The 54,316-nt window shown below is 70.2% G+C and carries 57 protein-coding genes and 2 pseudogenes (1 of these 59 cut by a window edge); 20 read left to right on the top strand and 39 right to left on the bottom strand.

Going from position 1 to position 54,316, the window contains the following annotated elements; genetic code table 11:
- The 4 genes from DEJ17_RS10980 to DEJ17_RS10965 form a co-directional block, all read right to left on the bottom strand.
- Nucleotides 1-800: the 5' portion of a hypothetical protein gene (locus DEJ17_RS10980; protein ID WP_146239698.1), read on the bottom strand. The gene continues 52 nt to the left of window position 1, outside the view; the window shows 800 of its 852 coding nt (coding positions 1-800); it begins with the start codon at nucleotides 798-800; the stop codon falls past the left edge of the window.
- Nucleotides 801-809: 9 nt separating this feature from the next.
- The gene (locus DEJ17_RS10975) at nucleotides 810-1,103 is read right to left on the bottom strand and encodes a hypothetical protein (RefSeq protein WP_110893824.1); all 294 of its coding nucleotides are present in this window, start codon (nucleotides 1,101-1,103) and stop codon (nucleotides 810-812) included.
- The gene (locus DEJ17_RS10970; RefSeq protein ID WP_110893822.1) at nucleotides 1,103-1,489 is read right to left on the bottom strand and encodes a hypothetical protein; all 387 of its coding nucleotides are present in this window, start codon (nucleotides 1,487-1,489) and stop codon (nucleotides 1,103-1,105) included. The genes DEJ17_RS10975 and DEJ17_RS10970 overlap by 1 nt, the downstream gene beginning before the upstream one ends.
- An 85-nt stretch (nucleotides 1,490-1,574) precedes the next feature.
- Complete coding sequence (locus tag DEJ17_RS10965) at nucleotides 1,575-2,165, bottom strand: hypothetical protein (protein WP_110893820.1); 591 nt, start codon at nucleotides 2,163-2,165, stop codon at nucleotides 1,575-1,577.
- A gap of 160 nt (nucleotides 2,166-2,325) precedes the next feature.
- On the opposite strand from DEJ17_RS10965, the gene DEJ17_RS10960 reads away from it, so the two are divergent.
- Together DEJ17_RS10960 and DEJ17_RS10955 are read left to right on the top strand one after the other, a co-directional pair.
- The gene (locus tag DEJ17_RS10960) at nucleotides 2,326-3,636 is read left to right on the top strand and encodes an MATE family efflux transporter (RefSeq protein WP_110893818.1); all 1,311 of its coding nucleotides are present in this window, start codon (nucleotides 2,326-2,328) and stop codon (nucleotides 3,634-3,636) included.
- A gap of 68 nt (nucleotides 3,637-3,704) precedes the next feature.
- Nucleotides 3,705-4,892: a lipopolysaccharide biosynthesis protein gene (locus tag DEJ17_RS10955; protein ID WP_110893817.1), complete on the top strand. Its 1,188-nt coding sequence runs from the start codon at nucleotides 3,705-3,707 to the stop codon at nucleotides 4,890-4,892.
- A gap of 95 nt (nucleotides 4,893-4,987) precedes the next feature.
- On the opposite strand, the gene DEJ17_RS10950 is transcribed toward DEJ17_RS10955, so the two are convergent.
- The 6 genes and pseudogenes from DEJ17_RS10950 to DEJ17_RS10930 all read right to left on the bottom strand — a co-directional run bounded on the left by DEJ17_RS10950 (nucleotide 4,988) and on the right by DEJ17_RS10930 (nucleotide 10,973).
- The gene (locus DEJ17_RS10950; protein WP_258366768.1) at nucleotides 4,988-5,803 is read right to left on the bottom strand and encodes a hypothetical protein; all 816 of its coding nucleotides are present in this window, start codon (nucleotides 5,801-5,803) and stop codon (nucleotides 4,988-4,990) included.
- Between the two features lie 105 nt (nucleotides 5,804-5,908).
- A pseudogene (locus DEJ17_RS18195) lies at nucleotides 5,909-6,043 on the bottom strand (DUF4236 domain-containing protein); the annotation flags it as partial.
- Nucleotides 6,044-6,395: 352 nt separating this feature from the next.
- The gene (locus DEJ17_RS18190; protein WP_110893813.1) at nucleotides 6,396-6,617 is read right to left on the bottom strand and encodes a KTSC domain-containing protein; all 222 of its coding nucleotides are present in this window, start codon (nucleotides 6,615-6,617) and stop codon (nucleotides 6,396-6,398) included.
- The gene (locus tag DEJ17_RS10940) at nucleotides 6,614-8,377 is read right to left on the bottom strand and encodes an ATP-binding protein (RefSeq protein WP_220033640.1); all 1,764 of its coding nucleotides are present in this window, start codon (nucleotides 8,375-8,377) and stop codon (nucleotides 6,614-6,616) included. The genes DEJ17_RS18190 and DEJ17_RS10940 overlap by 4 nt, the downstream gene beginning before the upstream one ends.
- Nucleotides 8,367-9,518 carry an SIR2 family protein gene (locus DEJ17_RS10935; protein WP_220033639.1) on the bottom strand — a complete coding sequence of 384 codons (1,152 nt, stop codon included), beginning with the start codon at nucleotides 9,516-9,518 and terminating at the stop codon, nucleotides 8,367-8,369. The genes DEJ17_RS10940 and DEJ17_RS10935 overlap by 11 nt, the downstream gene beginning before the upstream one ends.
- A gap of 312 nt (nucleotides 9,519-9,830) precedes the next feature.
- Nucleotides 9,831-10,973 (bottom strand): substrate-binding domain-containing protein, encoded by a 1,143-nt coding sequence (locus tag DEJ17_RS10930; protein ID WP_258366767.1) that lies wholly within the window; start codon nucleotides 10,971-10,973, stop codon nucleotides 9,831-9,833.
- A gap of 115 nt (nucleotides 10,974-11,088) precedes the next feature.
- Between DEJ17_RS10930 and DEJ17_RS10925 the strand changes: the two genes are divergently transcribed.
- On the top strand, nucleotides 11,089-12,387 hold the full coding sequence (locus tag DEJ17_RS10925; RefSeq protein WP_110893807.1) for an MFS transporter: 1,299 nt from the start codon (nucleotides 11,089-11,091) through the stop codon (nucleotides 12,385-12,387).
- Between the two features lie 12 nt (nucleotides 12,388-12,399).
- Here the strand turns inward: DEJ17_RS10925 and DEJ17_RS10920 are convergent, their stop codons facing one another.
- The 6 genes from DEJ17_RS10920 to DEJ17_RS10895 all read right to left on the bottom strand — a co-directional run bounded on the left by DEJ17_RS10920 (nucleotide 12,400) and on the right by DEJ17_RS10895 (nucleotide 20,550).
- Nucleotides 12,400-13,923 carry a helix-turn-helix domain-containing protein gene (locus tag DEJ17_RS10920; RefSeq protein WP_110893805.1) on the bottom strand — a complete coding sequence of 508 codons (1,524 nt, stop codon included), beginning with the start codon at nucleotides 13,921-13,923 and terminating at the stop codon, nucleotides 12,400-12,402.
- Nucleotides 13,920-15,014, bottom strand: a complete 1,095-nt coding sequence (locus DEJ17_RS10915) for a DUF917 domain-containing protein (protein ID WP_110893803.1) — start codon at nucleotides 15,012-15,014, stop codon at nucleotides 13,920-13,922. The genes DEJ17_RS10920 and DEJ17_RS10915 overlap by 4 nt, the downstream gene beginning before the upstream one ends.
- 104 nt (nucleotides 15,015-15,118) lie before the next feature.
- On the bottom strand, nucleotides 15,119-16,243 hold the full coding sequence (locus DEJ17_RS10910; protein ID WP_110893801.1) for a DUF917 domain-containing protein: 1,125 nt from the start codon (nucleotides 16,241-16,243) through the stop codon (nucleotides 15,119-15,121).
- Complete coding sequence (locus DEJ17_RS10905) at nucleotides 16,240-17,433, bottom strand: DUF917 domain-containing protein (protein ID WP_258366766.1); 1,194 nt, start codon at nucleotides 17,431-17,433, stop codon at nucleotides 16,240-16,242. The genes DEJ17_RS10910 and DEJ17_RS10905 overlap by 4 nt, the downstream gene beginning before the upstream one ends.
- Nucleotides 17,430-18,986 carry a hydantoinase/oxoprolinase N-terminal domain-containing protein gene (locus tag DEJ17_RS10900; RefSeq protein ID WP_110893799.1) on the bottom strand — a complete coding sequence of 519 codons (1,557 nt, stop codon included), beginning with the start codon at nucleotides 18,984-18,986 and terminating at the stop codon, nucleotides 17,430-17,432. The genes DEJ17_RS10905 and DEJ17_RS10900 overlap by 4 nt, the downstream gene beginning before the upstream one ends.
- A gap of 166 nt (nucleotides 18,987-19,152) precedes the next feature.
- Entirely contained in the window at nucleotides 19,153-20,550 is a 1,398-nt protein-coding gene (locus tag DEJ17_RS10895) for a cytosine permease (RefSeq protein WP_110863617.1), read from the bottom strand.
- A gap of 175 nt (nucleotides 20,551-20,725) precedes the next feature.
- On the opposite strand from DEJ17_RS10895, the gene nucS reads away from it, so the two are divergent.
- From nucS to DEJ17_RS10880, 3 genes are all read left to right on the top strand, one after another.
- A complete protein-coding gene (gene nucS, locus DEJ17_RS10890) occupies nucleotides 20,726-21,421 on the top strand; it encodes an endonuclease NucS (protein ID WP_110893797.1) in 696 nt (231 codons plus the stop codon).
- 102 nt (nucleotides 21,422-21,523) lie between these two features.
- Nucleotides 21,524-22,198, top strand: coding sequence for an HAD hydrolase-like protein (locus tag DEJ17_RS10885; protein WP_110893795.1), 675 nt, complete (start codon nucleotides 21,524-21,526; stop codon nucleotides 22,196-22,198).
- Entirely contained in the window at nucleotides 22,195-23,475 is a 1,281-nt protein-coding gene (locus DEJ17_RS10880; RefSeq protein WP_110893793.1) for a CynX/NimT family MFS transporter, read from the top strand. The genes DEJ17_RS10885 and DEJ17_RS10880 overlap by 4 nt, the downstream gene beginning before the upstream one ends.
- A gap of 95 nt (nucleotides 23,476-23,570) precedes the next feature.
- Here DEJ17_RS10880 and DEJ17_RS10875 read toward each other — a convergent pair whose 3' ends face one another.
- Both DEJ17_RS10875 and DEJ17_RS10870 read right to left on the bottom strand, forming a co-directional pair.
- Complete coding sequence (locus tag DEJ17_RS10875) at nucleotides 23,571-24,404, bottom strand: SDR family oxidoreductase (protein ID WP_110893791.1); 834 nt, start codon at nucleotides 24,402-24,404, stop codon at nucleotides 23,571-23,573.
- Nucleotides 24,405-24,481: 77 nt separating this feature from the next.
- Complete coding sequence (locus tag DEJ17_RS10870; protein WP_110893789.1) at nucleotides 24,482-25,123, bottom strand: nucleoside/nucleotide kinase family protein; 642 nt, start codon at nucleotides 25,121-25,123, stop codon at nucleotides 24,482-24,484.
- Between the two features lie 54 nt (nucleotides 25,124-25,177).
- Between DEJ17_RS10870 and DEJ17_RS10865 the strand changes: the two genes are divergently transcribed.
- From DEJ17_RS10865 to DEJ17_RS10855, 3 genes are all read left to right on the top strand, one after another.
- A complete protein-coding gene (locus DEJ17_RS10865; RefSeq protein WP_110893787.1) occupies nucleotides 25,178-25,546 on the top strand; it encodes a VOC family protein in 369 nt (122 codons plus the stop codon).
- Between the two features lie 74 nt (nucleotides 25,547-25,620).
- Nucleotides 25,621-25,809 carry a hypothetical protein gene (locus DEJ17_RS10860; RefSeq protein ID WP_110893785.1) on the top strand — a complete coding sequence of 63 codons (189 nt, stop codon included), beginning with the start codon at nucleotides 25,621-25,623 and terminating at the stop codon, nucleotides 25,807-25,809.
- 140 nt (nucleotides 25,810-25,949) lie between these two features.
- Nucleotides 25,950-26,522 carry a hypothetical protein gene (locus DEJ17_RS10855; RefSeq protein ID WP_146239697.1) on the top strand — a complete coding sequence of 191 codons (573 nt, stop codon included), beginning with the start codon at nucleotides 25,950-25,952 and terminating at the stop codon, nucleotides 26,520-26,522.
- A gap of 5 nt (nucleotides 26,523-26,527) precedes the next feature.
- Here DEJ17_RS10855 and DEJ17_RS10850 read toward each other — a convergent pair whose 3' ends face one another.
- The 4 genes from DEJ17_RS10850 to DEJ17_RS10835 form a co-directional block, all read right to left on the bottom strand.
- Nucleotides 26,528-26,968 (bottom strand): NUDIX hydrolase, encoded by a 441-nt coding sequence (locus tag DEJ17_RS10850; RefSeq protein WP_027466986.1) that lies wholly within the window; start codon nucleotides 26,966-26,968, stop codon nucleotides 26,528-26,530.
- 280 nt (nucleotides 26,969-27,248) lie between these two features.
- Nucleotides 27,249-27,839: a TetR/AcrR family transcriptional regulator gene (locus tag DEJ17_RS10845; RefSeq protein ID WP_110893781.1), complete on the bottom strand. Its 591-nt coding sequence runs from the start codon at nucleotides 27,837-27,839 to the stop codon at nucleotides 27,249-27,251.
- 77 nt (nucleotides 27,840-27,916) lie between these two features.
- Nucleotides 27,917-29,239, bottom strand: a complete 1,323-nt coding sequence (locus tag DEJ17_RS10840) for a carboxylesterase family protein (RefSeq protein ID WP_110893779.1) — start codon at nucleotides 29,237-29,239, stop codon at nucleotides 27,917-27,919.
- 116 nt (nucleotides 29,240-29,355) lie between these two features.
- Complete coding sequence (locus tag DEJ17_RS10835) at nucleotides 29,356-29,667, bottom strand: hypothetical protein (protein ID WP_146239696.1); 312 nt, start codon at nucleotides 29,665-29,667, stop codon at nucleotides 29,356-29,358.
- 151 nt (nucleotides 29,668-29,818) lie between these two features.
- On the opposite strand from DEJ17_RS10835, the gene DEJ17_RS10830 reads away from it, so the two are divergent.
- A complete protein-coding gene (locus tag DEJ17_RS10830) occupies nucleotides 29,819-30,331 on the top strand; it encodes a MarR family winged helix-turn-helix transcriptional regulator (protein WP_110893775.1) in 513 nt (170 codons plus the stop codon).
- Between the two features lie 119 nt (nucleotides 30,332-30,450).
- Here DEJ17_RS10830 and DEJ17_RS10825 read toward each other — a convergent pair whose 3' ends face one another.
- Complete coding sequence (locus DEJ17_RS10825; RefSeq protein WP_110893773.1) at nucleotides 30,451-31,749, bottom strand: MFS transporter; 1,299 nt, start codon at nucleotides 31,747-31,749, stop codon at nucleotides 30,451-30,453.
- A 250-nt stretch (nucleotides 31,750-31,999) separates the two neighbouring features.
- Between DEJ17_RS10825 and DEJ17_RS10820 the strand changes: the two genes are divergently transcribed.
- Together DEJ17_RS10820 and DEJ17_RS10815 are read left to right on the top strand one after the other, a co-directional pair.
- Nucleotides 32,000-32,800 carry a sugar phosphate isomerase/epimerase gene (locus DEJ17_RS10820; protein ID WP_181421138.1) on the top strand — a complete coding sequence of 267 codons (801 nt, stop codon included), beginning with the start codon at nucleotides 32,000-32,002 and terminating at the stop codon, nucleotides 32,798-32,800.
- Entirely contained in the window at nucleotides 32,797-33,912 is a 1,116-nt protein-coding gene (locus DEJ17_RS10815) for a Gfo/Idh/MocA family protein (RefSeq protein WP_110893770.1), read from the top strand. The genes DEJ17_RS10820 and DEJ17_RS10815 overlap by 4 nt, the downstream gene beginning before the upstream one ends.
- A gap of 128 nt (nucleotides 33,913-34,040) precedes the next feature.
- Here DEJ17_RS10815 and glgX read toward each other — a convergent pair whose 3' ends face one another.
- The 5 genes from glgX to DEJ17_RS10790 form a co-directional block, all read right to left on the bottom strand.
- Nucleotides 34,041-36,059, bottom strand: coding sequence for a glycogen debranching protein GlgX (gene glgX, locus DEJ17_RS10810; RefSeq protein ID WP_110893769.1), 2,019 nt, complete (start codon nucleotides 36,057-36,059; stop codon nucleotides 34,041-34,043).
- 58 nt (nucleotides 36,060-36,117) lie between these two features.
- Nucleotides 36,118-36,732 carry a TetR/AcrR family transcriptional regulator gene (locus tag DEJ17_RS10805; protein WP_110893767.1) on the bottom strand — a complete coding sequence of 205 codons (615 nt, stop codon included), beginning with the start codon at nucleotides 36,730-36,732 and terminating at the stop codon, nucleotides 36,118-36,120.
- 135 nt (nucleotides 36,733-36,867) lie between these two features.
- A complete protein-coding gene (locus DEJ17_RS10800; protein ID WP_110893765.1) occupies nucleotides 36,868-37,404 on the bottom strand; it encodes a MarR family winged helix-turn-helix transcriptional regulator in 537 nt (178 codons plus the stop codon).
- A gap of 18 nt (nucleotides 37,405-37,422) precedes the next feature.
- Nucleotides 37,423-37,605 (bottom strand): hypothetical protein, encoded by a 183-nt coding sequence (locus tag DEJ17_RS10795; RefSeq protein ID WP_071404431.1) that lies wholly within the window; start codon nucleotides 37,603-37,605, stop codon nucleotides 37,423-37,425.
- Between the two features lie 70 nt (nucleotides 37,606-37,675).
- Complete coding sequence (locus DEJ17_RS10790) at nucleotides 37,676-38,137, bottom strand: MarR family winged helix-turn-helix transcriptional regulator (protein ID WP_110893763.1); 462 nt, start codon at nucleotides 38,135-38,137, stop codon at nucleotides 37,676-37,678.
- Nucleotides 38,138-38,187: 50 nt separating this feature from the next.
- Here DEJ17_RS10790 and DEJ17_RS10785 point away from each other — a divergent pair, with 50 nt between their 5' ends.
- The 3 genes from DEJ17_RS10785 to DEJ17_RS10775 all read left to right on the top strand — a co-directional run bounded on the left by DEJ17_RS10785 (nucleotide 38,188) and on the right by DEJ17_RS10775 (nucleotide 39,826).
- Nucleotides 38,188-38,922 (top strand): alpha/beta fold hydrolase, encoded by a 735-nt coding sequence (locus tag DEJ17_RS10785; protein ID WP_110893761.1) that lies wholly within the window; start codon nucleotides 38,188-38,190, stop codon nucleotides 38,920-38,922.
- Between the two features lie 122 nt (nucleotides 38,923-39,044).
- Complete coding sequence (locus DEJ17_RS10780; protein ID WP_110893759.1) at nucleotides 39,045-39,488, top strand: Hsp20/alpha crystallin family protein; 444 nt, start codon at nucleotides 39,045-39,047, stop codon at nucleotides 39,486-39,488.
- Nucleotides 39,489-39,499: 11 nt separating this feature from the next.
- On the top strand, nucleotides 39,500-39,826 hold the full coding sequence (locus tag DEJ17_RS10775; RefSeq protein ID WP_110893757.1) for a hypothetical protein: 327 nt from the start codon (nucleotides 39,500-39,502) through the stop codon (nucleotides 39,824-39,826).
- A gap of 82 nt (nucleotides 39,827-39,908) precedes the next feature.
- Here the strand turns inward: DEJ17_RS10775 and DEJ17_RS10770 are convergent, their stop codons facing one another.
- Entirely contained in the window at nucleotides 39,909-40,790 is an 882-nt protein-coding gene (locus DEJ17_RS10770) for a manganese catalase family protein (RefSeq protein ID WP_071404423.1), read from the bottom strand.
- A gap of 341 nt (nucleotides 40,791-41,131) precedes the next feature.
- Here DEJ17_RS10770 and DEJ17_RS10765 point away from each other — a divergent pair, with 341 nt between their 5' ends.
- Together DEJ17_RS10765 and DEJ17_RS10760 are read left to right on the top strand one after the other, a co-directional pair.
- A complete protein-coding gene (locus tag DEJ17_RS10765; RefSeq protein ID WP_258366764.1) occupies nucleotides 41,132-42,343 on the top strand; it encodes a sensor histidine kinase in 1,212 nt (403 codons plus the stop codon).
- Nucleotides 42,340-43,011: a response regulator transcription factor gene (locus DEJ17_RS10760; protein ID WP_110861974.1), complete on the top strand. Its 672-nt coding sequence runs from the start codon at nucleotides 42,340-42,342 to the stop codon at nucleotides 43,009-43,011. The genes DEJ17_RS10765 and DEJ17_RS10760 overlap by 4 nt, the downstream gene beginning before the upstream one ends.
- Here the strand turns inward: DEJ17_RS10760 and DEJ17_RS10755 are convergent.
- Nucleotides 43,008-43,763: a TetR/AcrR family transcriptional regulator gene (locus DEJ17_RS10755; RefSeq protein WP_258366763.1), complete on the bottom strand. Its 756-nt coding sequence runs from the start codon at nucleotides 43,761-43,763 to the stop codon at nucleotides 43,008-43,010. The genes DEJ17_RS10760 and DEJ17_RS10755 overlap by 4 nt on opposite strands.
- 79 nt (nucleotides 43,764-43,842) lie before the next feature.
- On the opposite strand from DEJ17_RS10755, the pseudogene DEJ17_RS18075 reads away from it, so the two are divergent.
- Nucleotides 43,843-44,076 (top strand): annotated as a pseudogene (locus tag DEJ17_RS18075) (NAD(P)H-binding protein); the annotation flags it as partial.
- Between the two features lie 22 nt (nucleotides 44,077-44,098).
- Complete coding sequence (locus tag DEJ17_RS18070; protein ID WP_258366762.1) at nucleotides 44,099-44,473, top strand: hypothetical protein; 375 nt, start codon at nucleotides 44,099-44,101, stop codon at nucleotides 44,471-44,473.
- On the opposite strand, the gene DEJ17_RS10745 is transcribed toward DEJ17_RS18070, so the two are convergent.
- The 8 genes from DEJ17_RS10745 to DEJ17_RS17550 form a co-directional block, all read right to left on the bottom strand.
- Complete coding sequence (locus DEJ17_RS10745; RefSeq protein WP_110893754.1) at nucleotides 44,466-45,227, bottom strand: triose-phosphate isomerase family protein; 762 nt, start codon at nucleotides 45,225-45,227, stop codon at nucleotides 44,466-44,468. The two genes, DEJ17_RS18070 and DEJ17_RS10745, sit on opposite strands and share 8 nt — an antisense overlap.
- Complete coding sequence (locus DEJ17_RS10740; RefSeq protein ID WP_110893752.1) at nucleotides 45,224-46,930, bottom strand: dihydroxyacetone kinase family protein; 1,707 nt, start codon at nucleotides 46,928-46,930, stop codon at nucleotides 45,224-45,226. Before DEJ17_RS10740 ends, DEJ17_RS10745 begins: the two co-directional genes overlap by 4 nt.
- The gene (locus tag DEJ17_RS10735; RefSeq protein ID WP_110893750.1) at nucleotides 46,927-48,318 is read right to left on the bottom strand and encodes an MFS transporter; all 1,392 of its coding nucleotides are present in this window, start codon (nucleotides 48,316-48,318) and stop codon (nucleotides 46,927-46,929) included. Before DEJ17_RS10735 ends, DEJ17_RS10740 begins: the two co-directional genes overlap by 4 nt.
- A 120-nt stretch (nucleotides 48,319-48,438) precedes the next feature.
- The gene (locus DEJ17_RS10730; protein WP_110893748.1) at nucleotides 48,439-49,218 is read right to left on the bottom strand and encodes an SDR family NAD(P)-dependent oxidoreductase; all 780 of its coding nucleotides are present in this window, start codon (nucleotides 49,216-49,218) and stop codon (nucleotides 48,439-48,441) included.
- Between the two features lie 16 nt (nucleotides 49,219-49,234).
- Nucleotides 49,235-50,188 carry a 3-hydroxyacyl-CoA dehydrogenase family protein gene (locus tag DEJ17_RS10725; protein WP_110893746.1) on the bottom strand — a complete coding sequence of 318 codons (954 nt, stop codon included), beginning with the start codon at nucleotides 50,186-50,188 and terminating at the stop codon, nucleotides 49,235-49,237.
- Nucleotides 50,185-51,207: a sugar phosphate isomerase/epimerase gene (locus tag DEJ17_RS10720; protein WP_110893744.1), complete on the bottom strand. Its 1,023-nt coding sequence runs from the start codon at nucleotides 51,205-51,207 to the stop codon at nucleotides 50,185-50,187. The genes DEJ17_RS10725 and DEJ17_RS10720 overlap by 4 nt, the downstream gene beginning before the upstream one ends.
- Before the next feature lie 93 nt (nucleotides 51,208-51,300).
- Nucleotides 51,301-52,017 carry a GntR family transcriptional regulator gene (locus DEJ17_RS10715; RefSeq protein ID WP_110893742.1) on the bottom strand — a complete coding sequence of 239 codons (717 nt, stop codon included), beginning with the start codon at nucleotides 52,015-52,017 and terminating at the stop codon, nucleotides 51,301-51,303.
- 106 nt (nucleotides 52,018-52,123) lie between these two features.
- On the bottom strand, nucleotides 52,124-52,867 hold the full coding sequence (locus tag DEJ17_RS17550) for a hypothetical protein (protein WP_146239695.1): 744 nt from the start codon (nucleotides 52,865-52,867) through the stop codon (nucleotides 52,124-52,126).
- On the opposite strand from DEJ17_RS17550, the gene DEJ17_RS17545 reads away from it, so the two are divergent.
- A complete protein-coding gene (locus tag DEJ17_RS17545) occupies nucleotides 52,866-53,489 on the top strand; it encodes a hypothetical protein (protein WP_146239694.1) in 624 nt (207 codons plus the stop codon). The genes DEJ17_RS17550 and DEJ17_RS17545 overlap by 2 nt on opposite strands.
- 129 nt (nucleotides 53,490-53,618) lie before the next feature.
- Here DEJ17_RS17545 and DEJ17_RS10705 read toward each other — a convergent pair.
- Nucleotides 53,619-54,316, bottom strand: a 698-nt coding sequence (locus DEJ17_RS10705; protein WP_220033637.1) for an ATP-binding protein, incomplete at its 5' end; no start/stop codon positions are given.

The following is a 54,316-nucleotide window of genomic DNA, read 5'->3' as shown; positions in this document are numbered from 1 at the left end:
GCTTGTTTACCGATGAGCGTCGTTCTGATGGTCTTGAGTGAGCGTGTGAACCCGTCAACCGCGGCCACCAGCCCGACCACTTCCTCGCGATACTTGCCCTTCATCCCGACCAATGCCAAGACCTTCCGAAGCTCACTGGCTCTTTCGACGCCCCGAACAGTCTCAGCCGACACGAAGCCCATCGCGTACAGCCGCTGAAACAGAAGGACCGGATCCTTCGGACGTCGCGGTGCGTCCGCGTCCTCTTTGAGCGTCGACGTGACACGCTCGGTCTCTTCTTCAAGGCGGTGCCAGGCGACCGTCAGGAGCCGCTGCGGGTCGTTCTGCGCACGCTCGAGGCCGCGAAGGAACGACGACCAGACGGCTCGATCCCCCGGGACGCTCTTCAAGCCTTGACGGAACGACGACCACGCGGCGGAATCACGCTGCAAATCGACGTCCCGGCTCTCGAAAGGAGTCTCCTTCGCCTCGCGATCGCCGTCCGCTCTGGAAGGGTTCACTTGCCCGTTCCGAGCAGGTGCCTCCGATCCCGCTACCCTCGCGTCCACGCCCTCGGACGCATCCACCTCTGCCTGCTCGGCGACGTCGATCGTGTCAGAAACGAGTTTCGAGAATACGGACTTGATACCTGCCGGCCCCTCGAAAGCCTCAAGCCTATTCAGCAATGCAGTCAGGGGGTTCTTGAACAGAAGGGCGAGGGCGACGACGACGGTTGGCCAGGCAAGTGCCTTCGCGAACGCGAGAACGATCTTGAGCACCTGCTCGATGGACATGGTTGATGCCCAGTCCCAGAAGTTCAACCCAGATCCTTAGCGCGTCGCATCGTACGAGTCGACGCCGCGGCGAATGAGCAGCAGCATTGTCTTCTGGAAGCTGCGATCCTCGGCCGCCGCGATCCGCTGGATTGCGCACGGCAAGTCCTCGTCAGCCCACCGCACGAGCGAGGTCGACGGCACATCTCCGGACGACGTGGCCCGCGGCGGTGCCGCGGGGACGGGTGCTGCCGGCGCTTCGTCCTCGGGCGGCGTGGCGCCTGCCCCGAAGGCGGCGATCGCCGCCTCAGGCTCGGCGTCGGTCTGGGGGGTGCGCTTCTTGATTGCCATTACGCGACTACCTCTCCTGCGAGTTCCTGGATTTCGGCGCGGGCCTTGGGATTGGTCCACTCCACGACGGAGAGCCCTTCTCCGATGACGTCGCGATACGCCTTGAGCTCGTAGACCACCGTTTCCAGCGGCGCGATGAGCAAGTAGTCCGCCAGGTACTCCCCCGCGTCGGTTCGCTCGCTGCCGTTCGGGTCCGTCGGGGCCCGCGTGATGAGGCCCCGGACGCGAAGCTCGGGATTGAGGTCGTGCACGACGACGCTTGCCGCCTCAGTTGGGCCGCCGTCGCGGAGTTTTCGGAGGCATGCGAGCAGAGCCCGCTGACCCCATTCCTCGGCACAAGACGCCTCGAGCTCTGCGATCAGCTCAGCGTGTCGAACGCTCTCCATGTGGCGAACGTATCAAGCGAATCGTCCGACGACGGACCTGGCCTCGATCGGTACGGCGATGCTTCCGAAAGGTGCGCCGACGGAATCAGGCGTCCGCCCAAACTGGACGGTTCAAGAGCCAAGGATGCCCCTCTGGGAGTCCCACGCGATCGCCGAAGGCGAGGTCTTCGAACCGCGCGGGCAACATGACCGGCACAGCAGCGGTCGGCTGGGCGAGCAGGTCCCACCGGGCTTCGTACCCGCTCCACACGCTGATGTGCACGCGAGACTTGTCGACACCCGCGTTCCGGGTTCCCGGAACCGCGTCGGGGTCCGTTCGCCAATCTTCATGTGCGATGAAGGCTGCAGCCGCAACGTGGTCTCGGGGAACGATGAACGAGCGGGGCGCCGAGACGTAGTCGGACTGTTCCGGCAGGCTCACGAAGACGAACCACTCTCGATCCGAGCGCGCCGTCTGCTGCGAGTTCAAGCCGAGTGGGTAGTTCACATTGGAGGCTGCTCGAGCCGCTTTGACCTGCACCTCGATCGCGGGGCGCGAAAGGTCCTCGGTGTGCACGGCGAGGATGTCCGTCCGCGCGAGACCATCGCGCGTCAGCGCGGCACCCCAACCCTGCCGAGCGAGCATCGAACACACCCAGTGTTCCCCAGCGGACTTCGTCATCTTGTTGTCGGCCATCAGCGCTTCCCTTCGATGTGGATGGGCCTATCGACAACGCACGGCGGCATGTTAGGGATTCTCACTTTCCAAGCGCCTCGGGATCGGGCCGGGCCCACGAAACGCGCGCACTCGGCATCGCCGACAGAATGGGTCGGTGCACCGACCGACGCGACCCGCTGTGACCGCTGAGCGGCGCGCGGTCGACCGCGACATCGTGCGGCTGGCGGTGCCCGCGCTCGGAGCGCTCGTGGTCGAGCCGCTGTTCCTGCTGACCGACACCGCGCTCGTCGGGCACCTCGGGGCGACGCCGCTGGCGGCCGTCGGGCTCGCGAGTGCCGTGCTGTCGACGGTGACCGGGCTGCTGGTGTTCCTGGCGTACTCGACGACCCCTGCCGTGGCGCGTGCGCTCGGCGGTGGCGACCGTCGCGGCGCCGTGCACGCCGGCATCGACGGGATGTGGCTCGCGCTCGTGCTGGGGGTGGTGCTGGCGCTGGTCGGGTGGCCGCTCGCCGGACCGCTCGTCGACCTGTTCGGTGCCTCAGCCGAGGTGTCGGCGGCAGCGACCGCGTACCTGACCATCTCGCTGATCGGGCTGCCCGGCATCCTGGTCGTGACCGCCTCGACCGGGCTGCTGCGTGGGCTGCAGGACACGAAGACCCCGCTCGTCGTCGCGACCATCGGCTTCGTCGCGAACGGGCTGCTCAACGCCGTCCTGATCTACGGCGCCGGCTGGGGCGTCGAGGGATCCGCCGCCGGCACCGTCATCGTGCAGTGGGCGATGGCCGTCGTCTACGTGCGCATCGCGGTGCGCGCAGCTCGGTCATCGGGGGCGCCGCTGCGACCCGGCGCCTCGGGCGTCGCACGGGCGCTGCGGTCGGGCGCCTGGCTGTTCCTGCGGACCGCGTCGCTGCGGATCGCGATGCTCGCGACCGTCGGGGCCGCTGCCGGACTGGGGACCACCGGGCTGGCGACGACGCAGGTCGGGCTGACCGTGTTCTCGACGCTGGCGTTCGCGCTCGACGCCCTGGCGATCGCCGGGCAGGCGCTCGTCGGGCACGGACTCGGCGGACGTGACCCGGAGCGGGTGCGACTGGTGACACGACGGCTCGTGCTGCTCGGGATCGCCGGTGGCGTGCTGCTCGGGGTGCTGACGCTGGCCGTGAGCGGGGTGCTCGGGCCGGTGTTCTCGGACTCGCAGGCGGTGCGGGACGCCCTGCCCGTCGTGCTGGTGCTCATCGCCGTCGGGATGCCCGTCGCGGGGTACGTCTTCGTGCTCGACGGGGTGCTGATCGGCGCCGGGGACGCGCGGTACCTGGCCATCGCCGGCGGTGTGAACCTCGTCCTGTACCTGCCGCTGCTCTGGTGGGTCGGCGGGACGCTCGCGGGGTTGTGGGCCGCGTTCGCCCTCGGGTACATCGGGGTCCGGGCGGTGACGCTCGGGGTGCGGGCGCACCGGCGCGGCTGGGTGGAACAGGCGTTGGCGCGGTGAGCGAACCTTCTGCTGCTGGGCCCGCTTCGTCTGCCGGGCCTGCTGCTCCTGCGGCGCCTTCTTCGTCGGTGGCTTCGTCGGCCGTGCTCGCCACGGTCGGCATCGGGGTGCAGGGCGTCGCGAAGCTGCTCGTGACCGTCGTCGTCGGTCGGGTGTTCGGCACCGAGACCCTCGGGCAGACCACGGCACTGCTGTCGCTCTCGGTGTTCGTCGCCCTGCTCTGGCCGAACGCCGCCGGCAACACCGCGTCACGGTTCCTCGCCATCGCGCTGCGGGGCCGGCGCTCGGACGCCGCGGTGAACCGGCTGCTCGGGGTGTCGATGCTGGTCTCGAGCGTGGTGCTCGCGGCGGTCACCGTGCCGATCGCGCTGGCCTGGGGGAACGGCCCCGGCATGGTGCTCGGCGGTGCCGCGGTCGTCGTCGGTTACGGCCTCTACTGCTACGCCCGAGGCGCGCAGCTCGGCTACGACCGGGCACCCCGGGTGGCGCTGTGGGACTCCGTGACGAGCGTGCTGGCGCTCGGGCTGCTCGTGGTGGCGTGCGTCGCCCGCCTCGAGCCGTTCGTGCTGCTGCCCCTGGCCATCGGGTACACGGTGTTCGCGATCGCGTGCTGGCCGCGGGGCAACGGCTTCACGTCTGCTCCACGCGATCCCGCTGCTGGGGTGCTCGGATTCGCAGCGTGGAACGTGCTGGCGGTGGTGACCTCGAACGGGTTGCTGCAGTTGACGATGATCTCGGCGCAGGTGACGTCGTCGGCGCACGACGCCGGTGTCTACGCCGCCGCCTTCACCCTGGCGACGCCGGCGTCGATGCTCGGGCAGGCGCTGGGGCAGGTGCTCGTGCCGGCGTTCGCGCACCGGACCGATGGCGGATCGCTGCGCTCCCGCGGGGCGCTGCTGCTCGTCGTCGGGTTCGCTGCTGCTTCCGCCGTCGTCTTCGGCCTGGTCGCACTGCTCGCCAGGTGGTTCCTGCCGATCGTCTACCCCGCCGAGGGTGCCGCTGCCGTCGCGGACCTGCGGTACCTGATGGTCGCCGTGTGGGTGTTCACCGTCGGACTCGTGCCAGCGGCGTTGTTGCTCGCCGCCGGACGATCACGTCAGGTCGCACTGGCCTCGGTCGCCGGGTTCGTCGTCGGCGCTGGGCTCATGGCGGTGTTCGGACCCATCGCAGGTGTCGCGGGCGGCACCACGGGGTTCTTGGTGGGGAGTGCGGTGAACCTGGTTGCGGTGGTGGGGCTTGGAGTGCGGCGACGCTGAGGGTCGTTCACAACACCCGCTGCAACCCACGACACCCGGCCATCAGCTACGCCGAACTGGCACAGTTGTGTCATCGCAGCAGCAAGCTACTCGCGTCAACGAGGCGCGGTCCCGAGGAGTGAGCCAGCTTCATCGAGGGCGGAAACACGTGAGGACTGCACGCTCCAGAACAAGCCTTGGGCGGTGCTGATGTCGAGCTGTCCGTATTGCACGACGGGAAGAGTGGGATTGTTCTTGAAGCGCCGGTCAGGGCCGCCCTTGACGTTGACGTACTGCCAGGTCTCGCCGATCAGCTGGGTGTCTTTCGGCACTTGTCCGGGTTGTTCAACGAAGCGGGTCGCTGAGCGCCGGACTGTCAGGTGCCGGTAGCCGACGTCCGAATAGCGCTTGCCGGAACCCACGAGGAGCCGATCCGGCAGAAAGTAGAGCACCTCTTTACCCGCCCGGACGGTCGGGATGTCGATATTCGTTGACAGGTACTTCGGCTGCTGGATCCTTGCCTCGGCGGTGACTCTTTGGACGATGGACCCGACGCCGGCGTTGACCTTGTGCTGGTACGTGGTCTGGACCTGGCCTGACCGGACGGTTCGCCATAGCTTGTCGCTGCTCGACGTCGCATCCCACGAGGTCACAAAACGGTCGAACCAAAGAGCTGCGCTGCCCTCGAGGTCGTAGAAGAGGACGACGTTCTTCCGCAGTCCGTCACGGAGGAAGAGCCACCAGCAGCCGGGGATAGCGAGAGCCCAGACGATGAGACCCCACGGCATGAGTGCCGCCCCGATCACGAAGGCGGCGATCGCAGCAATCCAGCCCCAGCGGGGTCGTCGCGCAGCCTCGTTGAGCTGCTGCACGATGTCGTCACCCCCAGTGGGTCGGAGTTCGAGAGCGGATAGCCCGCTGGTGTCGTCCATGAGGACTTCAACTGGGTTCAACGGCGCAGATGGGACTGGGGGCGCCTCGACTCTCGAGCTACTCCGCGCGGGGTTGGATGACAGGTACATCGCTCCACTGGAACCAACCCGTACGTAGTTCCCCCGGGGCCCTGCACCAACTCGGAGCCCAGGCAGTCCCGCACTGACGCCGATGCCTGCCTTTGACAGGTTGAACCGCAGCGGCCCAGCCTTTACGCTCGTGCGGATCGAGATCCCCATGTGCCCCTCCCTAGGGTCACCCTCATGATCCATTGTCGAGAGGCCTCAGGGACACAATTCGGTACCGACTAGCCCTGATCTGGGGGCAAAATCGCCGGCGTAAGCGGTCCGCGGGCGTCCGCCGAGACCGCGGCATCCATCGCCAAACCGACGCCGGTCACATGAAGTTCCCTTCCACTTCAGGAATCGGTAGGAGCGACAAGCACGCTTGCGGATCGCCCGCCGCTAGCTCAGTCCCATGTCAGCCCGACTGCCGAGCGACTTACCGTTACCCAGACAGCTTCTGGCGCAGCTGTCGCTTCGCGCGAAATCACTGATTGGGTGAGTTTGAAAACCTTTCCGGAGACTCTATTCAAGCAAAGCGACCGTTCGGTTTACTATTCAAAACCTGGTGGATGAATTGACCACGGGATTGACCATCTGCCGTAAACTGCTCCCAAACATCCGGCGGGCATGCAGAGTACCACCATTGGACACCACCCTTCGGAAATTCTACGTAGATCGTCTCTGTGTCGGGGTCGTATGCTTCGGCAACAATCCTAACGGATTCTACTGGGCGCCAGTCCAAAGTCATTTTACTTCCTCTTCGTAGATGCCGCGCCACTTAGCTAGGGCGCTACTTACATTTCGATTTCTCGAATTTTCTCGCCACGGCGCGAGAGATGGGTCTTCCGCGAGAGGCAACGGGTTCGGGCGGTCTAGAACAGCCCTGGTCGGCAATACGAGCGCTTCACCACTTATAACTGCCTCGCCTGTTCTCAACGACGGCAGGGTCTCCGCGAGCCCGGCCACACTGTCCGGTAGCGCCGTGCGGATCCTGCCTTGGTCGGCGCTATTACTCAGACGAAGGGCGATGATCGTTCCGCATTGCGCTAAGGCCGTATCGGGCAGATCCGATGGACGTTGCGTTACTAGCATAAGTCCGACGCCGTACTTGCGACCCTCGCGGGCAATTCGATTCGCGGCATTTCGCGCAATCGGCGCAGCGGTGTCGCCAAGATATCGGTGAGCCTCTTCCAGAACGATAAGAACCGGGCTGGGGCGACCAATGCCGTCATTGCCATTTGTGGTACGTATAGCCACATCGAAGAGCAACTTCAGAATGACGCCGATAGCCAGTTCGGCGGCCGCATCAGGTACCCCGCTGAAGTCAAGAACCGAGACAGGCTGCTTCCCTCCGATCCAAGAGTCGATGGCGCCGACGAGTGGGTCCGGACCTCCGATTGACCCTGCTGGCTCCAACATGAATTCGAGGCGAGGGTCGAGTAACCCGAGGCGAAGAAGTTCAGGTGTACTCCCGTGCCAACCATACGAGGGCCCCTGCATCGGAGGAGCTCCCGCGGGTCCGTTTGGCGTGTAGACGGCCGCGGTAAGCGTCCTTGCGTCCCCGGCCACTTCCAAACAGACTGAACCGGGATCGCTCTTCGTTCGACGCGTTTCTCGATTCTCGGAGTCTAGTTGCAACCAGACCTCACGAATATCGAATGGCACGGGCGTGTCTGCCGTGATTGCCTGCGGATCAAGACTCAACCAAGTTGCCGCGTTGGCAAAATCGCGGCGTGCCTCCGCTACTAGCGTCGCCCATGCTTTTTGGGTTGTCGGACCCGCATTTGATCCAACAAAAGCTCGCAAGATGTCTTCAGCGGGCAGCGCCCAAAATGGGACGTGTAAGCGGTCTTCTGGTTTCCCGAGGACAGACTTTACCGACGCATGGCCGGCCAGCGCGTGGGAATATTCCCCATGACTGTCGATCACTACGATGTTTGCGGCCGGCCATTGCCCGTTCGTGAAGTTCTGGAGAAGTGAAGCGACCGCACTCGTCTTACCTGACCCCGTGGAACCCACGACGGCAGAGTGTCGAACGACGAGCTTGTCGACATCAAGGGCGATGGGTACCGTATCGGCAGCAGAGAGACGTCCGATTCTGATATGCGTCTTCGACGAATCAGGGTAAACCGATGCGAGCTCCTCGCTTCGGGCGAAGTGGACGGGATCATCGAGACCTGGATAAGAACCGACTCCGCGCCGAAACTGTTTCGTGCCCCTGTCCACCTCGCCGAGTAGCTGTACCTGCAGCCACCTCTCGCCTGCGGGCGAATGTTCGCGAGGGCCAGTGCCTGCGGTCAGTTCGGATATGCCGACCAGGGTGACCGTCGCAATAAGATCAACCAATCCCTGTGGCAGGCGAACAAGGGAACCGATTTGTCCTATTTGCTGAAGCTGCCCTCTGTAAATAGGGGCAATTCCAGCAAGCCCGGGGTCTAATTCGACAGTAACTTGAGAACCTAGGACATGCCTCACGCGGCCGACATACGTTGCATCCTTAACGGCCACTTGATGCTCCGACCGATTGGGCTGCACTATCGTAGCTAGAGGCCGAGGAACTACGCGAAAGATAGCTCGCCAGATTGGTGAAATCTCCAAGACCACAGGTAGTTCCGTCCCAGATGTCCGGCGGCAACGTCACTCCTTCATCGGGGCCTTCCCAGGGGGCACGAAGTCCGCCGATAATGGCTTCGCCTTGGGTGATCACCTGTAGGTTCGGCGTCTGCTCAGCCTTTTCTGCAAGGTTCGCAGGGATGTCTGAATAGCAAAACACTACTATCTCCGAACGTGGTCGACGTGCGGCAGCTTCAAAGAGAAGCTCGTTGAGGTGGTCGTCGGCCCACGAGTAGCCTGACACTAGAAAAAGGGTCTCCGGCTCGTGGAGGGCACGTCGAAGTCGGTCCTGAAGAACGACAAACGGCATACGCCGGGATTCCTCATACTTGGCATCCGAAGGGAAAATTGCTGCAATCTCATCCTCAGGAACGGTAGTCCCCAATCGTAGAACCTCGCCGGCAGGGCGACCGTCGTCCCAAGACCAGTTCACCGAACCATGAAGTTTCCACAACCGAGCAAAAAAGGGCGGCAATAGAGTGCCTAAGTCTGAGGACGACGCCTCAACCATGTCGGTGCGGAATCTGGCCCTCCAGGTGCCGACGAAGCCATCAAAGTATGGAACACCCTCGGCCTCAAGAGCCGCCTCCAATACGCAGTCGTAATTCACCGTGAAAATCTCGACCGGGCGCGAGTAGTCAGCACGTGCAACCCAAGCCGCTAGCTTCTGTGCAGGCACTGTCTGAGTATCTGCCGCTGAAAGTTCTCTGATGATGAGTTTGCAAACTTCAACATCAAGGTCCCTCGCCTGACTCTTGGTCAACCCGTCTACGATGTCGTCTCCCTCGACGACAGCTTGAATTCGCCGGAGCCGACTCAACGCTTGCTCGAGATTACGGGACGTCGTCATCCGCGTGAACGTTGTACGCTGCTCATCCTTCAGCCCAGCAATGATTTTCTCCGTGAGCAGAGCGACATCTGGTAAGCCACATGCTTTGGACGTACCGGCTCCGAAGAATGTACAGACATGTCGGGACCGAGTGGCGAGCTTCGCGCTCAGCCCGCCGGCGAAGCTAGCGATGTTGTGGGAGAGCATGAACTGAAGGTAATCGATTCTCAAGTTTCCCGCGCGAGGAGTTTGAGTGACCCTCTGACTGCGAAGCCCCCCGGAGCCGGCGATGTTGCTAGCGGCCTTGTAGGGCGCCGCCGACGGGCCGCGGGGCGCTCCGTTGCGAGACACCTTCCGTCGAGGAAGCGGGGGCAACGTGGCGTGGTTCTTGGCTATGCCCGGGCGTCACATCCGCGCTGAGACGGAGACCTGTCGTTCTGGAGTCCGCCAAGCGCTTCCACGGCAGGACCTTGCAAGGGGGTAGACCTGATGCCACACGAAGCCGGCGCGGTGCTTGCGTTAGCCGTCGCTCGGAGCCGCCGGCGGCCCCGTCGTGTCCCCCACCCGCAACTCCGAGGTGAACGACGCCGGCTGCGGCTCCGCCCCCTCGAGCATGGCCAGGGCGGCACGGGCTGCGGCTTGGCCCTTCTGGACGAACGGCTGCACCAGAGTGGTCAGGTGCCGGATCGGGGTGCGGTGGAGCAAGCTGTCGTCCACGGTGATGCCGTCGAAGCCGACGACACTGACGTCCTCGGGCACACGGAGTCCGGCGTCAAGCGCTGCCGAGATGACCCCGACGGCGATCAGGTCGCTCTGCGCGATGACGGCGGTGGGGCGGGGGCCGTCCGGTGCGAAGAGTTCCGTGCCGGCGAGACGCCCCTCTTCGACCGAGCTGCCAGCGGTCTCGATCGCGATGGCGTCCGGGTAGACCTGACACACACCACGCAGACGTTCGAGCGTGGTGAAGGCGATGCCCTCGGCCTGCCTGGCTCCGTCGATCGGGCCACGGCGGCGTGCGGCGTCGAGGGGCAGGGTGACGACGGTGACGTCCCGGTGGCCGAGCCCCTGCAGGTACTCCGCAGCACGGCGTGAGGCATCCCGGTTGTCGAGCTGGACGGGGACAGCGCCCTCGATCTCGTCCGCCTCGATCGCGACGACGGGGATCTGCCGACGCCGCAGCACGGCGACGGCGGGGTCGATCCGGACGTTGCACCCGACGAGCACGACGGCGTCCATCGGGGCGTCGACCAGCGGGCCGGCGCCCTGCTCGTCGTCGAGGGGACTGCGCACCAGCAGCAGGGAGACGCCGGCAGCACCGGCGACCTCGGCGATGCCGTCGAGCGTCAGGACGTTGACCGGGTCACGGAAGGCATCGCTCAAGCGCTCGTCCATCACAACGCCGATGACGCCGGAACGACCGCGGCGCAGCGAACGGGCACGGGGATCGGGGCCGCCGTAACCCAGGTCGGCGGCGGCGGCGAGCACGCGGGCCTTGGCGTCCTCGGACACCGGGCCGAGACCGCTGAAGGCGAGTGAGGCCGTCGACGGCGCGACCCCGGCGGCACGGGCGACCGCGGCCAGCGTCGGGCGCGACGGACGTGCGGCACCGTCGCGGGAGGGCTTCATCCGCGACGCGCCGGGTTCTGTTGCCGGTTCGACCATCGCCCGTTAGCGTAGCCGGAACAAGCAGTCGAATCGATTCGACAGCCGTGAGACCAGCACCGACACGCACCAGAACGCGCAGCACCACGCGCGCCGCAGCACGATGGGAACCACCATGACGACGCCGTCCACCCGCACCGTCCCGACCACCAAGGCCTGGATCATCGCGGTGTTCGTGGTGTTCACCCTGTCCGGGCTCGACATCGCGACGTGGCTGGGCCGGATCCCGAGCGTCCGCGACTCCCTCGGCGCGAGCACGTTCGAGATGGGTCTGCTCGTGCTCGGCATGGCCGTCGGCTCGATCGGCGGTCTGACCTTCGCCGGGCACATCGTCGCCAAGCTCGGTGCCCGCCGGGGCGTGCAGGTGGCTGCGGCGTGCCTGGCGGTCGGGATGATCTTCGCCGGGGTGGCGGTCACGCTCGGGTGGGGCTTCGCCGCCATCTGGATCGCGCTCATCGCGTTCGGCTTCGGCAACGGCCTGTGCGACGTGTCGATGAACGTCTCCGGCGCCGCCGCCGAGAAGGCCGGCGGGCGCACCATCATGCCGCTGTTCCACGCCGCGTTCAGCCTCGGCACGCTGGCCGGTGCGGGCCTCGGCGCCCTGGCCGAGAAGCTCGAGATCCCGGTTTCGTGGCACTTCATCGTGCTCGTCGTCATCACGAGCGCCGCCATGCTCGTCGCCGTCACGAAGTTCCAGGACGAGCACCGCTTCGAGCAGCCGGTGTCGACCGACACCAGCCCGGTCGCGACCCCGCTCACCCGCTGGCAGGTCTGGGCACAGCCCTCCACGCTGCTCATCGGCGTGATCGTGCTCGGCATGGCGCTGGCCGAGGGGTCCGCGAACGACTGGCTGCCCCTCGCGATGATCGACGGCCACGGGCTCGACAACGCCGGCGGTGCTGCCGTTCTGACGGTCTTCCTGGCCGCGATGACCGCCGGCCGCGTCGCCGGTAGCCCGCTCATCGACAAGTTCGGCCGCGTGCCGATCCTGCGCATCAGTGCCGCCGTCGCGGTGGTCGGCCTCGGCATGCTCATCTTCATCGACAACGTGCCGCTCGCGATCGTCGGCGTCGTGCTCTGGGGCCTCGGTGCCAGCCTCGGCTTCCCGATGGGCATGTCCGCCGCGGCCGACGACCCCCGCACCGCGGCCGCCAAGGTCAGCGCCGTCGCGACGATCGGCTACGTGGCGTTCCTGGCAGGGCCGCCCCTGATCGGCTTCCTCGGGGAGCACATCGGGCTGCTCGGTGCGCTGCTGATCGTCTTCGTGTTCATCATCGCGGCCGGCCTGGCCTCGGGTGCGGCACGCGAGACCGGCGCCGCCGCCCGGCCCGCCCGCGGGACCGACAAGAGCACGACCGAGCACGAGCACGACACCGCGACCAGCGAGACCGAGCAGGCCAGCGATCGCAGCTGACGCAGCGAGCCCTCAGCCGCCGTCGCCCGCCCGCGCCCGCGTCGCCAGGTGCAGGGCGAGCCGGGTCTCCGGGTCGGACAGGTCCACCCCGAGCAGCCGCTGCACACGCGCGATGCGGTCGGACACCGTGTTCCGGTGCACGCCGAGCACCGCGGCGGTCTCGGCGATCGACGACTCCGCGTCCAGGTAGGCGGCGAGCGTCGTCAGGAGCGCGCCGCCACCACGCTCGAGCGGTGCGAGCAACTGCCGCGAGGCCGGCAGGAACGTGTCCGTCTGCGTCCACGCGAGCAGCAGCTGCGCGAGCCCGAGCCGGTCGACGTGCACGAAGTGCCCCGACTCCGGACGGCTCGCGGCCAGACGGGCGGCGTCGCCCGCCTCGCCGAGCGTCCGGACCAGCCCGGCGGGGCCCGCCTGCAGACTGCCGACGCCCACGTTGGTCTCCACGGTGGTGCGAAGTGTGTTCTGCGCGCGCCGCAGCCGACCCGCGATGTCGGCCACTGCCTCCCGGCCGGGTTCGTCGGGTTCCGACAGCCACAGCACCCAGCCGTCCGCCTGTTCGATGACGACCGCGTCGAGTCCTTCGGCGCGCACCGCGGCGTCGACCTGCTGGCGGAGCGCGACCAGGTCGACGCCCTGCCGCGCGACCACGCGTGCGCCGACGTGCCAGGCGTCCAACCGCCACCCGGCGGCGATGGTCCGCTGCACGAGCTGCGGGGCGGGCGCCCTGTCGGCCGCGCGGAGTTCGTCGAGCATCGCCATCCGGTAGCGCGCGTCGCGCTCGTCGTCGAGCCGGGTGAGCAGCAGCCGGTGCCCGACGGCCACGGCGGCGACCCGGAGCGCACTCGCGACCACCTGCTGTTCGGCGGTGATCGGGACGGGCAGGCCGACGGCGAGCCAGGCGCGCGGTCCGATGCCGGTGCCGACCGGGATCGCCACGAGCGTCTCGTCGACGCCCTCGGCCATCAGCACGTCGCTCGTGCCGGCTCGGCGGACGAGCACGGCGCGGGCTGCGTCGTCGACCGCGGCTCCGCGGAGTGCCAGGCCCGAGGCGTCGAGGAACCGCACCGGGTGGCCGAGCGACCGGTCGAGCCGGACGAACAGGTCGTCGAGTTCGGGACCGGCGTCGAGCGCGACGCGGGAGGCGTCGAGGGCTGCCCGGGCCGCCGGCCCCATCCCGGTGCCGATGAGTTCGTGCAGGCGGACCGAGGTCGCCCACGGGTCCGGCGTGGCGAGCACGGCGACGCCGAGCCGGTCGGCGAGCGTCGTGGTGCCGGGGCCGAGTTCCAGTGCCCCGTCGACGACGAGCAGGGTGGTGCCGGCCGCGGACGCCCGGCGCAGCAGCACGTCGAAGCGCGCGTCCGCGCGGTCGACGGGGGTGAGCAGCACGACGACGTCGTCGCCCTGCGCCAGGGACCGGCCGACCTGGTCGGGGGTCCCCACCACCCCGCGGACGCTCCGGGCCGCGGTGCTGCCGGGGCCGACGAGCAGGCGGGTGCCGGGCGGCAGGAGCGGGAGCAGGTCGCCGACGGCGTTCACGCGAGCACCTGGCCCGCGGCCTCGGGCACGACGTCCGCGTCGATGCCGAACGCCCGCGGCCCCATGCGCGCGGTGCGGTCGGGGTCCGCCCACCACCACGGTGCCGACGGCAGCACGAGCACGGCGAGTTCGTTGCCGACCCGGGTGCGGTCGGTCGCCACGGGCGCGAGCGATCGCGCGTCGACGACGGTGATGACGCTCGGGGTACTGGCGACCGGCAGACCGTCCACCAGGCAGTGCACGTACTCGCTGCCCGCCTCGACCCGGGCGACCGCACCGGTGTCGGCGTCGCGGATGGCCAGGCTGCTGCGCACGAACGCGAGCGCGTCCCCCTCGCGCTGCACGTCGATGACCCGGCCCTGCGCGACGACCCGTCCGCCGATGAGCGCGGCGAGTTCCGCCGCGTCACGTGCACCACCGGCTGCGCGTCCGATCCGGAGGGCGCGCTGCACGCTGCCGACCACGGCCCGCTCGCGCAGCAGCGCCACCGGGACCGGGCCGATCGCGAAGGCCGCCCAGCCGCCGCTGTGCGAGACGGCCTCGCGCCACACCGTCTCGACGTCGTGGGGGTGCCGGGCGTCGACGACGATCCGCAGACCGCTCGTGGTGGCCGCCGCGGCCGTGACCGTCGTGGTCGGGCCGACGAAGACCGACAGCTGGTCGATGCGCGGGACCGCGCGGCCGACCAGGTCCGCGTCGACGAGCGGCAGTCCGGCGGCGTGGGCGGTGAGGGCGGCGGCCGGTCCGGTCACGCCGCCGATCTGCGCGGCGACGACGGCGTCGGCACGGGTGCCCGTCCAGCGTTCGACCGCCGCGAGCGCGGCCGGCAACTCCTCGCCGCTCGGCATCTTCTCCTCGAGCACGGTCGTCGACCCGATCAGCCCGACGGCCACCACCGAGCCGAGCGCGGGTTCGTCGAGGTCGACGACCGGCACGCTGCGGTCGCCGAGCGCGAAGCGGAGCGCGCTGACCATGTGGTCGACGCGGCCGCCACCACCGCAGCCGAGCAGGGCGGTGCCGCGCCCGAAGACGGTCGCGTCGTCGGCCTGGAGGCCCGCCACACCGCCGCCCCGCCGCTCACCCTGGTCCATGGGTCCATTCTGCTGCCGTGGTCGCGTCCCGGGGCCGGAGCCCGGGGCCGGAGCCCGGGGTCGGCTGCAGGAGCCGAGTGCCGGGGTCGGCGCGCGGCCATCGGTCAGCCGACCGCCGGAGCGGGCGGGCGGACGTGCTCGTGCAGCTCCTCGACCGGGACGAAGGGTTCGTCGAGCCCGAAGCACGACGGCCCGAACACGGCGAGCGCCTCCGGGGTCCGCATCAGGTCCGGGGTCGAGATGCCGATGACCCGGACGCGCTGCCCGAACCGCAGGCGCTCGGTGGTGATCGGCTCGGCGGTCTCGGCGTCGAGGACGCAGATCAGGTCGGGCACGACGGCGACGAGCTGACCGTCACGCCGGGCGACGAGGTTCTCGTTCTGGAACCGGAGTTCGAGCTCGGAGCCGTCGGTCCCCTGCACGGTGGCACGACCGCGGGCGAACCCGTCGACCGTGCGGCGCTCGACGTCGACGACCTTGCCGTCGAACAGCTCGCGCAGGTGCGTGTAGATCGTCGTGCCGAGGGCCTCGGCGAGCGCGTCGACGGGGTCGCGGTGGGCTTCGCGGGCGACCCGGATGGCCCGACCGACGGCGAGTGCCAGTGAGAGCGTGCGCGGGACGGCGGTCTCCCGCACCTGGCGGCCGGACATGGCGTACTCGGCGATGTAGGCGACGCCGCCGAGCCGGATGGTGACGCCGCGGGCGAGCCACTCCATCTTCTTGTTGTCCGTGCCGGTCTCGATGATGACGCCGTGGCCGTTCTCGTCGCTGATCGCGAGCGGGCTGCCAGGGACCCCGTAGACCGAGAACGTCTCCATCTGCAGCTCGGGGAACGCGCGGCCCATGCCGTCCGCGTCGACGACGGGCAGGCCGCCGGTGGCGCCGACGAGCAGCGGGATCATCGAGTTGATGCCGCCGCACTCGATGGGCATCGTCGCGGTCGCCGTCCGACCCAGGTGGGCTTCGAGCCGACGGAGGGCGCCGAGGGGTTCCGGCCCGGCCGGGATGCGTTCGAGCACCACGGTTGGTGCGCCCATCTGCGCGGTGGGAATGACGAGGGCGTCGTCGGGCACCTCGGACGGGTCGAGGATCGTGACGGGGCCGTGCTGTTCGATCGCGGCGCGGACCAGGAGCATCCCGATGGTCGGGTCGCCCCCGCCGCCGGTGCCGAGCAGCGCGGCGCCGCGGGCCAGGTCGGGCAGGTCGTCGACGTCGAGGATCCAGCTCATCGGTGCGCTCCCGTGCTCGTCTCGCCCGCGCTCGTGCTGCCGTCGTGGCGGACCGCCGGGGTGTCGTAGCCGAAGTACCGCGGGCCGGCCAGGCGCAGGCCGTCCGGGGAGTGCCAGCGCTCGTCGGCCGGTGCGGTGACGATCCGGATGCGGGCGCCGAAGCGCAGGGCCTCGGTGGTGATCGGCTCGCCGGTCTCGGCGTCCAGGGTGATGATGAGGTCGGGAGCCGTGGTGCGGACCTGGCCGGCCACCTCGACCAGCAGGTGCTCGTTCTGGAACCGGAGCACCGCCTCCAGGCCGGTGTCGCTGCCGGAACCGGCGATGCGGGCCATGCCACGGGCGAACCCGGTGACGGTCTTGCGCTCGATGTCGGCGACCTTGCCCTCGAACACGACCGTGCCGCCGAGCACCTCGGTGACCGCCGTGACGGGGTCGGCGTTCTCGCTGCGTGCGCGGACCAGCGTTTCGCCGAGCCGGACGCTCAGTGACAGGCTGCCGCGGACGAACGACTCCTTCACCTGCGCGCCGGACATGGCGTACTGCGCGGTGATCGCGGAGCACCCCATCTCGACCGTCGCCGTGCGGGCGAGCCGTTCCGCCCACCGGTTGTCCACCGTGTCGAAGACGACGGTGTTGCCCTTCTCGTCCGCCAGGGCCATCGGTGTCGCGCTGACCCCGGACAGGGTCGGCAGCACCATCTGCACCTCGGGGAACGCGCGGCCCATGCCGTCACCGTCGACCAGGGGCAGGCCGAGCTCGGCAGCGGCGACGATCGGCGTCGTCGAGTTCACGCCGCCGACCTCGATGCAGGCCAGGTGGGTCGGGGTGACCCCGAGGAACGCGGAGAGGCTGCGGATGGCCTCGGCGAACTGGCCGGCGGACGGCAGCTTCTCGACCATCACCGTGGGAGCGCCGATCATCGCGACCGAGAGCACCACGGCGTCGTCGGGCAGGTCCTCGACCTGGACGATCTCGACCGGGCCGTGGGCGCGGACGGCGGCCTCGGCGAGCAGGCGTCCGATGTAGGGGTCACCGCCGCCGCCGGTGCCGAGGATCGCGGCGCCGCGGGCAAGTGCGGAGCAGTCGGCACCGATGGCGGTGAGGAGGGGTGCTGTGGGCGCGGCGTGCGTGGTTGCGGCTGCGGCTGCGGCTGCGGCTGCGGCGCGGGGCGCGGCTTGCGTGGCGCTCATCGGACCAGCGCCCCGAGTGCCAGGTCGCCGACGGCCTTGGCGCGGATCCGCGTCGCGTTGCCCGGCAGGTACGGGATCGGGACCTCGTCGAAGTCGACGATGTCCACCGAGCCGGGGTCGGCGCCGGCCGCGATGGCACGGTCGACGGCCTCCTGACGGGCCTCGTCGACCACAGCGGACCGGCGGCCGTCGCTGATCGCGTAGACCTTGTCGACCTCGCCGCTGACCTGCGCGATCGCCGCGCCGATGGCGTTGGCGACGGAGTAGTGCTCCGGGCGGTGCACGGTGCCGAGTCCGGGCAGGGTGTCCGGCAACAGCACCGAACCGCCGCCGACCGCGACGACGGGCAGCGGGTCGGACGAGGTGCGCATCCGCTCGACGATGTCGGCGACGCGCTCCGCGATGACGTCGAGCGCGCGGGCGGCGACCTCGGCCGGCACCCCGGCGACGAGCGACGGGTCCCCGATCGCGCCACGGCCACCGCGGACGGCCACGTCGGTGGCGGTCAGGGTGGTGCCGCCGAAGACCAGGCCCTCCTCGGTCAGGCGGTACCCGACGGAGTCCGGCCCGACGACGCTGCCGTCCTCGCGGATGCGGGAGCCGCCGCCGATGCCGACGGACAGGACGTCGGGCATCCGGAAGTTCGTGCGGATGCCCGCGACGGCGACCTCGCCGGTGGCCTCACGTGGGAAGCCCGCGGTCAGGACGCCGACGTCGCTCGTGGTGCCACCGACGTCGACGACCGCGCAGGTGTCGAAGCCGGACAGCACCGCTGCGCCGCGCATCGAGTTCGTCGGGCCCGAGGCGAACGTCGCCACCGGGTAGCGACGGGCGTACTCGACGTCCATCAGCGTGCCGTCGTTCTGGCTCAGGAAGAGCGGGGCGTCGATACCGCTGCCCGTGACCGACCCGGACAGGCCGTCGACGATCCGGTCGGCGAGCTCTCGGAGCGCCGCGTTGATGATCGTCGCGTTCTCGCGCTCGAGCAGGCCGATCCGACCGATCTCGGACGACAGCGAGAACGCCACGTCCGGCCCGAGTTCGGCGGCCATGATCTCCTGCGCGCGCTGCTCGAACTCGTCGTTGATCGGGGAGAACACCGACGAGATCGCGACGGAACGGATGCCCGCCGCCGCGATGGCACCCGCGTGCCGCTTGAGTTCCTCGGGGTCGAGCTCCGAGATGACGCGGCCGTCGAACTCGTGGCCGCCGTGGGCCAGGAACGGCTGCGCGTGCACGGCCGACACCAGGTGCCCGGGCCAGTCCGTGAACGGGGGCAGTGACGCCGTCGCCGGCAGGCCCAGGCGGACCGCGGCGGTCGGCGCGAGGCCGCGTGCCTCGACCAGGGCGTTGATGAAGTGGGTGGTGCCGATCATCACGCCGTCGATGTCCGTGGAAGCGAAGGCGTGCTGCTCGCGCAGGCCGTCGAGCGCGGCGACGATGCCGGAGGTCACGTCGGGGGTGGTGGACCGCTTGACCGCCGCACGGACGGAGCTGCCGTCCATCAGGACGGCGTCCGTGTTGGTGCCGCCGACGTCGATGCCGATGCGCATGGGGGTTCCCTTCGGTGGTGCGGGTGCGGGTGCGGTGGTGCGGGTGCGGGGTCTTCGCGGGGGGGGTGTTGCTGGTTCGTGGGGTGGCGCCTGTTGTGGGGACCGGCCGCGCCGCCGCGCGGATCAGGGGTGCGCCGACGCGACCGGCCGTTCGGGAGCGCCCGGGTCAGGCGGCCGGGGTGGCCGGTGCGGCGGGTGCTGCGGCGACCGGGGCGGACGATGCAGCCGGCGCGGCCTCGGTCCGACTGACACCGACGCCGCGGATCAGTCCGACCTTGCCGGCGACCACGTAGAGCACGAAGGCGATGACCACGGAGTTGATCGACGGGATGCCGACGGCGACGAAGTACCCGATGAGCGAGGCGATCGCCCAGATGACCAGGGTGGCCGGCACCCAGGTGGGCGAGGTCGCCGGGATGTTCTCGGCGTCGCTCAGCTCACGGCGCCAGCGCTTCACGACGAAGTACTCCGCCACCATGATCCCGGCGATGGGCGGGAAGACGACCCCGAGCACGGACAGGAACGGTGTGAGGGCCCCGAGGAACCCGACGGCGGCGAGCACCGAGCCGACGACGCCCATCACGAGCGTCACGAGCCCGCGGTTCACCTGCTTGCCGAACACCGCGTCGATGAAGTTCGTGACGCCGAGGCTCGAGCTGTAGATGTTCCAGTCGTTGATCTTGAACGTGCCGAGCAGGATCACGAGGATGCCGACCCAGCCGACGCTCGACGTGATCACGCGGGTGATGTCCGCGGAGCCGACGGCGTGGGCGAGCAGGACGCCGGCCAGGCCGATGACGTACTCGCCGAGCGTCACGCCGAGCAGCGTCTGCTTCACGACGTCGCCGACCGACCGGTTGAAGCGCGTCATGTCCGGCGTGATCACCGCACCGACGATGAACCCGCCGGCCACCAGGGTGGTCCCGGCGACGAAGCTCAGCTCCGGACCGGCCGGGGCACGTGCGGCGAGCTCGGCGATGGAGTGCCGGCTCAGCTCGACGATGACCGCCCAGCCGACGAGCACCAGGAACAGCGGCACGGTCACGTTCGCCAGCCACTGCATCGAGTGGAACCCGCGCAGGACGATCGCGGTGACGAGCAGCCCGAACACGAGCGACCACGCCCAGGCCGGCAGGATCGGCAGGATCGAGACGAGGCCGGCCGCCGAGACGCCCGACTGGATGCCGAACCAGCCGATCAGGCTCAGCCCGATCGCCAGCCCGACCAGCGCCGAGCCGGCCTTGCCGAACCCGGTCCAGCGGGCGATGACCGAGGTGTTCAAGCCCTCCTTGACGCCGATGACGCCGACGAGCACCGAGACGATCTCCAGGATCACGGCGCCGAGGGTGATCGCCCAGAAGGCGTCCCAGAAGCTCATGCCGAAGCCGAGCGTCGCACCGAGCAGGAACTGGGACAGGGCCGAGATCTGCCCGAATCGCTGCACGGCGACCTGGAACCAGCCGTAGCGCGCGGACATCGGGACTCGGCTGAGCGAGTAGTCGTCGACGGCGACCGACTCGGAACGGGGGGTTCGTGGTGCTGACACTGCGGTCTCGCTGGCCATCGTGGCTCCTCGGGGAGGGGTGTCGGCGTGGGCCGATCGGGGTGTGAGCCACGGTAGGACGGCTTCGGATTGCGGTACATGTGCAGAACGTCGTTACGGGCATGTGAATCCGTGCGGGCTGCACAGCCAGCGCGCCCGGTCCGGTTGACGACACCGCTCCGGTTAGGCTTCCGGGGTGCGTCTCGTCATCGCCCGGTGCTCCGTCGACTACGCGGGCCGGCTCTCAGCCCACCTGCCGCTCGCGACCCGCCTGCTCATGCTCAAGGCGGACGGCTCCCTGCTCGTGCACTCCGACGGCGGCAGCTACAAGCCGCTGAACTGGATGAGCCCGCCCTGCTCGATCGAGATCACCGAGCCGGACGAGGAGCAGTCGGTCGCCGGCATCACGCAGGTGTGGACGGTGACGCAGAAGAAGACGCAGGACAAGCTCATCGTCTCCCTGTACGAGGTCATCGCCGACGAGACCCACGACCTCGGCGTCGACCCGGGCCTGGTGAAGGACGGGGTCGAGGCACACCTGCAGCAGCTCCTGGCCGAGCAGATCGAGCTGCTCGGTGACGGCCACACCCTGGTCCGCCGCGAGTACATGACGGCGATCGGGCCGGTCGACATCCTGGCCCGCGACGACGCGGGAGCGAGCGTCGCGGTCGAGATGAAGCGCAACGCCAACATCGACGCGGTCGAGCAGCTCACCCGCTACCTGGAGCTCATGAACCGCGACCCGCACCTGCGTCCGGTGCAGGGCGTGCTGGCTGCGCAGACGGTGGCCCCGCAGGCGCGCACCCTCGCCGAAGATCGCGGCATCCGCGTCCTCGTGCTCGACTACGACGCGATGCGCGGCATCGAGGGCGGGCACACCCGCCTGTTCTGAGCGGCGTCGGGCCGTCCGGCCTGGAGGCGCGGCGCACCCCCGCCCCGCGGCCGACGGATCCCGGATGGTCGCGTTCCACGGCCCGGCTAGGGTGGACAGGACATGACCAGCCCGTTCTCCGCCATCCTGTTCGACCTCGACGGCACCATCAGCGACTCCGCGCCGGGCATCCTCGAGAGCCTGACGCACACCTTCCGCACCGTCGGCGTCCCGGTGCCGGACCACGACACCCTGATGTCGTTCGTGGGCCCGCCGATCATGGACACGTTCCGCGTCGCGATGGGCATGGACGAGGAGCTCGCCGACCGCACCCTCGCCGTGTACCGCGAGCACTACTTCTCGCACGGAGCGCTCGACTCCGCGATGTTCCCGGACATCGACGTGGTGCTGCGCACCCTGCACCAGGCGGGGCTGCCGATCTCGACGGCGACGAGCAAGCCGGAGACCCCGGCGACCTACATCCTCGAGCACTACGGGCTCACCGGGGACATCGACATCATCACGGGTGCGAGCGACGACGAGGTGCGGTCGAGCAAGGCCGACGTCGTCGAAGAGGCGCTGCGACGACTCGAGGCCCACGGCTTCGACATCAGCCGCCCGGTGCTGATCGGCGACCGGAAGCACGACGTCGAGGGCGCGACCGTGCACGGCGTCCCGGTCGTCTTCGCCGAGTGGGGCTACGGCTCCCCCGACGAGGCCGAGGGCACCATCGCCCGCGCCGCCACCCCGCTCGACCTGCTGCCGATCCTGCTGCCGTCCGCGACGCCGTCCGCATGAGCGGCGACGTCGTCCGGCGGGGGCTCCGCGGGGCCGCCTGGCTGCTGCCGGCGGCCATCGTCCTGATCGCACTGAACTTCCGCGGCCCGATCGTCGCGACCGCACCGGTCATCGGGGACGTCCGCGCCGACCTCGGCCTGACCGCGACGATCGCCGGGCTGCTGACGACGATCCCGGTGCTGTGCTTCGCCCTCGCGACGCCGTTCGCCAGCTGGGTCATCGCGAAGGCCGACCCCGAGCGCGCGGTGTCCCTGTCGCTCGTCATCGTGCTCGCCGGCACCGTCGTGCGCTCGATGCCCTCGTCGGCGGCCCTGCTGATCGGCACCGCGGTCATCGGCATCGGCATCACGATCGGCAACGTGGTGATCCCGGTGGTCATCCGGCGCGACACCTCGCCGGAGCGCGTCGGCCTGGTCACCGGCGTCTACACGTCGGCGCTCAACGTCGGGTCGATGATCACGTCGCTCGGCACCGCTCCCCTGGCGGCGCTGTGGGGGTGGCCGGTCGCCATCGCGATCTGGGCGGTCTTCGCGCTCATCGCCGCGGCTGCCTGGACCTACGCGGTCGGCGCACGCCCTGCCTGGCGACGCCCGCTGCCGTCCGAGCGGGACGAGCCGCTGCCCGTCACGGGTCCGATCGACCAGGTGCTCGACACCGGGGCGATCCGGACCGCCCGCGCCGCCGAGGCCGCACGGGTCGCCGCCGCCGAGCCCATCCGACCGGCACGACGGCTCATCACCTGGGGCCTGACGCTCGCCTTCGGCGGTCAGGCGTTCTCGTACTACGCCCTGACCGCGTGGATCCCGACGCTGCTGCACGACGAGATCGGCTTCTCGAAGGCGTCGTCGGGCGCGAGCTCGTCGGTGTTCCAGATCCTGGCCGTCGTCGGGGCGCTCGGTGTCCCGCTGCTCGCGACCCGGTGGCGTCCGGCGGCGATCATCGCCCTGGTCGGCACCCTGTGGCTGGCGATGCCGCTCGGGCTGCTGTTCGCCCCGCAGCTCTGGTTGCTGTGGTCGGTGCTCGGTGGCGCTGCCCAGGGTGGGGGGATCACCGTGATCTTCATCGTGATCGTGCGGATCGTCTCGAGCGATGCCGACGCCCGCAGGATGTCCGCGTTCGTGCAGGGCGGCGGCTACCTGCTCGGCTCGGCCGGGCCGCTCGTCGCCGGTGCGCTGCACGGTGCGACGGGGACCTGGACGGCACCGCTGCTCGTCGTGCTCGTCGCGGTGCTCACCCTCGGTGTCGTCGGGACGTTCGCCGCGCGACGGGTGTCCTGACCGAGGACGTCGGCACGTGCGCCGCTTCGTGAGCAGGAACGGTCGGGTGCCCGCGGCCGACCCGACACCTTCTGCTCACCATGCACGGCGCCGGGTCAGCTCGTGGCGAGCACCTCGCGCAGGGACATCGGCGCACGCCCGGTAATGCGTTCGACGTCGCCGGACACGTGCGCGAGCGCCCCCTCGGCGATGGCCGTGTAGGTGCTCACCCAGGCGTCGGCCTGCCACGGCTCCGGGTTCCACCGCGCACGTGATGCGTACGCCTCGTCGAGGGTCTCCGGGTGGTAGCTGACCGTGCGGCCGCGGACCTCGGACACGATCGCCGCCGCCTGGGCCAGGGTGATCGCCTCGGGGCCGGTCAGCTCGTACGTCTGGTCGCGGTGCGCGTCCGGGTCGTGCAGCACCGCGGTCGCGACGCGAGCGACGTCCGCACGGGCGACCGCTGCCATGGCGCCGTCGCCGGCCGGCCCGCGGATCACGCCGTCCTCGCCGACCAGGTCCTCGACGAAGTCCAGGTAGAAGCTGTCGCGCAGGAAGGTGAAGGCCATCCCGCTCTCGCGGATCGCCTGCTCGGTCGCCCAGTGGTCGCGTCCGAGCGTGAAGGTCGCATCGGGAGCCGCACCGAGGAACGACGTGTACACGATGTGCCGCACCCCCGCGTCGGCCGCCGCGGCGACGAACGCCCGGTGCTGGTCGAGGCGGTCCTGGGCCTCGGCCGCCGAGACCATGAGCAGCACCTCGACGCCATCGAGCGCCGCTCGGCTCGCGTCGGCATCGGCGAAGGTCGCGACGGCGACCTCGGTGCCGGGCAGCTCCGGCGCACGCGAGGCGTCGCGCACGAGCATCCGGAACGACACGGCGTCCGCGGCGAGCGCGGCACTCACGGCGCCTCCGATGTTGCCGGTCGCTCCGGTGATGGCGATGGTCATGGTCGCTCCTCGTGTCGGTGCTGTTTCGTGGTTGTGGGCGTCACTTGGTGGTCGTCGCGGTCGCGTCGGTCAGGGGGTCACGTCCACACCGTCCTGGAGGCCCGGCTCACCGTTGGCGCGACCCTGGCGGCGTTCACGCCGTCCACCTCCACGGCCCACGCGCGGGCGGCGTCGTGGTCGCGGCCGTGCCGCATGTGGCGGCCGACCAGGCGGTCGAGCCGCACCGCGTCGTCGACGGCGCAGAACCACGTCTCGGTGAAGAGCGCCGGCAGCGCCGACCACGGTGCGGTGTCGTCGAGCAGGTAGTTGCCCTCGGACACCACGAGTCGAGCTGTGCGGGGCACCGCGATGCTGCCGGCGACGGGTTCGTCCACGCGACGGTCGAAGTCCGGCGCCCAGACGACGGCCTCGTCGGCGGCGACGAGCCGGCGGACGAGCGCGATGTAGCCGTCGGCGTCGAAGGTGTCCGCCGCGCCCTTGCGCTCGCGCCGACCGAGGGCGTCGAGCGCCGCGTTCGACAGGTGGAAGCCGTCCATCGGGACCTGCACCGCCGTACCCGCCCCGAGGCGGTCGTCGACGGCGGTGACGACGCGGCGGGCGAGCGTGGACTTGCCGGCACCCGGTGCTCCGGCGATCCCCAGCACCGTGCGGCGGTTCGAACGGGCCAGTTCGACGGCGCGCTCGACGGCCTGGTCGACGGTCGTGCCGGAGTCGCTCACGGCTTCATCCTCGCAGAGTGCACCGACGCCGGCCCGCGGTGGTTCACTTGCCGCATGGTCGATGCGACGAAGGCGTTCAGCGGGTTCTCGGTGCGTGGCGTGCCCGAGGCGAAGGCGTTCTACGAGGACGTCCTGGGGGTCGAGGTCACCGAGGACCACGGCATGCTCTTCCTGCAGCTCGGCGGTGGACACCAGGTGCTCGTCTACCCGAAGGGCCCGGGTCACGAACCAGCGGCCTTCACGGTGCTGAACTTCCCCGTACCGGACATCGACGCCGCGGTCGACGAGCTCACCGCGAAGGGCGTCGTGTTCCTGCAGTACGAGGGGATGACCGACGACCGGGGGGTGAACCGGAAGGGCGGGCCGCTCATCGCCTGGTTCACCGACCCGTCGGGCAACGTCCTCAGCGTCCTCGAGGAGTGAACATGTTGCATTCCGAAAGCTCGCGTCGGCGCTGCTGATCGCCCTACCGTCCTCTCACCGACGAGAGGACGGACATGACGAAGGTGCTGGGACGGCAGTGGACCCGCGAGGAGCTCCTGGTGGAGCGGGCGAGGGTCCGCGCGGAGTGGAACCTCGACGATCGGGAGTTCGCCCCGACCGAGCAGTGGCGGGACCTGTTCACGGACGAGTACCTCGCACAGGACTGGCTGGACAGCATCTCGTTCCTGCTCGGCGAGCGATGACCGGGCAGTCGACTGCCGCGGTTGAGCAACAGGCGGAGATCGCGCAGAGCCTCCTCGACGCTTCCCTGCCTGGTCACGGGGTGCGGTTCGACTACGACCTCGACGTCCCGAACGGAACGGCAGTCGTCCAACCTGCTGCCGTGGCGGGCAGGACACCGCCGGTCCGCCTGACGGTCGGCGGCATCCACACCGCGGACCTCACGCTGTCGATCCGCTTCAGATGGAGCGATCGCCTCGAGGTACTCACCATGAACGAGAGCCGGTTCACCCTGCTCCTCGCGGACGAACGACAGCCACTGGCCCGCTTCGAGTTCCAGGAAGCGTTGACCGCCACTCCGCAGTCGCACTGGCACCTGCACGCCGAGCGCGGCGCGTTCAGTTCGTTGCTGGCACGAGCCCGCGACCACGGTTCCGGTCGGCGTGATGCGGCGAGGTTGTCGTCGTTGCACTTCCCGCTCGGCGGCCCGCACTTCCGGCCGAGCCTCGCCGATGTGGTCGAGTTCGTCATCGTCGAGTGCGGCGTGGACGCTCTGCCGACGTGGCGGGACGCGGTGCACGGGTTCCGCAGTCGTTGGCGCCGCGCAGAAGCCGAGGCAACCGCTCGGCAGTTCCCGGCAGAGACCGCGCAGTCGCTCCGCAACCTCGGGTGGGGTGTCCAGCCCCCGGAACCCGCCGCGGTCCCACCGCAGTTCGCGGTGCTGCGCGCGGGATGACGCCGTCAGCGGGACAGGGCACCCGCCCAGCCGAGGGCGATCGGCACGAGCAGGCCGTGGCGGTGGTGGGGGAGCTCGGCAACGGGGATCCACCGCGACTCGTCGGTCGAGCCGTCGAGCTCGTGACGCAGGGCTCCCCCGGTGATGGTCGCCCGGAACACCACCTGCACGGCCTTCATCGGGCGACCGTTGGCGTGGATGCGGCGTTCGGCGGGGACGATGTGGTGCCGGACCCCGAGCAGGGCGCCGGCCTGGGCCTCGTACCCGGTCTCCTCGCGGATCTCCCGCACGACGGCCTGCTCGACGGTCTCGTCGAACTCCACCCCGCCGCCCGGCAGCGTCCACGTTCCCGCGTCGGGGTGACGCAGCTTGGCCAGGAGCACGCGGTCACCGTCCGTGATCACGCCGTAGGCGGCGAGCCGGGTGTCGTAGTCCGTGTACTCCATGGGCCGACCATGCCAGGTGGGTGCACCGACGTCTGCCAGCCGCGCCGGGCCTCCAGGCCGTGGACCGGGGGTGGGGCGGACGCTCCACCAGACCGCCGACCGGTCAGGACCCCCCCGCGGCCCGCACGCCGAGCGGTCACAGACCGTCGGCGCCGCCGCCCGCAGACGACGGAACCTGACCACGCGACGCTGCACGCGCGGGGAGTCGTGACCGCTCGCCGTTCAAGGCCCCGGACCCGGGGTGGTGCCAACCGGACCCGACGTGCGCGCCCGACCCGGATCAGGCGTCGACGCGTGTCGCTGCCCAGCCCACGCGCATCCGGGTGACCGCCCGGTCGAAGGCGCTGAGCGGTTCCCCGTCGTCGCGGATCACGGACTGGAGCTGGAGCCCCTCGTACAGTGCCATGAGCTGCTCGGCGGCGTGCCGGGGCGATGCACCGCGGGGTTCCCGGCCGGCGACGACGTCACGGACCAGGGCGAGCGTGACGTCCTCGAACGAACGCGTGTACTGGGTGCGGAACCATCCGGCGGCGGGGTGCGCGGGGTTCGAGGTGGCGCTCAGCACGGCGACCCGGAGGCGCACGAGGGCCGGGTCGTCGATGCCCGCGACGAGCCGGGCACGCAGGTACGCGACCGTGCCGTCGCGCTCGGCGATCGGCCAGAGCTGCCGTCGGCTGCCGTTGTTCCACTTGTCCATGACCGCGACCAGCAGCAGTTCCCACGTCGGGAACGCGCGGCGGAACTCGGCGGCCGTGACCCCGGTGTGCTCGGCGACCTCGTCCGGCCCGACACGGTGGAAGTCGCCGGCGCGGTAGGCACTGATCGCCCCGGCGACGATGCGTGCGCGGAGGTCGACATCGGTCGTGGGCATGCTGACGATTGTGCGGGGCCGGTCAGCGGCCCGCGACCGCCAGTTCAGGGGGCGCGGCCACCGTCACCGGCTCCGGGTCAGCCGCGGTCGAACGTCAGCGTCTCGTCGTCGGGCGCCCGGACCTCGCCGGTGCGGGCGAAATCGGCCCAGATCGCGCGGAAGGCCCGGCCGCGGCGCTCGACCTCTGGCCAGTCGCGCTCGGGGACGAACCGCGTGCCGGCCCAGGCCTCGCGGCCACCCAGCAGCAGCGGCAGATCACTCATGTGCACGGCTCCGGTCGGGGCGCTCGTGACACCGCGGTGCAGTCGGTACGAGGTCGCTCGACCGCCAGCACGCCGGTGCCGCTCGGTGAACCGTCGGGCGTCGCGCCCGTAGATGACGTCGGACAGCGGACGCACGACCCACCACCGCAGGGCCGACCGCAGCACCCGCGACCGGGTGACCCGACGCAGGCCCGGCACGAGCGGCACGTACATGCCGGCCTCGTCCGAGCCGGACCCGATCAGGACGTCGACGTCGGCCGCGACCCGACTCCACGCGGCGTCGAGCTCACGCTCGGCGGGCAGCGGCGCGAACCCGTACTGGGTGCCGAACGGCATGCCGGCGGCGAGCCCGTACGGCGCGGCGGCACGGGTGCCGAGCGCCTGACGGTCGAGCAGGTCCTCGAGCGGGGTGTCGGCGTGCACGGTGCCGACCGCCCGGACCATCGCGCGGTTCATCCGTGCTCGACGGCGGGACAGCCCGAGCGGAGCGCTCTGGATGATCGCGCGGCGGAACAGCCCTTCGGCGCCGGCGCTGATCATGAGATGCGCGGCCGCGTCCCCGCCGGCCGACTGCCCGAAGACGGTGACGAGGTCGGGGTTGCCGCCGAACGAAGCGATGTTCGCGCGCACCCAGCGGAGCGACTCGACCAGGTCGAGGAGCCCGAGGTTCGCCGGGATCGTCTCGCCGTCGCCGAGGAACCCGAGCACGCCGAGCCGGAACGTGACGGACACCACGACCACGCGCTGCTCGGTCACCAGGTCGCGGGCGTCGTAGATCGGCAGGTCGCCGCCGCCGATGACGTACGAGCCGCCGTGGATCCAGACCATCACGGGCAGCTGCTCACCGGGACGGACGTCGGCGGGCAGCGTGATCGAGAGCCGCTGGCAGTGCTCGTCGACCTCGATGCCCTGGATCGGGTTGAGCAGCAGGTCGACGAACTCCTCGTGCGGCTGCGGTGCGACCGGGGACGGGGTCGACGCGTGCAGCTCACCCTCGAACGGTGGCATCGGCTGCGGCGGGGCAAACCGTTCGGCCTGCGCGTACCGAATCCCGAGCACCCGCACCACGTCACCGTCGGCCGTCCCGACGATGCGGCCGGCGGGGGTGTCGAACGGGGCAGGCGTGACGTCGAGCATGGGGTTCACGGTATCGGTGCGCCCACGACGCGAGCGGACGTGACGAAAGGCCGTCCCGATGGGATCGGGACGGCCTCGCTCCGGCTCGGGGAGCCGGCTGCACGTGGTGCTCGGCGTCAGTTCGAACGGCCGTTGACGTCACGTCGGTCGTCGTCGTTCCAGTCGGGCTTGCGCACGCCGGACTTCGCGATGCCGCGGCTGACGACGTAGGCCGCCGTCACGATCGCGACGTACAGCCAGGCCTGGTCGGCGCCGAAGCCGGTGTGGCCCTCGTCCGCGTTGTCCACGACGGCCGACGCGACGAGGATCGCGATGGAAACGACCAACCAGGCGTAGAACTCCGTGGTCTTGAGCGCGGACTTGGTCTCGTTCCAGGTGGCACGCACAACTGAGTCGTGTCGTGCGGTGTTTCCTGCCGTGTTCGACATGATGACTCCTTCTGATCTCCGCCACCGCAGATCGGTGGCGCCATGACCGCAACAGTTGTCTCGCCTGGCTGATTACTTCCCCAGTTTGGGTTCCCAGGAAGGTCGGGGAACATGGAGTTCGTCCACCAAACGACAGGACGCAGGGGCGACCATGAGCGACGACGACCAGCAGCGCGGATCCGACCTGTTCGACCGGCAGCCGCGCACCGCCGAGGGCGCCGCCGCGATCGCGAGCCTGCAGGCCCTGAGCGACAGCGTCCACGATGCCGACGAGCAGGCGCTCCGCACCCTGGGGATGTTGCCCATCGACGCCCTCGCCCTGCGACACCTGGTGCTCGCGCGCCGCGAAGGACGGACGGTCAACCCCACGCAGCTCGCCCGGGCGTTGCGGCTCTCCACCGCGGGGATCACGAAGCTCATCGACCGCCTGGTGCGTGACGGTCGGGCCGAGCGGCGGCCGAACCCCGCGGACCGGCGCGGCATCATCGTCACGGCAGCCGGGTCCGCCGAGCAGGACCTCGCGCGTGCGTACGGGCACATCCACGCTCCGCTCATTGAGACCATCGACGCGCTGAGCGTCGACGAGGCGACGGCGGTCCGCCGGTTCGCCTCCCGCCTCGCCGAGGCGCTCCGGCAGGAGCTGCCCTCCCCCGGCACCCCCTGACGCCGGTCCGGTGGGTCGGTGGCCGCGACGGACGGGAGGCCCATGGCGGCGTCGCCACGGGCCTCCCGTCCGCCTTCTGGTCGCGTTCCGCGACGGGTGGTCGCATGGCGCGACGGGCGCTACCGCACCCGCTTGATGGGGATGACGACGAGTGCGCCGATGATGGCGATCGCACCGGCGGCCCAGCACATGAGCGTGTAGTTGTCGGCGGCGTCACCGGACCCGATCTTCAGGAAGAACAGGGCGACGGCCGGAGCGAGCGACTGCGGCAGGGCGTTGGCGATGTTGATGACGCCGAGGTCCTTGCCGGGACGGTCGGCGTTCGGCAGCACGTCGACGACGAGCGCGGTGTCGATGGCCGAGTAGATGCCGTAGGCGAAGCCCATGATGACCTCGGCCACGTAGAAGCCGTTGACCGTGTCGGCGTGTGCGAGGACGACGAGCCCGACCGCGAACAGCGCCGTGGAACCACCGACGAACACCTTGCGGCGCCCGAGCTTGTCGGAGGCCCAGCCGGAGAGCGCGGCACTGACCAGCAGTGCGATCGTGTAGAGCAGCACGCCGAAGGCGACGGCGGCCGTGGCGTCCTTCGCCTTCTCGATGCCGATGTGCTCCTGCATGTAGAGCAGGCGGTACGTCGTGAACATGAACGTCGCGAAGATGATCAGGAAGCGCGACCACCACGCGAACGCGAAGTCCGGGTTCTTGATCGGGTTCGTCCAGAACGACGCGATGAGGTTCAGGAACGTGAACTTCTTGAGCTTGTAGGTCGGCAGGTCGTCACGGGCCACGACGGCGTACACGGCGACCAGGATGATCGCCAAGATGCCGGGGGCGATGAACAGCACGGGCAGGTTCGCGACGAAGAAGACCGACAGGTAGGTGCCGGCGAGCACGGCGATGTTCTGCGCGAGCGCGATGATGCTCGAGGACCGGCCGCGCTGCAGCTGCGGCACGTTGTCGGCGAAGCTCGCGAGCAGGGTGGCGAGCGTGGCGTTCGCGGCGAGTTGGGCGAGCAGCCAGGCCAGCGTCAGGTTGAGGACGTCGGGCGAGTAGGCGATCCAGGCGAGGGCGATCGCGAAGACCACGACACCGCCGAGCAGCCAGGGGCGACGACGGCCCCAGCGCGTCCGGGTGCGGTCGGACAGGGCGCCGGCCAGCGGGTTCATGATGAGCGCACCGAACGCGCCGATCGGCAGCACCGAGCCGATGACGTTCGCAGCGTCGTCGCCGACCAGGGCCTGCGCCTTGAGCTGCATGCTCACGTAGACGGGCGCCATGAGCGCGACGAAGAGGCCGAACTGCCCGAGGAACAGGGCGATCTGGTAGCCGATGCCCACCTTCACCGTGCTGACGGGTTGGGTGATGCCCTCTTCCGGGTCGAGCAGTGCCGGGCTGCCGGGTTCGGTGGTGCTCATGACGCCTCCTTGAGTCGATGAAAACCTTGCCTGACAAGGTTTTTCCGACGCGAGCATACATCGACACGTGTTGTCTGCAACAGCAGGGGCGTCGCAGTCACCGCCGCGCGGGGCGGACGGGCCGCGTCACACAGGGCAGCAAAAACTACACACCGGGTGGTTTTTGGGGTAGCGTCGTGATCGATCTCGCCGCGGAGCATCGCTCCTCGACGGGCCGCGACACCCAGACAGGATCGAAGGAGCCTCTGCAATGCCCACCACTTCTGTGCAGCTGTACTCACTGCGCGACGCCATCGCCGAAGACCTCGACAAGGCCATCGCCCGGGTCGCCGAGATCGGGTACGAGAACGTCGAGCCCTACGCGTTCGTCGAGCGCGCCACCGACCTCGAGCGTGCCTTCGCGGCCACCGGCCTCAAGGCTCCGTCCGGCCACGTCGCCGTGATCGACGCCGAGGACACCGCGCCGATCTGGGACGCCGCCGAGCGCCTCGGCATCCGCACCGTCATCGACCCCTTCATCCCGACCGACCGCTGGCAGACCGCCGACGACGTCGCGAAGATCGCCGAGCGCGTCAACGAGCTGACCGCCGAGGCCGCCGGCCGCGGCCTGCAGTTCGGGTACCACAACCACCAGTGGGAGTTCACGAACAAGGTCGACGGCCGCACCGTCTACGACCTGTTCGTGTCGCAGCTGTCGCCGGAGACCGTCCTCGAGGTCGACACCTTCTGGGCGACCGTCGGTGGCGCCGACGCCCCCGCCGTCCTCAAGGGCCTGGGCGACCGCGTCGTCGCGATCCACGTCAAGGACGGCAAGGTCGACGGTGACATCCGCACCGCGCTGCCCTCGTCCGAGAGCGCCCTGATCGTGCCCGAGGCACTGCAGCGCGCCTTCGAGAACCAGACGCCGGCCGGCCAGGGCGACGTCGACGTGGCGGGCATCCTCGCCGCGGCGCCGCAGGCCATCCGCGTCGTCGAGTTCGACGCATACAAGGGCGACGTCTTCGAGGGCATCACCGAGTCCCTCACCTGGCTCAAGGACAACGACAAGTGAGCCGTGTCGGGATCGGCATCATCGGTGCCGGCAACATCTCCACCCAGTACCTGGAGAACCTGACCAAGTTCGCCGACGTCGAGGTCCGCTTCGTCGCCGACGTGCTGCTCGAGCGTGCCGCGGCGCAGGCGGCGTCCTACGGTGTGGCCGCGTCCGGCACGGTCGAGGAGCTCCTCGCGCGAGACGACGTCTCGATCGTGATCAACCTGACGATCCCGGCCGCACACGCCGAGGTCGACCAGCAGATCATCGACGCCGGCAAGCACGTCTGGAGCGAGAAGCCGATCGCGACCGACCACGCGTCGGCCGCCGCGGTGCTCGAGTCGGCGAAGGCCAAGGGCCTGCGCGTCGCGACCGCTCCGGACACCGTGCTCGGCGCGGGCATCCAGACGGCGCTCCGTGCCATCGCCCGCGGTGACATCGGCGAGCCGCTCTCCGCGACGACGCTGTTCCACGTCCCCGGGCCCGAGGCGTGGCACCCGAACCCGGACTTCCTGTTCGCCACTGGTGCCGGCCCCCTGTTCGACATGGGCCCGTACTACGTGACGACCCTGGTGCACGCGTTCGGCACTGCCTCACGCGTGCAGGCCGTCTCGTCGAAGTCGCTCGACCGTCGCACGATCGCGTCGGGCCCCCGCGCCGGCGAGACGTTCCCGGTCGAGGTCCCGACGCACCACGCGGCCCTGATCGAGTTCGCGGGCGGGCAGTCCGCCCAGTCGACGTTCTCGTTCCAGCACGCCCTGCCGCGCATGGGCTTCGTCGAGATCAACGGCACGCTCGGCACGATCTCGCTGCCGGACCCGAACACGTTCGAGGGGTCGTCGCAGCTCTGGCGCTACGGCCAGGACGAGCCCGAGACGCTCGAGGCGGTCGGCTCCACCTGGGGTCGTGGCACCGGTGTCGTCGAGCTCGCCCGAGCCATCGCCGAGGACCGCCCCGAGCGTGCCTCCGGCGCCGTCGCGCTGCACGTGCTCGACGTGCTGCTCGGCATCCGTGACGCCGCCGAGTCGGGGTCCGCCGTCGACATCACGTCGACCGTGGACGCCATCCCGCCGCTGCCCGAGGACTTCGACCCCGCGGCAGCCGTGCTGACCGCGGGCGCGAACGCCTAGGAGCGCCTAGGAGCGCCACGCGCACCATTTCGTGAGCAGCAATGGTCGGGTCCCCAACGGAGACCCGACCATTGCTGCTCACCAAGCGAGGCCGCGCGAGCGAGCCGCGCGAACCCCGCGCCCGCGCCTCAGACCAGCGCGGTGAAGGACGCGTCGCGCACGAGCAGCGTCGTCGCCTCGCCCACGACGGCCTGGTCGGGGTCGCTCGACAGCCCGAGGGACCAGCTGCCCCCACCCGGACGCTCCGGCAGCGTGAACTCCACCGTCGTGTCGGATGCGTTCAGCAGCACGGCCACGGTGTCGTCGCCCTGGTGCAGCACGAGCGTCACGGCCCGGTTGCCGCCGTCCGCCCAGTCGCCGTCCTCGAACCCGGCGGCGTCGGCACGGAGCACGGTCACCGTCGACTCCGAGTCGCCCGGCGCGGTGCGGAACCACTCCGGACGCAGCGCCTGGTGCTGCCGACGGAACGCGATGGCCGCCGTCGTGAAGGCGAGCAGGTCCTGGTCGGCGGCGGCCCAGTCGAACCACGAGATCTCGTCGTCCTGGCAGTACGCGTTGTTGTTGCCACCCTGCGACCGGGCGAGCTCGTCGCCACCCAGGATCATCGGGACGCCGGCGGAGAGCAGCAGGGTGCCGAGGAAGTTGCGGCGCTGCCGGTCGCGGTAGTCGTTCACCGCCCCGTCGTCGGTCGGGCCCTCGATGCCGCCGTTGAACGACGTGTTGTCGCTCTCGCCGTCGTTGTTGTCCTCGCCGTTCGCCTCGTTGTGCTTCTCGGCGTACATCGTCAGGTCGGCGAGGGTGAACCCGTCGTGGGCGGTCACGAAGTCGATCGAGCAGAGCGGGGAACGCCGCGAGCCCTCGTAGACGTCGGGGCTGCCGAGGACCCGCTGGACGGCGTCGCCGAGGGCACCCTCGTCGCCGCGCCAGAACGCGCGCAGGTCGTCGCGGTACTTGCCGTTCCACTCGGACCAATCGGCCGGGAACCCGCCGACCTGGTAGCCGGCGGTGTCCCACGGCTCGGCGATCATCTTGACCTCGCGCAGCACGGGGTCCTGGTGGATGATGTCGAGGAACGCGGAGTGCTTCTCGGCCTCGCCGTCCTGGCGGGTGAGCGTCGTGGCCAGGTCGAAGCGGAAGCCGTCGACGTGCATCTCCTCGACCCAGTAACGGAGCGAGTCCATGATGAGTCCGAGGGCCGCCGGGTGTCCGACGTTCAGGCTGTTGCCGGTGCCGGTGGTGTCGAAGTAGTTCGCCTCGTCACCCTCGACCAGCCGGTAGTACGACTGGTTGTCGATCCCCTTGAACGACAGCGTCGGGCCCATGTGGTTGCCCTCGGCGGTGTGGTTGTAGACGACGTCCATGATGACCTCGAGCCCCGCGGCGTGCAGGGCCTTCACCATCTCCTTGAACTCGGCGACCTGCTGCCCGGCGCTGCCCGAGGACGAGTACTCGTCGTGCGGCGCGAAGAAGCCGATGCTGTTGTAGCCCCAGTAGTTGCGGAGGCCCTTGTCGACGAGCGTCGAGTCCTGCACGAACTGGTGCGTCGGCAGCAGCTCGACCGCGGTGACGCCCAGGTCCGTCAGGTGCTTGATCGCCGCGGGGTGGGCCATGCCGGCGTAGGTGCCGCGGATCTCCTCGGGGACGTCGGGGTGCTGCTTCGTGAAGCCCTTGACGTGCACCTCGTACACGACGGTGTCGGCGAGCGGCGTCCGCAGCAGGGCGTCACCGTCCCAGTCGAAGGACCGGTCGGCGACGACAGACTTGGGCATCGCGCTGGCCGAGTCGGTGTCGTCGAGACGCTCGGGGTCCTCCATGTCGTGGCCGAACAGGGCCTGGCCCCACTCATAGGTGCCGTCGACGGCGGTGGCGTAGGGGTCGAGCAGGAGCTTCGCGGCGTTGTGGCGCAGGCCGTTCGCCGGGTCCCACGCACCGTGCACGCGGAAGCCGTAGCGGGTGCCGACGGTCACGCCGGGCACGACGTCGTGGAAGGTGTAGCCGGTGCGGTTGCGGAGCTCGGTGCGGTGCTCGGTGCCGTCGTCGTCGAAGGTGCAGAACTCGACCCGCTCGGCGGTGCTCGAGAACAGGGCGACGTTGGCGCCCCCGTCGACGAGCGTGACGCCGAGCGGGGTGCGCGTGGAAGTGGTCATCCTCCCCTTCTACCGGCCGGTCGCTGTGCCGCCGGCAGCCAGGCGTACCCCTGGCCGGTCAGGGCGGCGGCGGGACGAGCTGCTCGAGCAGCCGCAGCACCCGCTCGCCGTCGACCGCGTCGGGGTCCAGCAGCCACTGGACCTGCAGCCCGTCGGACGCCGCGATGCTGAGGCTCGCCAGGTCGGCCGGGTCCAGGTCGGCGCGGATCCGGCCGCTCGCCTGGTCCGCCTCGATCAGTGCGGCGAGTTCGGCGCGCAGCCGGGCGAAGCGTTCGCGCATGAAGTCGCGCGTGGCCGGGTGGCCCTCCTGCACGGCGTCGGCCGCGAGGGTCGTGTACAGCTGCACGAGCCCCGGCACGGCCCGGTTGCGTGACGCGCTCTCGCGCATGTCGCCGATCGCAGACTTCATCCGGTCGGGCGCGCCCTGCTCGCGGACCTCGTGCTCCCGGTAGACCGCGAGCAGCAGTTCGTCGCGGCTCGGGAAGTAGTGGCGGAGTGCCGCGTGCGTGATCCCGAGGGCCTCGGCCACCGAGCGCAACGATGATGCGTCGACCCCCTGCTCCGCGACCATGCGGATCATCTCGTCCAGGATCTGCGTCCGCCGCTCGGCGCCCTTGCGGTACCCGCCGCGGCGCGGCTGGGCCGCGTCGGCGTCGTCCGCGGGGTGGGTCATGCACCCAACTTACCGCTGGAAGGTTTTCTCGCCACCGTCCGGTCTGGAGGCCCGTGGCGGGCGCACCACGGGCCTCCCGTCCGTCTCTGGGTCGCGTCGCACCCCGCCGGGTCGCGTCAGCCGGGCGCGCCCGCGTCAGTCCTGGTCGTCGACCGTGTACTCGTCGACCGGCGCGGGCGTGCCCGCGGCGAGCGCGTCGACGATCTTCGTGAGCGAGTCGGCGAGGACGGCGTTGTCCGCGTCGGGGAGTTGCTCGAGCACCTCGACGACGGCCGCGTGGAAGCGCGCGTACGAGGCGTCGATCTTCTCGGCGGCCTTGTCGGTCGGGGCGAGCACCTGCGCACGACGGTCCGTGGGGTGCGCCGTGCGCGACAGCAGCCCCTTCTGCACGAGCCCGTCGACGATCTTGGTGACCGATGCGTTCGAGACGGCGAGCATGACGGCGAGGTCCTTCGGACCCATCGTCCGGCCGTCCCGGTGCGCCTGGAGCATGTACCGGACGGCGAGGAACTCGTTCTTCGACAGGCCGCTCTCGATGCGGGCGGATTCGATCTGCTGGTCCTCGGCGTGCTGCAGGCGCAGCAGCGCGTCGACGGCGGTCTTCGCGACCCGGGACTCGGGTTCGCGGGCGTAGAGGTGGACGTGCTCTCGACGGACGACGGTCAACGGCATGGGGTCATGCGCTCCTTGCTAAACGGCAGGCGTGGTGAAGAAGTCCGCGTAGGACGGCTCGGAACGACCGGCGAGCAGCGAGGGGTCCTGGATGCGACGTTCGACGTACGCGTCGATGATCGCCGGGTCGGTGAGACCGACGCGGGTGTGGCTGCCACCGATCCGTGCCGTCCGAGGCATCCCGGAGTACGTGCTGTGCATGTCGTGTCCCGCCCTTCTTGCTTGCCGTGTGTCCCCTGCGGACAGCTGAACTCTTTCACGAAGTGAACGGTCAGTTCAACGAACCATTCGCACTGTGTACGTTTTGCGCGCCGAACGGTTCGGCGGCATCCGTCAGGGCCGTCAGGAGCTGCAGGAGTGCCGCCCGTCGCGGCTCGTCGAGCGGTGCGAACAGGCCGTCGAGCACCCCCTCGGCGATGCGGTGTCCCTCCTCGAGCACCCGCCGACCGTCCTCGGTGACGGTGTGCTCGATGCGGCGGCCCCGGCCGGCGGTCCGGGTGATGAGCCCACGGTCGAGCATCCGGTTCGCGAGGGTGCCGAACGCCTGGTCGCTCTGGAACGTCGCGACGGCGAGGTCGTGCCCCGAGGCACGGGGCATCCGGTCGATCGCACGCAGGGCGTCCCACTGCACGAGCGTCACGCCGAGGTCGCGCAGGGCGGCGTCCATCGTGCGGTGGTTGCGGTACTGCGCCCGCTTGACGGCGTGGCCCAGGGCTTCGAGGTCGGTCAGCATGGTGCTATGGTATCAACACTCGTACATAAACATGTTGATACGGAGCACTCATGACCGACTCCCGCACCCGCACCGCGCTCGTCCTGCACGGCGGCGGCGGCCCCAGGACCGTCGCACCGATCGTCGCGCACCTCGCACCCGCCTTCCACGTCGTCGCCCCCACGCACCCCGGGTGGGACGGCACCCCGTGCCCGGACGGGATCGACTCCGTCCCGGCCCTGGCGGCCGCGTACCTCGAGCAGCTCCTCGCCGCCGGGGAGCAGGACGTCGTGCTCGTGGGGTCGTCGATCGGCGGCTGGATCGCCCTCGAGATGGCCGTGCAGGCAGCTGCCGACGACCGGTTCGCCGCGGTCGTCGGTGCCGTCGTCGACATCGACGGCGTGGGTGCGGTGGTCGAGGGCGAACCGATCGCCGACTTCTTCGCCCTCGATGCCCGCGGGCTGGCCGAGGTCGCCTGGCACGATCCCGAGCGGGGGTACCAGGACCCGGCGTCGGTCACCGAGGAACAACAGGCGGTGCAGCGGTCGAACGGGCAGACCATGGCGGTCGTCGCCGGCCGGTCGATGAGCGACCCGACCCTGCTCGGGCGGCTCGGGGCCGTACGGGTGCCGACGCTCGTGGTCTTCGGTGCGAGCGACGGGGTCGTGACGCCGGCGTACGGTCGCGCGGTGGCGGCGGCCGTGCCGGGTTCGGTGTTCGCCGAGGTCCCGGCCGCTGGGCACCTGCCCCACCTCGAGGCCCCCGCGGCCACGTGGGCGGTCATCGACCCGTTCCTCGGCGGCTGATCGGCGGTCGACGGTTCTCGGCGTCTTCCGAGCGATCTTTTGGCACTCACCAGGGTCGAGTGCTAAAACGGTGGCAGTTGAGTCGAGGGGACTCAACGAGAACCACGAAGGAGTTGATTCCGATGACGATGAACTTCGACCCGTTCCGCGAGCTCGACCGACTCGCGGGTTCACTCCTCGGCACCGCCGCCGGCCCGCGCTCGATGCCGATGGACCTGTACCGCACCGGGGACCACTACGTCCTCGACGTCGACCTGCCCGGCATCGACCCGGGCTCCGTCGACATCGACGTGGACGGCTCCGTCCTGACCATCCGCGCCGAGCGCACCCTGGGCGCGCCCGAGGGCTCGCAGTGGCTCACGCGTGAGCGCCAGCCCGGCACGTTCGTCCGACAGCTCACGCTCGGCGAAGGCCTGGACACCGAGCGCATCACCGCCGGGTACGACAACGGCGTGCTGAGCGTCACGATCCCGGTCAAGGAGTCCGCGAAGCCGCGCAAGATCGCCGTCACCGTCGGTGGCGCGTCGGAGCAGCTCGCGGTCGGTTCCGGCGCCGCCGCCGAGTGAGGAGCTGAGCGATGACGTCCGTCCTGCTGAACGCTGTGGTCGCGGTCCTCGTCGTCACCGCGGCGCTCGCGCTGACGAGCCTGGACCGGCGCACCGCCGTGCTCCTCGGGGCCACCGGCAGCCTGACCGGCACGTTCCTGACCTGGGTCGCCGCGCCCCGGCTCGTCGAGCAGTCGCTCCTGGCGCCCTGGGTCGCGGCGGTCCTCGGCACGGCCCTGCTGATCGCGGGGTGGAGCGCGGTCCGCGCCTACTCGGACATCTTCGAGGCACCACGCGACGAAGAACCCGAGACGGGGGCACTGATGACCGTGGGCGGGTCCGCCCCGTCGGTGCGGTGACCATGTGACGGACGGGAGGCCCGGCGCACGTCGTGCGCCGGGCCTCCCGTCGTTCCGTCGGTCGCGTGGGCGACCGTCGGGACTACTCCTTGTTCAGCTTGTCCTGCACCAGGCCGGCCGTCTTCTCGACGACGTTCGGCAGCTCGGTGGTGCCGTAGAGGCGGACGTCGGGGTGCGTGGGCGGGGGCATCGGGACCGAGGTGGTCGGGCCGTCGTGGTACGAGTACTCGCCCTTGCCGTCGAACGAGGGGCCGCTCGCCCACGGGCCGTTCTTCGCCTCGGCACCGTCGGAGAAGTTGAGGTACTGGTAGTTGACCTCCTGGTTCTCCTTCGACTGCGGGAAGTTGCTCGGCACGGGGAAGCCCTCGACGCCCTTCTCGCGCAGCTCGGCCGCGGCGGTCGCCCACATGTTCTGGTGCATGGTGTCTCGGGCGATGAGGAAGGACAGCAGGTCCCGCACGCCGTGGTCGTCGGTCATGTGGTAGAGCCGGGCGGCCTGCACACGTCCCTGCATCTCGGCGTTCTCGTTCGCCGTGAAGTCGGCGAGCAGGTTGCCGCTGGCGGTGATGTACGAGCCCTGCCAGGGGTTGCCGTTGCTGTCCACCGGACGGGCACCCGCACCGGCGACGATGGCGTGCTGGACGTCCGTGCCGCCGACGATCGCGGCGACCGTGGGGTCGTCCTGCAGCGCGTCCTCGGTGATGCCGAGCGGGGACTTCTCGAGCAGCTGGGCGATCATCGTCGCGAGCATCTCGACGTGGCCCATCTCCTCGGCGCCGATGCCGAACACCATGTCGCGGTACTTGCCGGGGATGTGCATGTTCCACGCCTGGAACTGGTACTGCAGCGCGACGGAGATCTCTCCGTACTGGCCACCGAGCACCTCCTGCAGCTTGCGGGCGTAGATCGCGTCGGGCTTGTCGGGCGTTGCCTTGAACTGGAGTTCCTGCTTGTGGAAGTACAAATCGTGCTCCTTCGTCTCGATCGAGCGATTGCACGGCCGATGGTTCGCCGGGGGCACTGAGCGGCCGTCCAAGGTGGCCGGATCACGCAGAGGGTGTCCCGGATGCGCCGTTCGACGGATCCGGGTCCGCCGCGGGCTTCACCCGGCAGGACGAGGCCCTTCGGTCGACCGCCCGATGCCGTCCGCCGTCCGGTTGCCCAGGCTGGGAGCATGCAGACCTCGACCAAGCACACGATCGCCACCCTGCTGCTCTGCGCGGCGATCGTGGTCGCCACCGTCATCGCACTCATGGCCATGACCCCGCCCGCGTGACGCCCGTACGGCATGGGAGGATCGCTCTCGTGACCGAACGGGGCAGGTTCCTCCGGCCGCTCGCCACCCGGTCGATCGTCATCGACGTGGCCTGGGCGGTCCTGGCGGCGTTCGTCTTCCTGCTGCCCATCGACCTCGAGCTCGAGCACGCGAGCCTCGCCGCGGTGCTGTCGGCCTCGGTGGCGATCGCCCTGCGTCGCATCTCCCCGTCCGCCGCGATGGCGATGGTCGTCGTCCTCGGGGTCATCCAGGTCGGCGGTGGCGAACGCCCGTCCCTGGTCGACCTCGCGATGTTCGTCGTGATCGGCACCGCCGCGGTCGTGGGCACCCGCACCGAGGTCGTCGTCTCGGGCGTGCTCGCGGTCGTCGCCGGGGCCGGCGCCACCGTCTACCTGGCGTCGACCGGCTTCCGGTTCCTCGTGCTCATCAACGGCCCGCGCGACCAGGCCTTCCTGGCGATGGCCGCCCCGGTGACCGCGCTGCTCGGGGTCTGGGCGGGCGGGGTCGCCGTCCGGGCCTTCCGCTCCCGCGACCGCGAGTCGGAGCGCCGTGCCGACGCCGAGGCGGCAGCATCACGTGCCGAGGCCGTCGCCACCGAGGCCGAGGCCACCGCCACCCGCGCCATCGACGTCGCCGAGTCCGAACGCATCCGCGCGGACATCGCCCGTGACGTGCACGACGTCGTCGGCCACTCGCTCGCGGTCATCATCGCGCAGGCCGACTCGGTGCCGTTCCTCGACGACGAGGCGCGCATCCGAGCGGTCAGCGCCACCATCGCGAGCACCGCCCGGAGCTCCCTGGTCGAGGTCCGGCAGGTCCTCGGGCACGTCGACGGCTCCGCCGAGGCGACCGGCCCGGGCTCGCTCGAGGAGATCGTGCAGGGCATCCGCGACGCCGGGGTCGACGTCGACCGCACGGTGCGCGGGGTCCCGCTGGCCCTGCGCCCGGACACCGGCACGGCCGCCCGTCGCGTGTTGCAGGAGATGCTCACGAACGCCCTGCGCCACGGTGCCCCCGGCAACCCGGTCGTCGTGCGGGAGACCTGGCGGAACGCCGACCTGGTGCTCGAGGTCGAGAACGTCGCGGGCGACGGCACCACCGCGGGCTCGGGCCGCGGGATCGACGGCATGGACTCGCGCCTCGGCGCCCTCGGTGGGTCGTTCGACGCCGCCGTGCTGGACGACGTGTTCACGGCACGCGCCCGCATCCCGTTCGACGTCCAAGGGGGACCCGTCCGATGACCGAACCGATCAGGATCCTGCTCACCGACGACCAGGCGCTGTTCCGCGCCGGGCTCCGGGTGGTGCTCGACGCCCAGGACGACATGCGCGTGGTCGGTGAGGCCTCCGACGGCGCCGAAGCGCTCGCACTCATCCCCGAGGTGCGCCCCGACGTGGTGCTGCTCGACATGCGGATGGCCGGCATGGACGGCGTGGAGACCGTCCGGCAGCTCCACTCCGGCGCCGTCCCGGGTCCGCTGCCGCGCGTCGTCGTGCTCACCACCTTCGGGCTCGACCCGGCAGCGGCGACCGCGATCCGGCTCGGCGCCAGTGGCTTCCTGCTCAAGGACACCACGCCGCCGTTCCTGTTCGCCGCGGTGCGGGCCGTGCACGAGGGCAGCTCGGTCATCGCACCGAACGACCTCGCGCAGCTGTTCGGCACCGACGTGGCGCGGGCCCCGGCACCGCAGCCGCCGGAGTTCGCGACCCTGACCGAGCGGGAGCGTGTCGTGTTCGGGTGGGCGTCCCGCGGCCTGTCGAACGCCGAGATCGCCACCAAGGAGTACGTCACCGAGTCGACGGTGAAGACCCAGATCTCGAGCATCCTCGGCAAGTTGTCGCTGCGCGACCGGGTGCAGCTCGTCGTCTACGCCCACGACCACGGGCTGGCGGGCACTCGCGAGGACTAGTCCGCGGCGATCCGGTCGAGCCACTCCGCGAGCATCGTCCGCTCGGCTGCCGACAGTCGATCGAGCCGGCGCGCTGCGGCACGGAGCGTGATCGCGGCGCTCGTCACGGCGTCACGCCCCCGGCCCTGACCACCCGGACCCGCGCCGCCGTCGTCGTCCGTCGTCGGACCGCTCGGCACGAGGATCCGCCCGAGCACGGCCTCCAGGACGTCATCGGCGAGTGCCGGGTCCCGCTCGTCCGCCGGAGCGGCCAGGATCGCGAGCACCGCCCCGGTGCCGGCCGCGTGCACGAGGTCGACCGCACGGCGTTCCGGCACGGCCAGTCGCCCGGCCTCGGCGACCCGCTGGATGCGCTCGGCGAGCAGCGCGGTGCCGGCCCGGGCCGCTGCTGACCGACGGCCACGCTCCGGGTCGCTCAACAGCACGAACAGGTCGGGGTTCGCCAGCCCGAAACCGATCGTCATCGACCAGCCGGTGCGCAGGTCCTCGACGGGGTCGGTCGCCTCGTCACGAGCAGCCCGGACGGCGTCGGCCTTCATCGCCGAGAAGGTCGTCATCGCGTGCTCGGCGACCGCTTCGAGCAGACCATCCTTGTCGCCGAACAGCCGGTAGATGGTCGGCGCCTGGACACCAGCTCCGTCCGCGACCGCCCGCGTGGTCACCGCCGCGGCGCCGCGTTCGCGCAGCATGGTGCCGGCGACCTCGACGATGCGCGATCGCGTCTCGTCACGCGGGGTTCCCTGATCGATCACGGAACAACGATAACGGATGTGTGCTATCACTGTGCTACCAGCGATACCCACACGCTGTTTCCATTGATCGGGAGAAGCCATGATCGTCATCACCGGGGCCACCGGAGCCCTCAACGGCGCCACCGCCGACCACCTGCTCGAGCACCTGGCGCCGTCCGACCTGGCGGTGGTGACCCGCGACCCGGCCCGCGCGCAGCGGTTCGCAGACCGCGGCGTCGAGGTCCGCCGAGGCGACTACGCCGAGCCGGAGACCCTGCCCTCGGCCTTCGCCGGCGCCGACCAGCTCCTGCTCGTCTCGTCGAGCGACCCGGCCGCCGACGCCGTCGCACTGCACCGTGCTGCGGTCGACGCAGCCGTCGACGCCGGTGTCGTGGACCGCCCGCGAGGACGCCGCCGAGGCAGCCGCCGCGATCCTGCTCGCCGACCAGCCGTTCGACGGGCCGGTGACGCTCACCACTCCGGACGCGCCGACCTTCGCCGACCTGGCTCGGCTGGCGTCCGAGGTGTCCGGTCGGATGATCGGGTTCGAAGCCCTCGGCGAGGACGAGTGGCGTGCCCGTGCGCTGGCCGCGGGGCAGGACCCGCACATGGTCGCGTTCCTGCTCGGCATGTACCAGGCCGCCGAGCGGGGGCTGTTCGCCGGCACCGATCCGCTGCTCGGCGAGCTGCTCGGTCGCACCCCGCGCCCGGTCCGCGACCAGCTCAGCTGAGCGCCGCGACCTCGTCGAGGATCGCCCGGACCGCGGCGGGGTCGTGCGCGAACCGTCCGAGGAACAGCCCGCCGATCCGCCCCTGCCCCCGGGTGAGCAGGCCCGGTCCGGCACTGCCCCCGTAGAGCACGGTGCTGCCGTGCAGCGCCGGCCGGGTGGCGAGGTGCTGCTCGATCCCGGCGAGCACCGCGACGATGTGCTCGTCCGGTGCGGGTGCCGGTGCGCCGATCGCCCACACGGGTTCGTAGGCGACGGTCAGGGGTCCGGCGAGCCCGTCCGCGACGGCGGTCGAGACGGCCCGGTCGAGCTGCGCGGTCACCGCCGCCACCGCCTCGGTCGGATCGGAGGCCCGCTCCGGCTCCCCGACGCAGACCAGCGGACGCAGGTGGTTCCGGAAGGCCGCGTGCACCTTCCCCGCGATCGTCGCGTCGTCCTCGTGGAACAGGGAGCGCCGTTCGGCGTGCCCGATCTCGACCAGGTCGACACCGATCTCCCGCAGTTCGGCGCCGGAGACCTCGCCGGTGAACGCGCCCGCGTCGGCCCACGACAGGTCCTGCGCGGCGAGCTGCACACCGGTGCCGGCGAGCAGGTCACGCACCGGGACGAGGGCCAGGAACGTCGGCGCCACGAAGAGCGACGCCGCACCCGAGCGCACCGCGGAGTGTCGCCGGGCGATGTCCGCGACCTCGGCCGCCCACGACAGCGTCCGGGCGTGCGAGAAGTACGTCTTCAGCGACACCCCGACGGTGATCACGGTGCGACCGTCTCCACGACGAGGGCGAAGGACAGCGCGCCGGGGTCCGCGGTGCCGACGGCCTGGTCGGCGTGCGTGCGTGCCCGGCCCATCTTCGGCACGAGGGACTCCGTGGCGTCCGCTGCCTGACGGGCGGCACGGACGGCGTCGCCCCAGGCCTCGGCGAGCGCCGCCCCGGCGTCGAGCCGGGTGCGGAGCACCTCGTCGAACGGCACCAGGGCGTCCACCATCGTCTTGTCACCGACGGTGGCACCGAACGCCAGCACGGCCTCGGTGGCCGCGCGGACCCCCTGCGCGACGGTGGCACCCGACGGACGCGAGTCGTCCCCGACCACGCGACCCAGTGCCTCCAGGGCGGCACCCCAGATCGCACCGGACGTGCCGCCGGCCTTGTCGGACCAGGCATCCGCAGCGACCAGCAGGACGGTGCCGGCACCGGCACCGCGGCTGACCGCGTCGGCGGCTGCGGCGTCGGCCGCGTGCGATCCACGCTGCATCCCGATGCCGTGGTCGCCGTCACCGGCCACGGCGTCGATGCGGCCGAGTTCGTCGGCGTGCTCGTCGAGGACGGCGCGGACCGCGGCGAACCCGGCGGCGACCTGCTCGGCGACCGCGCGTGACTCGTCGCTCGCCGGGCCGATGCCGACGCCCTCGGCGTCCGCCGCCACGGTGGACGGATCGACGCGCTGTTCGACGACCGCACCGCCCTTGCGGTAGGCGGGCGTGTCCGCGGGTGCTGCCCAGAGTTCCTCGAGCTCGTCGTCGAGCCAGAACAGCGTCAGGGAGACCCCGGCCATGTCGAAGCTCGTGACGAGTTCGCCGACCTCGGGCTCCACGATCACGACCCCGGCGTCCGCCAGGCGCCGCTGCACCGAGCGGTAGACGACGAAGAGCTCCTCGTACTTGACCGAGCCCAGACCGTTGAGGATCGGCACCACCCGCTGGCCCTCGAGCGTCACGCCGTCGGGCAGTTCGTCGAGCAGCCGGTCCACCAACAGATCCGCGAGACCGGAAGCGGTGGGCACCTCCGTCTCGTCGATGCCCCGCTCACCGTGGATGCCCATGCCGACCGCCATCCGGCCCTCGGGGACCGTGAACAGGGGTTCCTCGGCACCCGGCAGCGAGCACCCGGAGAACGCGACGCCGAAGCTGCGCGTCCGATCGTTCGCCCGCTCGGCGACGGCGGTGACGGTGTCGAGGTCGTCCCCGCGCTCGGCGGCGGCGCCCGCGACCTTGAAGACGCAGAGGTCACCCGCGATGCCGCGGCGCTTCGCGCGGTCGTCGGACGGGGCGCTCGTCACGTCGTCGGTGACGCGGACGGTGCGGACCGGGATGCCGTCGGCCTCGAGCGTGCGCGCCGCGGCGTCGAAGTTCAGGACGTCTCCCGCGTAGTTGCCGTAGCTGAGCAGCACCCCGCCGCCGTGCTCCGCGGCCTTCGCGACCCCGGTGACCTGCTGGGCGCTCGGGCTGGCGAAGAGGTTGCCCATCGCGGCCCCGGCCGCCAGGCCGTGCCCGACCAGCCCGCCGAACGCGGGGTAGTGGCCCGAGCCGCCGCCGATCACGACCGCGACGGTGCCGTCGGGGCTCGTGGTGGAACGGGCGACCCCGCCGTGCACCCCGCGCACCCACCGCTCGTTGGCGGCGACGAAGCCGTCGGTCGCCTCGTCGGCGAAGTCCGCCGGGTCGTTGAACAGTCTGGTCATCGCTTGCTGCCCTTCGGGTCGGTGGTGCGGACGTGCGAGGTGTCGAGCAGTTCGTCGGCCTTGGCCCCGCGGAAGAACTTGGTGCAGAAGATCATCACCGCGGCGACGAACGCCAGGACGCCGAGCGAGACGATGCCGAACGCACCGCTGTCGGTGGGCACCACCTCGTTGATCGCGGTGCGCATGATCGGGGCGACGAACCCGCCGAGGTTGCCGAGCGAGTTGATCAGGCCGATGCCCGCGGCGGCTGCGGCACCGGTCAGGAACGCCGTCGGGTACGCCCAGGTGATCGGGCCGACGGCCAGGAAGCTCGCGACGGCCAGGGTGATGAACAGGATGCCGAGCACCGGCTGCCCGTTCGCCCCCGCCCATGCCGAGCCGAGGATCGACAGGCCGGTCGTGATGTAGAACAGGGTTCCCCAGCGCCGGCGGCGTCCGACGGAGTCCGCCCGCGACCCGATCAGGTAGCAGGCGACGAGCCCGACGAGCCACGGGATCGCGGTCACGAGCCCGACCTGCCAGCCGACGTCCTGCCCGAGCAGCGAGGACACCTGCTGCGGCAGGTAGAACGTCGTGCCGTAGACGGCGACCTGCAGGCAGAAGTAGATGATCGTGAAGTACCAGACGCGCCCGCTCGCCATCGCGCGCCAGATGCCCTTCGGACCGTCCTCGGTGCGAGCGGTGTCCTCGCGCTCCATGGCCGCGGTGAGCGACGCCTTCTCGCCCGGTTCGAGCCACTTCGCCTGCTGCGGACTGTTCGTCAGGAACACCAGGGCCGCGATGCCCGCCAGCACCGCGAGGATCCCCTCGCCGGCGAACATGACCTGCCAGCCGTGGAACGGGGTGACCTGGTCACCGACGCTGATGAGGCCGCCGGACAGCGGGGCGCCGATCATCTGCGAGAACGGCTGCGCCAGGTAGAAGATCGCGAACATGCGCACGCGCACCTTGTTCGGGAACCACTCGGACAGGTACATGATCACGCCCGGGAACAACCCGGCCTCGGTCACACCCAGGATGAACCGCAGGATGATGAACATCGTGTCGTTCGTCGTGAAGGCGAACAATGCGGCGACGATGCCCCACGTGACGGCGATGCGGGCGAGCCAGAAGCGCGCACCGAACCGCTTGAGCAGCAGGTTCGACGGGATCTCGAAGATCGCGTAGCCGATGAAGAAGATGCCGGCGCCCAGGGCGAAGGCGGCGTCGGAGATGCCGCGGTCGACGCGCAGGGCCTCTTCGGCGAAGCCGACGTTCGTGCGGTCGAGGAACGCGACGAAGTACAGGATGACGAGCATCGGCATGAGGTGCTTCGTCGCCTTGCCGATGGCGGACTGCAGGCCGGGGTCGTTCGTCGACCCGAGCGCGGGGGCAGGGGGTAGTGACACGGGTTCGCTCCTTTGCGAGCACGGTGCGGTCGTTCTGGCGTCCGGCGGTCGGTTCGGCCTGTCGGACGGGAGGCACGGATCGCGTCGCGCGGTCGGCGCGCGTTCCGTGGGCGGCTGGCCCTAGTGCATGTACAGGCCGCCGTTGACGTTGAGCGTCTGGCCCGTGACGAACCCGGCGTCCTCGCTGATCAGGTAGGCGATCGCGGCGGCGATGTCCCGCGGGGTGCCGATGCGCGGCAGCACGCCGTCGGCGGCCATCTCGGTCTTCCGCGCCTCGGACAGGGTGCCGCCCATGATGTCGGTGTCGATCGGGCCCGGGGCGATCGCGTTGACGGTGACGCCGCGCGGGCCGAGCTCGCGCGCCAGGCCGCGGGTCAGGCCGATCACGCCGGCCTTCGCCACCGTGTACGGGGTCTTGCTGAAGGTGCCGCCGCCGCGCTGGGCGGAGACCGACGACAGGTTCACGATGCGCCCGTAGCCGGACCGCACCATCGACTCCGCCGCCCGCAGGCTCGCGAAGTGCACGCCGTCGAGGTTGATCGACAGCACCCGGTGCCACTCCCCCTCGGGCAGGTCGAGGTAGGCGTGCGCGGACGAGACCCCCGCCAGGTTCACCAGTGCGGTGATCGGCTGGAGTTCGGCCTCGATCGTGTCGAAGGCCGCACGGACGGCGGACTCGTCGGCGACGTTCGCCCCGACGCCGACGGCCCGCACGCCGTGCTGTTCGCGGATCTCGGCGGCGACCTGCTCGCTCGCCGTCTGGTCGAGGTCGATGATCCCGACGTCCCACCCGGCCTCGGCCAGGTGGTGGGCGGTGGCGCGGCCGATGCCCCGCGGTGAGGCGGCCCCGGTGAGGACGACGGTGCGGGCCTGGGGGCCCTGGGGGTTCTGCGTGTTCATCGTTCGTGCTCCGGGCTCAGTGGATCGGGGCCGGGCCGAGGTCGTCGAGCAGCTTCTGCATCGCGACGTACGCCTTGTTCCGGTAGGCCACGAGCTCGGGCGTGCGGTCGGCCGGCACCTCGAGGTACCCGGCGCCGGACTTCGTGCCGAGCTCACCGGCGTCGACGTGCTGCTGCAGCGACGGCGGGGTGGCGAAGCGCTCGGGCCAGCGGGTCTGCAGCGACTCGAAGCAGAACGCGTAGACGTCGAGCCCGGCCATGTCGGCGATCGCGAACGGGCCGAAGAACGGCAGGCGGAACCCGAACGTGGTGCGCACGATGGTGTCGATGTCGTCGGGGCTCGCGATGCCCTCGTCGGCGATCTTCGTGGCCTCCTCGAACAGCGCGTACTGCAGGCGGTTCAGGACGAACCCCGTCGAGTCCTTCACCCGCGCCGACTGCTTGCCGGTCGCGGCGACGACGGTCTCGCCGACCTCGATCGCGTGCTCGTTCGTGGTCGGGTGCGGGATGAGCTCGACGCCGGGGATGAACGGCGCCGGGTTCGAGAAGTGCACGCCGAGGAACCGCTCCGGGCCCACGACCGCCTCGGCCAGCGACTCGATCAGGATCGTCGAGGTGTTCGAGCCGATCACGGCGTCGGGGCGGGCGGCCTCGCTGATGCGGCGCAGCGTCGCGTGCTTGATCTCGAGCTTCTCCGGCACGGCCTCCTCGATGAAGTCCGCGTCGGCGACGGCGGCCTCGATCGACTCGGCAGCGCTCAGGTGTGCGCGGACCCGTTCGACGGCGTCCTCGGGGAACAGCCCGTCGGCGACGAACTGCGCGGTCTCGCCGAGCAGCCGCTCCAGGTTCTGCTCGGCGATCTCGGCCGAGACGTCGGCGATCCGGACGGTGTGGCCGGCGAGGGCGAGGACCTGGGCGATCCCGCCGCCCATGTAGCCGGACCCGACGACGGCGATGTCGAGGGTGCTCATCGGATTGCTCCTTCGGTGCTGGTTGCTGCAGTCGGGGTCGCCGTCGCGTCGAGCTTCGTCGTCGCGAGGACGGATCGGATGTACTGCTGGTTGGTGGCGCAGACGCCGAGGCTGTCCCCGCCGTACTGCTCGGTCATGACGATCCCGCGGAACCCGTCGGCGACGGCGTCGCGCAGGACCTGGCGGTAGTTGATGAGGCCCGTCTCCATCGTGCTCGGCGCACTCGTCGCCCAGCTGCCGTCGCCGGCCTCGTCACGCGTGTAGTTCTTCACGTGCAGGTAGTTGGTGTGCGGCATGGTCTTCGCGAACAGCTCCCGCCAGTCCTCGACGGGACGGTGCAGGCGGATGAGGTTCGCGACGTCCGCGTTCAGGCCGACGTTGTCGAGCCCGATCTCCTCGACCAGGCGGACCGCGCTGTCGGCGGTGCCGAGGTACGTGTCCTCGTACAGCTCGAGCGCCATCGGCAGCCCGACGCTCGCAGCGTGCTCGCCGAGCTCCCGCAGTCGCTTGACCGCAGCGGCCCAGACCTCCGGGTCGTCCGGGTCCTTCGGGCCCGGCGCCGTCCAGAACCACAGCGCCCGCTTCTGAGCGTCGGTGAACGGCTGGTGCAGCCCGGTCGAGAAGACCTGCATGCCCCACTCGGCCGCCGCGTCGATGGTGCGGTGGGCGTAGGCGAGGTTCTCCTCCTCGTGCCCGGGCTGGATGACGCTCTTGCGCTGCAGGTGCACCGAGGGAATCCCGATGCCGTGCGACTTCGCGACGGCGAACAGCTCGTCGCGGCGCGAGGCTTCGAGGTCAGCGGGGCGGATGTGGCTGTCGGCGAGTTCGGCGAGCGAGAAGCCGACGGCCTCGATCTGTCCGAACACCTCGTCCCACACCTCGGTGGGGGCTTCGTGGAAGGCCGTCCCGTCGCGGGTGACCTGCGCGAACCCGTGCAGGCAGGCGGCGATCGGCCAGGTCCCCGACGTCCAGGTGGTGGGGTCCCAATCCTGGTCGACCCAGTCCTGTGGAGTGGTCACGGAATGCTCCCTTGCATGTCGTGGTGGTTCAGCCCTGAACCTCTTTCCTATAGGAAACATACTCGCACGGCGCCGGAACGCAACCCCTCTGCTTCAGCTCGTGTGGGACGCGTCCGCGCGCGAACGCAACCGGACGGCGTCGATGTGGAGCCGCATCGCGGCGACGGCCGACGTCGGGTCCGCAGCCAGCGCCTCCAGGATGGCCCGGTGTTCCTGCACGGCGCGATCCGTGTCGTCCCCGCCACCCTCGACGATCTGCCGCATGCGGTGCACGCGCGTCGTGATGATGTCGGACATCTCCTCGAGGAACGGGTTCCGTGTCGCGTCGAAGATCAGCTGGTGGAACTGCCAGTCGCTGCGGAAGAAGCGGGCCATCAGCTCTTCCGGAGCGTGCGCAGCACCGACGGACGCGACCTCGGCGGCCACCGCAGCCTGCTCGTCGAGTGCTGTCGCCAGCCGCTCGCGCAGGCCGTCGACGTCGCCGCGGGCCGCGAGCTCGACGGCGCCGCTCTCGACGATGAGCCGGGCGTCGAACAGCGCCTCGAGCTGGTCGCCGGCCAGGGGCGGGGAGACCCGGTAGCCCTTGTTCGCTTCACGGGTGACGAGGCCGGTGCGTTCGAGTTGCACCAGGGCTTCGCGCACCGGGGTCGGGGACACCCCGAGACTGCGGGCGAGGCCGTCGATCGACAACCGCATGCCCGGTTCGACGTCGTGGCCCATCAGGACCTCGAGCACCCGGTCGTAGACGCGGTCACGCAGGCCGAGCTGCGTGATGCGCTCCGCCCCGAAGCCGGGCATGGTCGTGGACATGGGTCGATCCTAGAGAATCCATGAAACGAGGATCCTGTGCGACCGGCTCCTACGGGCTGTCGGAAGTGAGCGAATTTCTCCTATTCTCGTGCGGGCACCCACTGCGTCATCGACGACACCCGAAGAACGGAATCACCATGGCCCGACCCGAACGGACCGTGCGCAGAGCCTCGCGGCTCCTCCTCGCACTCACCGCGACCGCATTGGCGGCGGTGACGGTCCTCGCTGCCACCGCGCCAGCGGACGCCGCCTCCGCGCCCGCGGAGACCACCACGGCGCCGACGGCACCACCAGTGACGTCCGCTCCGAACACCGCCGCGCCGTCCGTCCAGGCAGAGCCGACCACGCCGCTGGACGAGGTGACGCCGGAACCGACCCTCACTCCGAGCCCCACCCCGACGACGGTCCCGACACCGACACCGGTTCCCCAGCCGAGGAAGTTCACGACGAAGCCCGCAACGGTCTCTGGAACGGCCAAGGTCGGCAAGACCCTCACCGCGACCTTCCCGAGCTGGTCGCCGGCCCCGACGACCAAGAAGTACCGCTGGCTGCGGGACGGCGACTCGATCCGCAACGCAACCGGTTCGCGGTACACGGCGACGGCCTCGGACCACGGCCACAAGCTCTCGGTCTCCATCACCGGTTCCCGCACCGGGTACACGACCGCGACGCGGACGCAGTTGATCGGTGTCGTCGTCCGCGGCGACGCTCCGAAGTTCACAGCTCGCCCGTCGGTCAGCGGAACGACGAGGAACGGTGGCGTACTGACGACGACGAAGGGCTCCTGGAACACTTCCGGCCTGACAGCCCGGTACGAGTGGCTCCGCAACGGCAAGGTCGTCGCAGGCATGACGTCGCGGACCTACCGTCTCGGGTACTACGACGTGGGGGCTACCATCGCGTCCCGGGTCACCGTGTCGAAGGCCGGCTACGCCAATGGTTCAGTCCGAAGCGTCGCCACCGCGAAGATCGCGAGAGCCACGGCATCGTTCTCGGGCAACGGCACCTTCAAGGTCGGCTCGACGATCAAGCCGGGCACGTACTACTCGACGACGCGACAGGACCAGTTCTGCTACTGGGCACGACTCAGCAGCGCACGGGGCACGCTGGACGACATCCGCGCGAACGACATCGGTTCGGGTCAGCGCATGATCCAAGTCTCGAGCACGGACAAGTACGTCGAGCTGGACGATTGCGGCACCTGGTACGCCGCGACCACCGCCGGCCCGAAGCTCTCGAAGATCGCCGGAGACGGCGTCTACAAGGTGGGCCAGCAGGTGTCGAAGGGCACCTGGAAGACGACTGCTCCGAGCGGGTGCTACTGGGCGACCCTGTCCTCCGCATCAGGCAGTCTGGACGCGATCATCGCGAACGACTACCTCGACCGCCGAGGCAGCGCCGTCGTGACGATCACCAACGACGTGGTCGCCTTCTCGTCGAGTGGTTGCGGGACCTGGACCCGAGTCGGCTGACGCGGTCGGTCGGGGCACGGAGCTTCCGTCCGTGCCCCGACGCGGATCGGGTAGTTCCGCGCGGCTCCACGACGACCTCGAGAACTTGCTCGCCGTCAGCGGAGCGAACGGGGTCCGGTAGCCGATCCGTTACCGCGCGTTGAGTTCGAGGTAGTCAAGGGCCTGGCGCACCGTGTCTTCTAGCGGGCGGGTGCTGTCGATGACGAGTCGATCGTCCGTGCGGGGCTCGTACTCGTCGGCGACGCGCTGCACCTCGTCCCACGTCGGCAAGGTGAACCCAGGCAGGTCATTCGCACGCTGCTCCACCCGGCGACGGTGCTCGTTGACGTCCGCACACACGACCTCGATCACGCGCAGCGAAACCCCAGCGGCTTCCGCTGTCGACGCCCATCCAGCGCGAGCGGGTTCCACACCACTCACCGCGTCGGCGATGACCACCTGTCCTCGCCGCAGATTCGGCACCGCGATGGCATGCATGACCGAGTAGGCGGCGATCCCGGACTGCTCGGGCGGAATCTGGTACTTCCACATCGCGCCCTCGATCGCATCAACGCGAAGGGTCAGCGAAGGTGTCAGCTCCGCGATCGCAGCAGACAGCGTCGACTTCCCTGCACCGGGAAGACCACAGACCTGAACCAGCATCGACAACTCCTTCGTTGGACGTGGCTCACTGTCTACCGGTCGTGGATGCGCAGCACCAGCAAGGTGGATACCTTCGTCGGCTTCCCATGACGCGTCCGAATGCGGATCGGCGGTTTCAAGGGGTCGTTGCAACGGGTCGTTGTTTCGGGTCCGAGAGTAGCTGCTCGAATGCTTCTGCTGGGGTG

This window comes from Curtobacterium sp. MCSS17_011, assembly GCF_003224275.1.
Lineage (GTDB): Bacteria > Actinomycetota > Actinomycetes > Actinomycetales > Microbacteriaceae > Curtobacterium.
This window is presented reverse-complemented; position numbering and strand designations above follow the sequence as displayed.

Excerpts from the sequence above, each read along its gene's own strand:
- DEJ17_RS10975 (WP_110893824.1), bottom strand. The coding sequence starts at position 1,103 with ATGGCAATCAAGAAGCGCACCCCCCAGACCGACGCCGAGCCTGAGGCG.
- DEJ17_RS10970 (WP_110893822.1), bottom strand. The coding sequence starts at position 1,489 with ATGGAGAGCGTTCGACACGCTGAGCTGATCGCAGAGCTCGAGGCGTCT.
- DEJ17_RS10965 (WP_110893820.1), bottom strand. The coding sequence starts at position 2,165 with ATGGCCGACAACAAGATGACGAAGTCCGCTGGGGAACACTGGGTGTGT.
- DEJ17_RS10950 (WP_258366768.1), bottom strand. The coding sequence starts at position 5,803 with ATGGACGACACCAGCGGGCTATCCGCTCTCGAACTCCGACCCACTGGG.
- DEJ17_RS18190 (WP_110893813.1), bottom strand. The coding sequence starts at position 6,617 with ATGACTTTGGACTGGCGCCCAGTAGAATCCGTTAGGATTGTTGCCGAA.
- DEJ17_RS10935 (WP_220033639.1), bottom strand. The coding sequence starts at position 9,518 with ATGCTCTCCCACAACATCGCTAGCTTCGCCGGCGGGCTGAGCGCGAAG.
- DEJ17_RS10930 (WP_258366767.1), bottom strand. The coding sequence starts at position 10,973 with ATGGTCGAACCGGCAACAGAACCCGGCGCGTCGCGGATGAAGCCCTCC.
- DEJ17_RS10925 (WP_110893807.1), top strand. The coding sequence starts at position 11,089 with ATGACGACGCCGTCCACCCGCACCGTCCCGACCACCAAGGCCTGGATC.
- DEJ17_RS10915 (WP_110893803.1), bottom strand. The coding sequence starts at position 15,014 with ATGGACCAGGGTGAGCGGCGGGGCGGCGGTGTGGCGGGCCTCCAGGCC.
- DEJ17_RS10910 (WP_110893801.1), bottom strand. The coding sequence starts at position 16,243 with ATGAGCTGGATCCTCGACGTCGACGACCTGCCCGACCTGGCCCGCGGC.
- DEJ17_RS10905 (WP_258366766.1), bottom strand. The coding sequence starts at position 17,433 with ATGAGCGCCACGCAAGCCGCGCCCCGCGCCGCAGCCGCAGCCGCAGCC.
- DEJ17_RS10900 (WP_110893799.1), bottom strand. The coding sequence starts at position 18,986 with ATGCGCATCGGCATCGACGTCGGCGGCACCAACACGGACGCCGTCCTG.
- DEJ17_RS10895 (WP_110863617.1), bottom strand. The coding sequence starts at position 20,550 with ATGGCCAGCGAGACCGCAGTGTCAGCACCACGAACCCCCCGTTCCGAG.
- DEJ17_RS10885 (WP_110893795.1), top strand. The coding sequence starts at position 21,524 with ATGACCAGCCCGTTCTCCGCCATCCTGTTCGACCTCGACGGCACCATC.
- DEJ17_RS10880 (WP_110893793.1), top strand. The coding sequence starts at position 22,195 with ATGAGCGGCGACGTCGTCCGGCGGGGGCTCCGCGGGGCCGCCTGGCTG.
- DEJ17_RS10875 (WP_110893791.1), bottom strand. The coding sequence starts at position 24,404 with ATGACCATCGCCATCACCGGAGCGACCGGCAACATCGGAGGCGCCGTG.
- DEJ17_RS10865 (WP_110893787.1), top strand. The coding sequence starts at position 25,178 with ATGGTCGATGCGACGAAGGCGTTCAGCGGGTTCTCGGTGCGTGGCGTG.
- DEJ17_RS10860 (WP_110893785.1), top strand. The coding sequence starts at position 25,621 with ATGACGAAGGTGCTGGGACGGCAGTGGACCCGCGAGGAGCTCCTGGTG.
- DEJ17_RS10850 (WP_027466986.1), bottom strand. The coding sequence starts at position 26,968 with ATGGAGTACACGGACTACGACACCCGGCTCGCCGCCTACGGCGTGATC.
- DEJ17_RS10845 (WP_110893781.1), bottom strand. The coding sequence starts at position 27,839 with ATGCCCACGACCGATGTCGACCTCCGCGCACGCATCGTCGCCGGGGCG.
- DEJ17_RS10840 (WP_110893779.1), bottom strand. The coding sequence starts at position 29,239 with ATGCTCGACGTCACGCCTGCCCCGTTCGACACCCCCGCCGGCCGCATC.
- DEJ17_RS10835 (WP_146239696.1), bottom strand. The coding sequence starts at position 29,667 with ATGTCGAACACGGCAGGAAACACCGCACGACACGACTCAGTTGTGCGT.
- DEJ17_RS10830 (WP_110893775.1), top strand. The coding sequence starts at position 29,819 with ATGAGCGACGACGACCAGCAGCGCGGATCCGACCTGTTCGACCGGCAG.
- DEJ17_RS10825 (WP_110893773.1), bottom strand. The coding sequence starts at position 31,749 with ATGAGCACCACCGAACCCGGCAGCCCGGCACTGCTCGACCCGGAAGAG.
- DEJ17_RS10820 (WP_181421138.1), top strand. The coding sequence starts at position 32,000 with ATGCCCACCACTTCTGTGCAGCTGTACTCACTGCGCGACGCCATCGCC.
- glgX (WP_110893769.1), bottom strand. The coding sequence starts at position 36,059 with ATGACCACTTCCACGCGCACCCCGCTCGGCGTCACGCTCGTCGACGGG.
- DEJ17_RS10805 (WP_110893767.1), bottom strand. The coding sequence starts at position 36,732 with ATGACCCACCCCGCGGACGACGCCGACGCGGCCCAGCCGCGCCGCGGC.
- DEJ17_RS10800 (WP_110893765.1), bottom strand. The coding sequence starts at position 37,404 with ATGCCGTTGACCGTCGTCCGTCGAGAGCACGTCCACCTCTACGCCCGC.
- DEJ17_RS10795 (WP_071404431.1), bottom strand. The coding sequence starts at position 37,605 with ATGCACAGCACGTACTCCGGGATGCCTCGGACGGCACGGATCGGTGGC.
- DEJ17_RS10790 (WP_110893763.1), bottom strand. The coding sequence starts at position 38,137 with ATGCTGACCGACCTCGAAGCCCTGGGCCACGCCGTCAAGCGGGCGCAG.
- DEJ17_RS10785 (WP_110893761.1), top strand. The coding sequence starts at position 38,188 with ATGACCGACTCCCGCACCCGCACCGCGCTCGTCCTGCACGGCGGCGGC.
- DEJ17_RS10780 (WP_110893759.1), top strand. The coding sequence starts at position 39,045 with ATGACGATGAACTTCGACCCGTTCCGCGAGCTCGACCGACTCGCGGGT.
- DEJ17_RS10775 (WP_110893757.1), top strand. The coding sequence starts at position 39,500 with ATGACGTCCGTCCTGCTGAACGCTGTGGTCGCGGTCCTCGTCGTCACC.
- DEJ17_RS10760 (WP_110861974.1), top strand. The coding sequence starts at position 42,340 with ATGACCGAACCGATCAGGATCCTGCTCACCGACGACCAGGCGCTGTTC.
- DEJ17_RS10740 (WP_110893752.1), bottom strand. The coding sequence starts at position 46,930 with ATGACCAGACTGTTCAACGACCCGGCGGACTTCGCCGACGAGGCGACC.
- DEJ17_RS10730 (WP_110893748.1), bottom strand. The coding sequence starts at position 49,218 with ATGAACACGCAGAACCCCCAGGGCCCCCAGGCCCGCACCGTCGTCCTC.
- DEJ17_RS10725 (WP_110893746.1), bottom strand. The coding sequence starts at position 50,188 with ATGAGCACCCTCGACATCGCCGTCGTCGGGTCCGGCTACATGGGCGGC.
- DEJ17_RS10715 (WP_110893742.1), bottom strand. The coding sequence starts at position 52,017 with ATGTCCACGACCATGCCCGGCTTCGGGGCGGAGCGCATCACGCAGCTC.
- DEJ17_RS17545 (WP_146239694.1), top strand. The coding sequence starts at position 52,866 with ATGACGTCGCGGACCTACCGTCTCGGGTACTACGACGTGGGGGCTACC.
- DEJ17_RS17550 (WP_146239695.1), bottom strand. The coding sequence starts at position 52,867 with ATGCCTGCGACGACCTTGCCGTTGCGGAGCCACTCGTACCGGGCTGTC.